Origin of the sequence: Neorhodopirellula pilleata (assembly GCF_007859915.1) — a bacterium.
GTDB lineage: Bacteria > Planctomycetota > Planctomycetia > Pirellulales > Pirellulaceae > Rhodopirellula > Rhodopirellula pilleata.
This window is the reverse complement of sequence record NZ_SJPM01000006.1, coordinates 395,143-452,813: the sequence shown is the minus strand read 5'-3', so window position 1 is coordinate 452,813 and position 57,671 is coordinate 395,143. Positions and strand designations below refer to the sequence as shown.

The window sequence follows — 57,671 nt, the reverse complement described above, 5'->3', positions numbered from 1 at the left end:
TGCTCTTCGAAGGCGCTCAGGGAGCGCTACTGGACATCGACCACGGGACGTACCCGTTCGTCACGAGCAGCAATAGCAGCGGTGTCGGCGTGTGCGCCGGTGCCGGCGTGCCACCGAAATGGATCGATCACGTTCTCGGAGTCTGCAAAGCCTACAGCACGCGGGTCGGTGGCGGCCCGTTTCCGACCGAACTGAATAACGAGACCGGCGAAAAGATTCGCAAGCTCGGCAATGAGTTTGGCACCACGACCGGTCGTCCGCGACGATGCGGATGGTTCGACGCCGTCGCGGTGCGATACACCGCACGTTTATCGGGTGTGACCCGTTTGGCGCTGATGATGATGGACGTTTTAGCGCATTTCGAAGAGCTGCAAATCTGCGTGGCGTATGAACTCGACGGCAAAGAAATCCACCGCGTTCCCGCTCATGCGGATCAATTGCGTCGATGCAAGCCTATTCTCGAAACGATCTCTGGCTGGAACACACCGGTCGATCATGCCCGCTCGGTGGATGATTTCCCACCGGCTGCTCTCGCGTATGTCAAGCGGATCGAAGAACTCGTCGGCGTCCCCGTCGGCGTGCTGTCGGTCGGACCAGATCGATCCCAAACCATCTTCACCGAAGAAGCCGCCGTTCTCGGTTTGGCTTAGTCTGGACAAGACCATTGCCGGACAAGACGATGAGACGGACGTTGGCCCGAAAACCGAACCGTCCTTCGCTCACATTTCGGAGCGGTCTGGCACCCAACTTGCGCAACCTCAAATCGTTACCAAACCGACTGGTTCAGGTTCTTTTCGTAGCGTCGACATTAGTCGACGTTTCAGGTACCGGCGACTGATCGTCGCCACCACTGATTTACCGCGATGCCGACTACTTCGCGGCGAGTGAACGCAGTTCGTCTAACTCGACGCTTAGACGGTGCCGCAAAGGGCTCTCGTCACGGAGCTCGGCTTCAAGAAGTTCTTCGGCTTGGTCGAACTTATCATCTGAGTTTTCGTTCGAGGCAATGATCTCACGAAACATACGTTCTACGGTGGCTTCAGTTAACACAGTCGATGGCCTCAATGATTTGTCGGGATAGGGAGTTCATTGATGATAAAGGCGTTGAAGCGTTTCACAAGCCCAAAGAGCATTCAAGCGAGTGACTTCATTGCTAAAAAGCTATTTAGGTCAGTCCCACCACCATTGACCGGGCTCTAAGTCGGACGGCCCAGCAGACTGCTTAACAGCGACATTATCGCCACTTTGATCGACGACCATGCGGTCACTGTTGAATGCTACCCGCGGTTGCATGTTGACTCCACCACCGAGCGGCGTCATCAGCGTATTGCCACGCCAAATCGCGTTGACGGCGGTCTCGACCTTTTCGGGGACCGTGTAGGTTTGAACGGGAACTTGCTTCTCGTCACCGAGTACTTCCATCGACCATTCCGCTTGCGAGTAGAAGTCTTGCTCTTGGATATAAGCAGCCGCGATGGCGATGTCGATCAACTGTTGCAGCTCCGCATAGACTCGCACTTTGCTGGCGATCAACGGGTACTTTTCAGTGAACTCTTGCGTGAACGCTTGACTGGCCCGGTTGCCACGTCCTGCTTGAACACGTTGACCTCCGCCGAGCACCCGTTCGCCTTCGCCGACCAATTGCACGCCACGTTCATTGATTCGCATCGCCAATCGATCGTCGCTGACCGATACCCCGTCGTAGTTTGGCTGGAAGTACCAGCGTTCCAACGCGTTCGCGGCTACGGTTTGTGGGCTTGTCCGCGAGACGTAACTGCGGACCGGAACGGGAAGTTGCTCCAAACCGATGCCGATCAACTTCATGCGATAATCGGCTTCGACGAGGACGCGTGCGAAGTGCGTGTCGCCTGGGATGCCCTGAATCGTAACGGTCTGCAGACCAAGGTTTTGCTTGAGTCCTTGGACCAAACGCATCGTGTCACCTCGATTGGCACGACCGCCAACGGCCTGCAAAAATTGTTGCATTCGTGCCAAGCCTTCGGGCGTGGGGTCGATCGAAACGGAAATGACCCGGGTCGGCTCGGCACCCGGCGGATAGGCACGCAGCGCCGTGACGAGGTCTTCGAGCAAAACGGTCGGGCGTCCTGTGCTTAGGCCCACGAATCGTTGCGTCGGGTCAGCAACGAACCCCTCGGCGGGGCCAGCCACGACGATGTCTTGGGTGTCGGGATAAAAGAAAACGTACTGGATCGTCGTCAATCCAGCCACCGCGAGCACGTCGTCACTCAATGGTCGATCTGCCGCGATTTGTTTGGCGATCACCTTTTCGAGACGATTGAGCGAGACCTTGCGGAGTTCGCTGCGCTGCATGACATCGTCCGTTTCCGCCCTCAAACGGGCTTCGCGGAGCCGCTGCTGAGCCAATCGCGGGTCCACCGTGCGGACCTTGAGGACACCGGTGGCATCAACATCCACACCAGCAATCGGGTTGCCGAATACAGGGGTATCGTCGTCATTGCCCCCACCGCCGCCACCGTTGTTGGCCGACGCCGAAGAGGCAATGCCCAGCAAAAGTGCCGCTGCAAGCAGAAAAGGGATCGACGAGGCGGCGCGAAAACGTACCGACGGCAGGATACGGTTGCAGGTGAATCGCATCAGTGAAGTCTTTGAGAAAAGTGAAAAGCTTGGGGCGGGAAAACGAGGCTAACCCAGGAATGGCGAACGCTCCGCCTCCATCGTAATCGCAAATCCCGCTAAACTCAATTATTTCGCAGACAGACGCCGGTATTTTGGCGGTCGCCGGAAGGTGATTCCGGATTCCCGCCATTCTCCCTTTCCGCCATAGGGCGGCTACGCCGCAGACATAAATACAAGCCAGACGCGCAAGCGAGTGGAGTCGCTGGTATTGCGAAGTTTGGAGTGGATTCCCTCGCTCGCGAGTCGTGCTTGTATCAATTGCCTAAAAAAACACCGAATGCGGCGATAACTGATGTAGAAAAACTCGCCAAAGCTCTTCACTCTTCACTCTTCACTCTTCACTCTTCACTCTTCACTCTTCACTCTTCACTCTTCACTCTTCACTCTTCACTCTTCACTCTTCACTCTTCACTCTTCACTCTTCACTCTTCACTCTTTACTTTGCCCCGACGTCGCCCAAAACGCCGCAGTCCCACCGCTACCCAGCCACCGGCGGGGAAGCGTAACTCCGCCATCGACGCACTCCGCGGCTTGGCAATCCTCTTGATGATGATCGACCACGCCGCCGGGTTGATCGGAGGGTGGTCGATCTCGGAGTCATCCGTGCGGATCGCCGCGCGGCTGAGCATGCCTCTGTTCGCGGTCTTGATGGGGTACTTCTTGCGTCCCGGCGCGGCTTGGATTCCCGAGGAAGGATTGCACCGCTCGAGACTGTTGCAAATCGGTTTGGCGGCGGTGCTGGTTAACCTGGTCTTCTATCCGATGTATGGCTGTGTCGACATTCTGTGTAGTTTGTTTCTCGTCGCGATCATCGCACGGTTGGCCGGACGTGCGTTCCCAATATTCGTTGTTGTTGCATTGGCCTATCCGATCGATCCGACCGACGGTTGGCCGACGGCCGGACCGATGGATTTTCCGCTAACGATTGTTTTGGCGTTTGTTGCATTAGGCAATCTTTACGCGACCGCCGGGCGAAAGGCCGCACTCATTGCGGCAGCGGCGTTGACGTTGTTCTATCCGTTGGCCGCATCGGCGACACCGGGCAGTGTCTCGTCGTTGTTGTTCCTGTTCGTCTTTCCCGCGTGCCTGTTGCTAGCGGTCGCCGAACAGTTTCCCCGGTTGGGCGTTCCTGGATTGGAAACACTCGGACGGCATCCGTTGAAAGCCTACGTGATTCAGTATTACGTCATCATGGCGGTCGCCCATGGTTATCACTAACGCGATTGGCTACGAAAGGGCCCAAATGGGGAAGCACTTTCAGGTAGTTCAAACTTCTTCAACAAAGCCGATTTCCGAAGGGGCGGTTTTTTACCATGTTCCAGGGCGCTGGAACACGATTTCATCTCCGGAATCGGCTACAATCACTGTTCGATTTCCAGGCCGCCTTCTCCGGAATTGGCCTTTGATCGGTTTTGTCCCGCCTTCCTTTTCATCCCACCGAGAATCAACCGTCATGAATCCAGACAATCCTACGATCGTTTCGTCAACCGAACACGACAACCTTCCTTCGCGCCGTTCGGCGATCAAGACCGTTTCGGCTGTCGTTGCGACGGCCGGATTGGCGAGCTTTGCCAACACGCATCGCTCGACCGCGGCGGAGGCGATTCCGGCCGTCCACAACAGTGTCGATGACATCATCAAGGTTGGATTGGTTGGTTGCGGTGGCCGTGGTACCGGAGCGGCGGTGAATTCGATGAACGCGGACAAGGGCGTTCGCATCGTAGCGTTGGCCGACTTGTTCGACGCGTCGATCGAGAACTGCCGGAAATCGTTGCAGGGTCGATATAAAGACCAATTCGCCGTCGAAGACGACCACTGTTTCACCGGCTTCGACAACTACAAACGATTACTCGAAACCGATATTGATGTTGTCTTGTTGGCGTCGCCTCCCCACTATCGCCCTGATCAGATGGAAGCGGCCGTCGCGGCGGGCAAGCAGATCTTTTGTGAAAAACCGGTCGCGACCGATCCGGCCGGCGTCCGCCGCGTCGAAGCGGCTTGCCGAGCCGCCGATGAAAAAGGACTCAACGTCGTCAGTGGTTTGTGCTGGCGCTACGACGAAGGTTTGAAACAAACGATGCAGCGTGTTCATGACGGAGCGATCGGCAACGTCATCAGCTCCCAATTCGATTACCTGACCAGTCCGGTGTGGATTCGCAACCGCAAAGAAGGTGAATCGGAGATGGAGTACCAATGCCGTAACTGGTATTACTTCACCTGGTTGTCGGGCGACCATTACGTCGAGCAATTCATCCACAGTCTCGATAAAGCGTTGTGGTTACACCATGATGAACCACCGGTGAAAGCCTACGGACTCGGCGGGCGTCAACGTCGCAGCGACCTGAACCAGGGCAACATCTACGATCACTTCGCCGTCGTTTATGAATGGGCCGACGGAACGCGCGCGTTCGCGAACACACGACAAATCAAGGGCTGCATGAATCAGACCGAAGATTTTGTTTTCGGAAGCGAAGGTTCCGCCCAACTGATCCGTCACGAGATCGACGGCCGGACCCCGTGGAAGTTCACCGACCAAAAAGTACAGATGCATCAGGCCGAACAAGACGAACTGTACAAAGCGATTCGCGGCCAACGCGAACGGATCAACAACGGCACGTACATGTGTCGCAGTACGATGATGGCGATCATGGGCCGCGAGGTCACCTACTGCGGCAAAGAATTGTCGTACGAACAAGTGGCCACCAGTCCCATGGACTTACGCCCCAACGCATACGAATTTGGCGATGCTCCCGAAGTCGTCATCGCCCAACCGGGCGAGTACGAATTCCCGCTCGCTTGAGAGTAGCGGCAACTGAAAATTTACCTCGATGAAAGTGTTTGACTGATGAGCACGGCTGCTTTCCCGAACGAATCGCTTTCGCAACGCTTGCCGTCGGGTGATGGTACCCCGGCCGATTCAACAACGCCGGCCTGGCTGGTACGGATCGATCGCTGGGCGGAAAGGCTTGGTGATCGGGTCAATCCGATCATGATCAAAGAAACGCGTCAGGCGCTCAAGAGTCGTCAATTTGTCGTGACGTTTTCGGTGTTGTTGGTCGCCGCGTTCGGTTGGACCGTCGCCGGCAGCTTGTCGATGATGCCGTTGATCTACACGACGCCGTCGGCTTCTCGGATGCTGATCGGATACTACTTGGTCTTGGCGTTACCCATGTTACTGGTCGTTCCGTTGGCGGCGTATCGATCGCTCGAGGCGGAGATCGACGACGGCACGTTGGAACTGTTGTCGATCACGGCGCTGAGTCCGTGGCAAATTGTGCTGGGGAAACTCGCCAGCGCCTCGTTGCAAATGATGCTGTACTTGGTCGCGTTGTTTCCTTGTGTCGCTTACGCCTACACGCTTCGTGGCGTCGACTTGCCGACGCTCGCGCTAATGATGTCGACCCTGATCGTTTCGGCGTTGACGCTGACGGTGCTGGCGTTGTCGTTCGCGCCGTTGGCCCGCGGCCGGACCGGTCGGATCAGCACTTTGTTGGTCGTGCTCAGTGCGTTGTTGTTGGCGGAGTATTTGATCGGTGCGGCGATGATCTCGATGATCATGTATGGCAACCCGTTGCCGGTTTCATGGACCGTGTTCATTCTTGTCGTTGCCACATTGCTCGCTGCGGCGATCAGTCATCTGTTGCTAACGACCACGGCGGCGCAGTTGACGCCTGAGAGCGAAAACCGCAGTAGCGGGATACGTTGGTCGCTGTTGATGCTGACCGTTTTAGTATTCGCGATCAACGTGTTTGCGATCGAATGGATCACCGAAGCCCGCGAACAGGTGTTAGCCGTTTTCATGCCCTCAATCATGATCATGGGGCTGCTCTGGACATTCGCCGGAGCGATGATGGCGGCGGAATCAGCCGCGTTGACCCCGCGGATCCAACGCGAATTGCCGGGCAATTTTTTCAGTCGAATGTTGCTTGTGTTTTTCACACCCGGACCGGCCACAGGGTTGGTTTTTGCTTGCTTGGGCATTGGCACGCTGTTGATCGCGGCAATGGCGGGAACCGAGCGGATTCAAGACCTTGGTAGTCAGGTTCGGGCGCGCGAATGGACGTTGTTGCGACACGCGATGGTAGCCTATTGCGGTTACTTGATCATGTTCTTAGTACTGGTCCGATGGATCGTGGCGATCTTGCGGATCAACAATCATCCGCGGGTCGAGATCGGATTGGCCGCGTTGATCGCGGTGGCGGTCTTATCGTCGCTAGTACCCTACTCGATCGGCTTGCACTACAACGATTATCGACCGTATAGCTATTCAGGTTGGCAGATCACCAATTGGGTATGGACGATCGGCATGATCTTTGACAACCAATCCTTGCGATGGGTCAACGAAGTCGGCATCTCGAGCATGTTGATGGGTTTCTTGATCGCGATCGCCGGAGTCGGCCGCCGAGCCTTACCGATGCGAACGGCGACGCCGGAAGCGGTGCTGGCCGAACGGGCGAAGTAATCGTGCGGTTTACGGCTCGTTGGTTTAGTGAGCCGACGTGCTAGCGGTGTATTAACTTAATCGTTTAACGGCAAGCCGCAGGCGACAGAGCTTGAGAACGCAGACGCCTGCGGCTTGCCGTTAAACGAAAACGCCCAATCGTGCACTAAATCAACAGCCCGCTAGCTTCGGGCCTTACGGGAAGTAAGCCACCATCCGAAGCCCGTGGCTAGCGCCATCGGCTCACATGAACTGCCTAGCACTCATCAATACGCTGCTTACTTTTTGGCTCTTCGTTTGGCCTCGAGCAGTCGTTCGGTGTAGCTGGGTTGATCGCCGGTGGTGCCTTTGCCAGTAGGCTCGGTATTTTTGGTGCCGGGTTTCGCCCCAGAGGTGGCGTTCGAATCACGAGCATTCTCAAGAGCATCGTCCAAAACATCGCCTTGTGTCGACGTGGGCACCGAAGTCGGATCGAACCGGGTCGAGGCGGCTCGACCGGCGAGCGACTCACGCGTCGCTTGCTTTTGTTGACGCAGTTGATCCAGTCGTTGCACCTGAGCCGGGGCGATTTCTCCGCGCCCGATCAGAGCATCGGTCCAACGTTTGATGAATCCGAAACGGATCGCAACCCGGCGGATCAGGATGTCAACGAAGAATAGCGTCAATGCCAGCAGCACAAACCACGGCCACGCATCACGAATCCGACGGGCTAAGGGAAGTCCACCCCGGAACGGGTCGTTTTCCAAAACCGCTTCGTCGACTTCCGACCCCAAGGGCGACGTGACGACGCCCGGTTGGCCACCTTCGGGACGCAGTGATGCGAGTTGTGCGAGAAGCGATTGATTGGTTTCCCGATAACGGAACTCTTCGCTGTAGGGCACCGTCACGCCGGCGCTCAGTGGCGCGTTGCCCATGCCGGGCAAGACGTTGACGAAATATGTTCCGGCCCGATCGATGGGAAATCGGCCGGCGTATCGTCCCGGCGCGGTTTGTTCCATCCGCAACGGAACCGGGGTCAGCGATGGATCCAATACCGACCCCGCGACCTCCAAGAAATTCAAGTAGCGATCGTCTTCGCCGAGCGCCGTCACGATCACATCGACGAATCCGTCGTCGACCTTAGTGGCCAACGAGAATTGTCCGGTGTCGCCCGTTGGACGCATCAACCATCGCACCAATTGCGAATGTAGCTTTTCGTAACCCGGCCAAGACGCCCATTGCTTGGCCCAACGTTGCCCCGCGTCGGTGGACAAGACCGCCGTACGGCCGAGACCGTAGTTCCATGTCGCCAATACTGTGGCGTTTTCGGGCGAGTCGGGAAGCGGAGAACGCAAGACGACCTGCGCGAGCGGACTGGTCTTCGTTTGAGTCATCACAAACCCGGTGATCGGCGGCAAAACGGTATCGATTCCATCGACGACCGGGTGCGGATAGATGATCTCCGGCGAAGCACCACCGGGCGGTTCATAAATCAACGGCCGGGCAACGCGACGGGCTTCACGTTGAAAGATCCCGGGCAAAGCACGGCCTGATTTGACGGCGTAATACTTGCCGCCCGTCCGCGACGCGATTTGACTGAGCCGTTTGCTCTCGGTCAAACCGTGCGACGCAACGGCCACGGTACTGATCGTGATGTTGTTGTCTTTGAAGGCGTTGATCACGGCGTTGGACGGATCGCTCGGATCACCGTCGCTGATGATGATGCAGTGTTTGATCGAGGCATTCACGCGAGCCAAACCGGCGACGGCCATCCGCATCGCGGGATCAAATTCCGGCATATCCCCAGGGGTCATTTTGCCGACCGCAGCCATCATCGCTTTTCGATTCGGGCCGACTTCGAGCATTCCTTTGCTGCCGCCCCACAACCATTGATCGCCCTGCATGGTCCAGTGCAGTACGCCGGAGTAGTCGGCACCGCCGAGTTGCCGGATGGCGGCCTTGGCGATCTCTTTTTGCCAGTAGTTACCCTGCGCCATTTCGCTCGCGTGCATGATCAGCGCGAGTGCCCCGACGGCTTGGACTTTCGTATTCTTGATTTTGAAATCGACGGGCATCGCTTTTTCAATTTCCGTCCCCGTCCATCCGCCCGCACCCAATGAATCGGGTCCGCCGATCATTAACAATCCCGCACCGAGTTGTTGAGTGTTGCGGACAAGCATCTCGATCTGCTCGTCGGTGAAACTGGTAATCGTCTGCGTCGAATCACCGGACACGCGTGGCACGCCGGCCAAGATTACCGCGTCGTAGGGCTGCAACTCCGCGATGCTGCCGAACAACCGATCGGCCGCCATCGGGGTGACTTCGATGTCGGCGTCACGCAACGAATCAATCATCAATTGATAGTCACCGAGTTCATCCACACTGTGAATCAGCAATACTCGTCCTTTGCCGCGCACGTAGGTGTAACCGGTGGCCGAATTGTTTTGCGTCAAGACATCATCGGCTTCGTCGTCGGCGATGAATTCGGCCTCGTACGTGTAGGCGGCCGGTTGGTCGATCGTGTGTTTGAGCGGGAAGACGTTCTTGCCGGGTTCCAGTTCAACGGTCTGTTCGAGCAACAAGGATTCCTCGCCGCCGACCTGTTGCTTCACCCGCAACCGTCCACGCACGGGCTTGGAGTTTGCCCCAGCATCGTCCGTGGTTGCCGGATCGGCGGGTGCCGCTTGACGCGGTGTGCCTTGGCGATCGACCACAATGCGGGCTTCGAACGGTTGGCCTTTGCGGATATTCGCCGGAAGATCAATTTTCTCAACGAGTACCTCTTGAGAGGCTTCGGTGACGATCGGGACAATATCGATGCCGATGCCGGCGGCCGTCACTCGAGCCGCCATCGTGCGTGCCCGTCCGACGTTCTCGTTTCCATCTGTCACGATCACGATTCGTCGTGAAGTGTCTTCGGGCATCGAGGCTTGAGCCAAATTTAGAGCCGCTTCGAGGTTGGTCGCGTCGGTGCGTTGCAATAAACTTTCCAACCGACGCATCGGCGGCACGTCGTCGTCATAGGGTGGGATCTCGATCGTGGCGTCGCGACCAAACACGATCATCCCGGCCCGATCATTGCGGGCCTCGTTGCGGTGTTTTCGAACGGCCTCAATGACATAGTCCAACATCGCGTTGCGTTTTTCCAACGGGATGCTTTCGCTTTGATCGAGCACGTACATGACCGTCATCCGGTCACTGACCCAGACCAATTGCACGCCCGCCAACGCGGCGACGACGATCATCCACACCAACGTGCGAAAACCCAACGCCATCCAACGCCGAACCGGCCCGAGCACTCTTAGATGCTGCCACCCCCACAGCCAAAGCAGCGGCAAGACGAGCAACCAGACTAGGTAGCCGGGCGATTCGAATCCGAGACGGAAGGGGAAGGACATGGAGTGAAGAGTGAAGAGTGAAGAGTGAAGAGTGAGGAGTGAGGAGATACAAGCAACTTAGTCGGTGGTTTTGGTTCGGTCCCAGAAGGTGAGGGCAAAGATCACGAAAATGATCGCGGCCATGATGGCCGGTGAAATCCAAAAATCACGCCACTGGGCCATCGTCTCGTTCAGAATTCCCTGGTCCAACGAGGCCGGCAAATCTCGCGAGAACATTTTGGTGAACGTTTCCAAAAACGATGCCGATGGTGCCGAGCCGCGAGCTTCACCTAATGCCTCGACGTATTGAGGTGCCGCGGTGACTTGTTTTCCGTAGTCGCCGAACGTCAGGTTCAACGGGATCGATCCGAACAAACTGCCGCCGGCCATGATCCGATAGCCGAAAAACATCCCAACGCCTTGCGTCAAAAAGACGAGCAAGCCTTGAGCTTGACCGCGGATCGCTTTGGGGGCTTTCTGGTCTGTGTACATGAACCCGGTGACGAAAAAGAAGTCGTAACAGATCCCGTGCAGGGCGACGGCGAGCAACAGCATCCAAGTCGTTTGGTCGGCCGCTCCGAACGCGAAGAGCAGATAGCGAACGAACCAACACGCCATTCCGATCAAGATCATCATCTTCACGCCCAACCGACGGAAGAAGAATGGGATCAAAAGCATGAAGAAGATCTCAGACATTTGACCGATGGTCATCGTCGCGCCTGATTCGGCGAACCCGGTTTGATTCAAGTAGGTTGCCGTCATCCCGTAATAGTATGCCAACGGAATGCAGATCAACGTCGAACAAACGGCAAAGACGAAGAAGTTCCAATTGGCCAATAGCTTGAAGGCATCGACCATGAACAACGACCGCACGTCCATCGGTTGCCCCTTCAACGGCGGCGGTGTGTGGGGCAGGGCAAAGCACAACAAGCCCAAGGCGAGTGAACTGCCCGCGCCCAACCAAAAGATGTTGTACGAGGCCGACCAACCGAAGATGCCGAGCGTCAAGCCGGCGACGATCCAACCGATCGTGCCCCAAACACGAATCTTAGGGAATTGATCCTGGTGGGGAATATGGGTGAACGCGATCGTGTTGCCCAAGCCTAGGGTCGGCATGTAACACAACAGATAGGCCAAAATCATCCACACGAGCGTCTTACCGGCGGTGTTTTGGTTGGCTTGCATTTCCAAGAACGCGGCCGCTTCATAAGTCCCGGCGGCTTTCATCGATTCGGCGGACTCGGTCGCAAACGTGGACGCTTGGTCGGCGATGCCGGGCAATGACAGCATGATCACGCCGCCGACAAGCATCAGCACACCCATGACCTTTTCGGAGGCAAAGAAACGGTCGGCGATCAAACCCAAGAACAAAGGCGCGAAGATCGCCGCGATCGGAGCCGCCTCGTATGCCCCGCCGATGAAGGCGCCGAGCAGGTGCGTGTCCATCGCGGCGGATAACGTCGCGAACCACGCCCCCCAGGCAAAGAATTGCAGGAACATCATCGCCGAGAGTAAAAAGACAATGGTCGTTCCCGACCCGGCGGCACCAAGCGTGCCCGCAACGTCGGGGTTGGCAGCCGCATCGGGCAGACTCGGAACGGGAGCCGATTCATTCGGGTCATTCGTCATGGTAATTTTCGCAAAACCTCAAGCCGGAAAAAGCAATCACAGATGCGTATCGTATCACGGTCCCGCATTCCGTGCCTCATCGTTCCGCCAAGTGTTTCATAGACGGCATTCGGTAGGCGTTTGGTAGGCGTTTGGTAGGCTGGGTCGCAGCGATAGCGGAGACCCGGCATGGGGAAGCAGTTGGCGGTTAGCGGTTAGCGGTTGGCGGTTGGCGGTTGGCGGTTGGCGGTTGGCGGTTGACGGTTGACGGTTGACGGTTGACGGTTGACTGCCGGGTCTTCGCCGAAGCGGCTACGACCCAGCCTACTCTTCACTCTTCACTCTTCACTCTTCACTCTTCACTCTTCACTCTTCACTCTTCACTCTTCACTCTTCACTCTTCACTCTTCACTCTTCAATCTGCGAGCCGCCGTAATCAGCGACGGCAGCGAGCTTGCCGACCACTTTGCGGCTCGCCCAGGAACCCACTACACGCGACAATCCAAGAAAGATAGGCTGCCTGCGATGACCTAGTCACCGATTAGTGTGCCTGCACCCCCAATCCTACTCGGGTTCTTTCAGCTTCAAAACGATCGAATCGTCGACCACTTCAATGCTTTCAAACTTGCGCAGAATCTCGGCGTTCTTGCGGTCCTTGTACGCGTCTTTGGCAAGATTCTCCTGCGAAAAACCTTCCAAGACCGTTTCAGGAATGCGCTCGCCCTTGACGCTCGCGTCGGTTAGCCGCACTTCGAGAATGCCGTCTTGCATCGAAACATCGAATTCAGCATCGGCGTTGAAAAACCGGCCTCCTCCGCCGGGGACCATGTCCGTCGGAAAGCTGACTTCGCCGAACACGCGGCCTTCTTCAATTCGCACGAAAACGCGACCGCGGAGTTGTTCTTCGGTGGCGATCAGTGCGTTGATTTCTTCAGCCGTCAAAACGAGTTCCTTCATCGGCTCGGCGGCAACCGGGGCAGCGGTTTCGCCCGCAGGCTGAGTACCCGGTTCCGCAGCAGGTTGCTCGCCCGGTTGCTCGGCAGCCACTTCACTGTCGGTGGGTTGGTCGTCACCGGTTGATTCGTCGGCGACGGTCGAGCCCGTTTCGGTTTCGTCGGTGGGTGTCGTCTCGCCTTTGACTTGGCTGGTGAAGGCTTCGATTCGAGCTTGCAGTTCCTCCAATTCCTTCTCTTCCATTTCCACCACCGGAATTTCCGCCGGTTGGGTGTCGGTGTACTTGGCCACTTGGCTGGTCAAGAACCAATAGGTGCCAAACCCGATCCCGATCATCGCCAACAAGGTCACCACGAGCGTGCCCAAGCACCCCCAGAACCAGCAGCCGAGTCCTGATTTTCGCGGCGGCCCGCCCGGACCACCGGGTGCGTTGGAGGCACCTGGTTCATACGGCCGCGGCCCGGCGGTTGCGAACTCGGAAGAGGGATTCCCTTGAGTCCAAGGCGCACGGTTGGGGTTCGGATCGGTCGGTTGGGACATTTTGATTTCGCGAAAGAGTCAGGAACACGGACGGTGGGTCAGCAGTCCTTCAACTGCAAGACGGATTGTCGGGCACGACGCAAGAACTCAATCTTAGGCTCGCCGGCTTCCAAGAAAATAGGAGCCCCGATCGTGATGCAAGATAACAGAGGCACCGGCAGGACTTCGCCCCGAGGCAAAATGCGGTTGAGATTCTCCATGTAGACGGGGACCAACTCCAGGTCCGGGCGTTTTTTTCCAAGGTAATACAGCCCGCTCTTGAAGTCGCTCATTTCTTCGCCGGCGCTGCGACTGCCCTCCGGAAAGACGATCAACGAATAAATGTCGCCCATTTGGCGGATCATGCTGTCGATCGGACTTTTGTGGACTTTGATCTCTTTGCGGTCGATCAACAGCGCGTTGAAACTTTTGGCGATATGCGGTTTGAACCAACCACCACTCCAATAGTCCTTGGCGGCGACCGGGCGGGTCAAGGCGCGGATTTCCTTGGGCAACGCCGACCACAACACCACCGCGTCGAGGTGGCTGGTGTGGTTGGCGAAGTAGATGCGTTGGCAGGTGTCCGGTTGGCAATCGATCCACCGCACGGTGAAACCGCTGAACATCTTCGCCAACAGAACGATCGCATGGCTGGTAAGGGTCATGCGGCTAGTTTAGCCGCCCAGTGGGGAGTCTCGTAGGGCGGAGGAAAGAGATGCCCCGATGCCCATTCGCTCTGCCCTACGGGGCGCGAAGCTTGGCCGCTATATTGCTTGCCTCGTTGATCTAGCCCGCGTCTCGTTCGGCCCGCCCTGAACTCTTCCCCTGACCTTGAATTCATGTCCCAATCGCTCCCCAACGTTCTTGCCGCCCGATACGCCAGTGACGCGATGGTCGCGATTTGGTCTCCCGAAGCCAAAGTCGTTCAAGAGCGTCGGCTTTGGATCGCGGTCATGCGAGCCCAAAAGGATCTCGGTGTGACGATCCAAGACGGCGTGATCGAGGCTTACGAAGCCGTCGTCGATCAGGTCGACTTGGCATCGATCGACCGCCGCGAACGTATCACCAAACACGACGTCAAAGCCCGCATCGAAGAGTTCAACGACTTGGCCGGTCACGAACACATCCATAAAGGCATGACGTCCCGCGACTTGACCGAGAACGTCGAGCAGTTGCAAATCCGCTTGGCTCTCGAGTTGGTCCGCGATCGAATCGTGACGGCACTCGCGTTGGTCGCCGAACGGGCCACCGAATTTGCCGAACTCGCAATCGCCGGACGCAGTCACAACGTACCGGCACAGGTCACGACGGTGGGCAAACGATTCGCCAACGTCGCCGAAGAGTTGTTGGTCGCTCATCAACGCATCGATGAATTGATCGCTCGTTACCCGCTGCGTGGAATCAAGGGCCCCGTTGGAACGCAGCAAGATATGTTCGACTTGTTTCAAAGCGACGCGTCCAAGCTGCAACAACTTGACGCTCGCATCGCCGAAAGCTTGGGATTCTGTTCGGTGTTGGACTCGGTCGGTCAAGTCTATGCCCGCTCGCTAGATTTTGATGTCGTTTCGGCACTCGTGCAGCTCTCGTCGGCACCGGCCAATTTTGCCCGGACGTTGCGTTTGATGGCCGGGGCGGAATTGGCCACCGAAGGATTCAAACCGGGCCAAGTCGGTTCGTCGGCGATGCCACATAAAATGAACGCCCGATCGGCCGAACGGATCGACGGGTTCGCCGTGATCTTGAGAGGTTATTTGTCGATGGTCGGTGGTTTATTGGGCGACCAGTGGAACGAGGGCGACGTCAGTTGCAGTGTTGTGCGTCGAGTCGCCGTTCCGGACGCGTTCTTGGCGATCGACGGTCAGATGGAAACGTTCTTGACCGTACTGGCCGACTACGGAGTTTATCCGGCGGTGATCGATCGAGAGCTACGACGTTATCTGCCGTTCTTGGCGACAACCAAGATCCTAGTCGCGGCCGTCAAGTCAGGCGTCGGTCGCGAGGCGGCTCACGAAGCCATCAAAGAACACGCCGTTGCGGCGGCGCTGGCGATGCGAGAAACCGGACGCGATGACAATGATTTGCTCGAACGTCTTGCCGCCGACGAGCGAATTCCGATGAACGCCGAACAGCTCCACGCCGCGATCGGAGCCCCGATCGAATTCATCGGTAACGCGGTGGATCAGATTAAACGGGTCAATCAGCGGATCGAAAAGCTCGTTCAGGCCAACCCATCAGCGGCGAGTTATCGACCGGGTAGCATTCTGTGAAAAGAACTACTGCTTTGTCCAACTTTAATTTTAGGATTAGCCGTTTTGGCGCTAGCGGGCTGTTGATTTGGTTTGCATCGTAACCCGAAGCGTGAGCGAGGGATACCTACAAAGGATTTCATGGCGTTCAATCCCTCGCTGACGCTTCGGGTTACGATTAAATCAACACGCCGCTAGCGCCCAACCGGCTAATGTTGCCGACCCTAAAGTTGAATTTAGACAAAGCACTACCGTGATTCCAATGGAATCACATCGCGTTCGGTGCAACCGGTGTAGATTTGACGCGGACGGTTGATTCGGAACGCGGGGTTGGCGTGCATTTCACGCCAGTGTGCGATCCAACCGGGTAGACGTCCGATCGCGAACAAGACCGTGAACATCTGCACGGGAATGCCGAGCGCCCGGTAGATCACGCCGGAATAGAAGTCGACGTTGGGATACAACTTGCGTTCGATGAAGTACTCGTCTCGCAGCGCCACCTCTTCAAGTTGCTGAGCGACTACAAACAACGGGTCATCGAGATTCAACTTGGCGAGCAGTTTGTCGCAACACGCCCGGATGATCGTCGCCCGCGGATCGAAGTTCTTGTAGACGCGGTGACCAAAGCCCATCAAGCGGAAGTTGCTTTCTTTGTCTTTGGCCATGTCGACATACTTCTTGACGTTGCCGCCATCCATTGCGATCTGTTCGAGCATGTTCACGCACGCTTCGTTGGCACCACCGTGCAACGGTCCCCACAGGGCGCTGATCCCGGCGCTGATGGATGCGAACAAGTTCGCGTTGCTGCTGCCGACCATTCGCACCGTCGAGGTGCTGCAGTTTTGTTCGTGGTCGGCGTGAACGATCAGCAACAAGTTCAACGCTTCGGCAAAGTCCGGATCGACGAAGTAATCCGACGCCGGCGTGGCGAACATCATGTGCAAGAAGTTTTCGCAATAGCTCAATTCGTTCTTGGGATACATGAACGGTTGGCCGATCGACTTCTTGTAGCTGTACGCCGCGATCGTGGGCAATTTGGCGAGCAACCGGTAGATCGAAATTTCGACTTGGCGTTGGTCGTCCAGGTCGAGCGAATCTTGATAGAAGGTCGAAAGTGCGCCGACTACGCTACTGAGGATCGCCATCGGATGAGCGTCGCGGGGGAAGCCGTTGTAGAACGCCTTCATGTCCTCGTGGATCATCGTGTGTTCACGGATGCCGGCCCGGAACGTTTCGATCTCTTTGGTCGACGGCAATTCGCCGTACATCAGCAAGAACGCGGTTTCGATGAAATCGCAATTCGCGGCAAGTTGTTCGATCGGGTACCCGCGGTATCGCAGGACGCCTTTTTCGCCATCGAGGAATGTGATCGCGCTGCGAGTGCTGCCCGTGTTGACAAATCCTTCGTCCAACGTGATCGCTCCCGTTTGGGCTCGAAGGCGGCTGATGTCTAGGGCTCGTTCGCCTTCGGTGCCTTCGACCAAGGGCAGTTCACAGGTTTCACCCCCGATTTGCACGCGGACGGTGTCGACTTCTTGCAATTCCAAACTAGCGGAGGGCTTCATGAGAGATGCGTTGGCAATGGGTCTTGAAGTTTTAAGTGGGTCCTGGATTTTCAGGACGGTTCGATCGGCTTGCGTGGGGTTCTCGCCAGTGTAGCCCTGTGTCATCCGGCGGACAATTAGAGGGCCCTCGGACAATTAGATGGAGCGTGTTCGCCGTCGACGGTTCGATCTTCAGAGCGTTTCTCGCGACGTGACCGAGGGCGTTGCTCGGATCGGCAGGCGTTTCTCTGGGCGATGCGATGCGGTAGGTTATCCATGGCGAATGATTTGGCGTCGCCAATTCTTGGGATCGTTCGATTCGAGACGGTCCGTTCGACCAGGTTGATTAGAAAATAGTTGATTAGAAAATATCCATGCGAGCGCATATTTTGGTCGTCGAGGACGAACAGCACCTCGGCGTGGGCATCAAGTACAACCTCGAAGCGGAAGGTTATCGCGTTTCGCTGGTCGAAGACGGTCCCTCGGCGCTCAAATTGATCGATCATTCGGCCCAGTCCATCGATTTGGTGATTTTAGATTTGATGCTGCCGGGGATGAGCGGCTATTCGGTTTGCCAGCGAATCCGCACGGCCGGCTTGTCGTTGCCGGTGTTAATGTTGTCGGCCCGCACGTTGCCCGAAGACCGCACCCGCGGATTCGACGTCGGGGCGAACCAATACATGAGCAAGCCGTTTGAACTGGACGAGCTTCTCAGCCGGGTCAAAAATTTACTGCAAATTTCACAAGCCGCCGGCAACTACCCGGGCGTCAGTGGCTTTCCCAAGGGCGCCAGCTTTCAACCCGGCGGCTCCGCGCAACCGGCCGGCTCGGTCAGCGGCCAAAGCGTCGGCCCGGCGAATTCGGCGGCGGCATCGGCTCCGGTGGAATCGATCCAGTTCGGCAATATCTCGGTCGACTTCCGGACGCATCAAGTCCGCGTCGACGGCAAGCCCACCAAAATGACCGTTCGCGAGCTGCGGTTGCTGCGGTACTTCGTCGAAAACCCCGAGCGTGTGATCAGCCGCGCCGAGCTGCTCGTCAACGTATGGGAAACGTCCGGTAATTTGCAAACCCGCGCGGTCGATCAATTCATTGCGAAACTCCGTAAAATGATCGAGCCTTCCCCCGCCGAACCGATCCATTTGCTGACGATTCGTGATGCCGGTTATCGTTTCGTTTTGCAGCCGGAAAAAGAAGAGCCGAGCGAAGACCACTAGTGTTTCGTCAAAACTTAATTTTAGAGTGAGCCGAACGCGCTAGCGTCGGGCAATACCCGCGGCTAGCGGGCTGTTGATTGAGTGCACGATTGGGCGTTTTCGTTTAACGGCAAGCCGCAGGCGTCTGCGTTCACAAGCTCTGTCGCCTGCGGCTTGCCGTTAAACGACTAAATCAACAGCCCGCTAGCGCCTCACTTCACTCTAATCACTATGCGAAAAACACGCAGCGTCGTACACTCTGACTTCACATCGGTTGATTTCCGATGCCGTTGGCGGTTAATCGTGCACTCTCCTTCCTCTGACCCATTTGACAAGCGTGTCTGAACTCACTCGCTCGCAATCTCTTTTTCTGCGTCATGAATTTGCGATCCGTCGCGTGCATTCGCTCCTGGGCATCGTCCCGCTGGGGCTTTATATGTGCATTCACCTGACGACCAACGCCAGTTTGCTCAGTGGGACGGCGACGTTTCAGCGCGCGGTGTTTTATATCCACTCGCTCGGGGCGGCGCTACCGATCGTGGAATGGGGCGGAATCTTTTTCCCGTTGCTTTTTCACGCGATTTTGGGCGTTTGGATCATCAAGACCGGCCGTTCGAATTTGGGCAACTACCAATTCACCGGCAATAAACGTTATGTCTGGCAACGTTGGACCGGATTGATCGCCTTCGTTTTCCTGATGGTTCACGTGCTTCACCTGCACGGGTGGTTTCATGTCGGCCCGTGGCTCGCGGTGATGAAGCCGCTCGGTTTCGCCAATTTCTATCCGTACAATGCGGCGTCATCATTGGCCTTGGCCATGGACCGATTCATTTGGGGTTTCTGGCCGGCGTTCTACCTGATCGGCGTCCTGGCGACGGTCTATCACCTCGCCAACGGTTTGTGGACCGCCGGAATCACTTGGGGCTTATGGATTTCGCCGGCGGCTCAACAACGGGCGACCAAAGTCTGTGTGGTGTTCGGGGTGGTTTTGGCGGTTATTGGAACGAGCGCCTGGTGGGCGGCCGTTCGCCCCGGACCGGAAGAGATCGCCGCCGCCCGCGTGCTTGAAGACGAAATGTATGAAGCGGCTCTGAAAACAGGATTGGTTTACGACATGCCTGAGAAGCGGACCTCCGGTCACTCCGACGAATTGGTCCCCGCTGAAGGCGAGTCGGTATCCGCTGATTGACCCGTCGAAACGCGACCGCATCCCATCAACTCAACAACTCAACTGCTCCATTCCTAATCGGAACTCGAAGGTTCACACTCATGGCAGCTTCTTCTCAACCCGCTCACGTCGTCGTCATCGGCGGTGGCTTGGCCGGTTTGGCCTCGACTATGAAATTGGCCGAACTCGGCGCGACCGTTGACCTGATCAGCCTCACCCCGGTCAAACGTTCGCACAGTGTGTGTGCCCAAGGCGGCATCAACAGTTGCAACGATGCGACCCGGCAACTCGGTGATGCCGAATGGAAACACCTCGACGATACGGTCTACGGCGGCGACTTCCTGAACCACCAACCGCCCGTCAAAGAAATGGCGTTTTGGGCTCCTAAAGTGATCGAATTGATGGACCGTTTGGGCGTCCCGTTCAACCGCACCGGGGAAGGCTTCATCGACCGTCGCCGGTTCGGCGGCACGCTTTACAAACGAACCGCATTTGCCGGCGCGACGACGGGGCAACAATTGCTCTACGCGCTCGACGAACAAGTCCGTCGCCGCGAAGCCGAAGGGTCGGTAAAGAAGTTCGAGTTTTGGGATTTCTTGGGACCGATCCAAGATGAAACCGGTCGTTGCCGCGGCGCGGTTGCTCAAAATATGACGACGATGGAAATCCGTGCCTTCCCGGCCGACGCGGTCGTCGTCGCGACCGGCGGATGCGGCTTGATCTACGGTCGCAGCACGATGAGCGTGTTCTGTACCGGCAGTGCGGCGAGCCGATGTTTCCAAGCGGGCGCCAAATACGGCAACGCCGAGTTCATCCAAGTTCACCCGACCGCGATTCCAGGTGCCGATAAGCTGCGTCTGATGAGCGAATCGGCTCGCGGCGAAGGCGGGCGAGTTTGGGTTCCCCGCACGCCGCAAGATCCTCGGGCACCGCGGGACATCCCCGAAGCGGACCGGTACTACTTCCTCGAAGAACGCTATCCCGAATACGGCAACCTCGTTCCACGTGACATCGCCACACGAGAGATCTTTGACATCTGCGTCAACGAAGGACTCAGCGTCGAAGACGATCGTATGTGCGTTTACTTGGACCTGACGCATATCCCGCGTGCGGAACTCGATCGCAAGCTGGGCGGGATTTTGGAAATCTACGAGAAGTTCCAAGGCGTCGACCCGCGTGACGAGCCGATGAAGATCTTCCCCGCCGTGCACTACTCGATGGGTGGTCTGTGGGCCGATTACGTCAAGAGCGCCAACGGCGGCCTCGAAGCCGGTGCCCCCCAAAACCACATGACGAGCATAGAAGGCTTGTACGCGATCGGTGAATGCGATTACCACTATCACGGGGCCAACCGCTTGGGTGCGAACTCGTTGTTGTCATGTATCTTCTCGGGGCTGTTCACCGGTTCGTCGATCATCAACTACGCGGCTTCTCAAAAATCCGGCGGCAAGGATGTGCCAAACGAGGTGCTCGAATCGGCCGTCAAGGCGCAACAGGAACGGCACGATGCACTCTTGCACGGCAACCCCGACAGCGACGAGAACCCGTACCTGATTCACCAAGAGTTGGGTGATCTGATGACCCGCGTCGCGACCGTCGTGCGAAAGAACGAACAGCTCACCGAAGCGATTGCCAAGGTGGACGAACTGCACGAACGCGCGATGAAGGTCAGCCTCGCCGACACGGGAGCCTGGACGAATCAAAACGTCGTCTTCGCCAAAGCACTTCAGGACATGTTCCCGCTCGCCAAAGCCTTGCTCAAAGGAGCCTTGCAACGCGACGAATGCCGAGGCGCCCACTTCAAGCCGGCTTTCGCCAAACCATCGCTGACAAGCGAAGATCCCGTCGAGCGTCGTCGTCAAGCGGAAGAATGGTGCGATGCGTTCGAAGAAAATAATCGCAAGTTCCTCAAGAGCACGATCGCGACCTGGAACGCGGCTTCGAACCAAGTCGAGCTGACGTACGAAGACATCGACACCTCATTGATCCCGCCACGGCCGAGGCTCTACGGCCTCGTCGGTGCCGAAGCGATCGAAGAGGTTTGGAACGAGCGAGCCAACGCGAAAGAAGGGCGAACCGATCCATCACAATTAGTCGGCTCGGCTTAGTGTTCCGTCCAGCAAAATACGTCGGGTAGCGAAACTCGCCAAGAGTTTCGGCCCGGCCACCGAACAATCACCCACCAACATTCTCAACCCAAACTGACCCATGATCGCTCTCGAACCTTCGATCAAGAATCGTCCCGAGTTCATCAACGTTCGCGTTCGGCGGCAAAACGCGCCCGGTGAAAAACCGTACTGGGAACTTCACAAGATCAAGTACGAACCCGAGATGAACGTCATCAGCGTTCTGCAACGGATCGCCGCCCAGGCCACCAACACCGACGGCAAACGCGTCCCGCCGGTCGCGTGGGATTGTGGTTGTTTGGAAGAGGTCTGCGGATCATGCACGATGGTGATCAACGGCCGCGTGCGCCAAAGCTGCTCGGCGTTGGTCGACCGACTGCTCGCCGACAACCCCGACGAGATCGTGCTCGAACCGATGACCAAGTTTCCCGTCGTCCGCGACTTGGTGGTCGACCGTCAACGTCTCTTCCGAGCCCTCGAGCGAGTCAAAGCTTGGGTGCCCGTTGACAGCTATTACAACATGGGCCCCGGCGAACGGATTTTGCGAGACGACCAAGAACGCAACTATCCGCTGAGCCAATGCATGAGCTGCGGTTGTTGCTTGGAAGCCTGCCCGCAATACAACAAGATCGAGCCGAAGCAAAAAGACGGCGAAAGCAATGAAGCATTCGAAGAACGCAAGAAGGCGGAATTTGATGCCGGCTTCGTCGGACCGCACGCGATCTCGCAGGCGATGTTGTTCAACAACCATCCGACTGGCAAGTCGCTCGCCGGTGAACGACTCGACGCTTTGACCGGCCCCGGAGGCATTGCCGCGTGCGGCAACGCACAAAACTGCGTCGCCGTTTGCCCGAAAGAGATTCCGTTGACGACGTCGATCGCCCGCGCCGGACGAGCGACCACCTTGCACGCGATCAAGAAGTGGTTTGATAAGTAGCGCGTGACGATTTGGGAATTTTCGCTTTACGCTTCACTTGTCCTGGCTGGTTTTCTCGCCGGGGTGATTAACACGATCGCCGGCGGAGGATCTTTCTTAACCCTGCCGGCGCTGATGTGGTTCGGGCTCGATCCGCAAACGGCCAACGCCACCAACCGAATCGCGATTCTGTTTTCCACCGCGTCGGCGACTTACACGTTTCATCGTGACGGTCATTGGGACCGCCGGGCGACGATTCGGCTGGCGGTTCCCACGTTGCTCGGTGTGCCGCTGGGCGGGTCGCTGGCAATCTATTTGCCTCCCGAAGCCTTTCAAAGTGCGTTCGGGATTTTGTTGTTGGCGATGGCGGGATTGCTGCTGGCCAACCCCAAACGCTTTATCGACGCGGGCAGCAAACCGGCATTGTCGTCGCGTTGGCAATTTCCCGTTTTCTTGGCGATCGGGGTTTATGTCGGATTCATCCAAGCGGGCATGGGGATCTTGCTTTTGATGGCGATGGGATTTTTGTGTCGGCAAGACATGGTCGCATCCAATGCAATCAAGAACAGCATCGGCTTTCTCGTTACGCTCGCCGCCGCAAGTATTTTCGCGGTCTACGGGATGATCGATTGGATCCCCGGACTTGTGATGGCTGTCGGCAATGTCACCGGCGGAATCGTCGGTGCAAAACTAGCGATCAATAAAGGAGGCCGTTTGGTTTTCGTTTTCCTAGTCGTTGTGATGGTAGCCACCGGCATCCAATTATTGTGGACCGCCTAGGCCGGTACGTCATCATCTAGAAACCCGACTCGCAGGTATTGAAGGCTCGCAAATTGACGGTAAATCGCGATCCTCTTCAATGAAATAGCACCCACGCTCGACTCGCACAACTGCATAGGCAACTTCATAGTTTAGCGTTACTGAATCAACCTGAGTCGTCGACGCGTTCTCAAGCAAAACGCTAACCTTAGCGAACAGGAAGACATCGTGACGTCGCCCCAATTGGCAGTTCGGTAATGTTTACCACGTGATTTTGCTTGTTGGCGAAATTACCCTTCGCTCGAAGACTTGCCTACCGCGACCAGAACAGCTATTTTTCAAGTGGGTTCCGAATAAAACTCAAACAGTCATCCCGTGCTGAATGAGTCTCGGGCGATTAGCTCAGTTGGTTAGAGCGCTGCTTTCACACGGCAGAGGTCACAGATTCGAATTCTGTATCGCCCATTTTTCGATTTCCCAACAAATAACGATACCAAACTGCCCTGAGAGTGGATCTCGGAACGGCTTTTTCCTTTGATCGATTTTGGACAGACTGTCCAAAACGGTCCGATTGGAGACTGTTACCGATGCGAGTTCCCAAGTATTCCCGGCATAGTTCCGGTAAGGATTCTAGCCGCGATCAAGCCCGCGTTCGTCTGGGCGGACACACGTACTATCTCGGCGTCTACGGCTCGAAGGAATCCCGAGCCGAATACAAACGGCTTGTGGCCGAGTTCATCGCCAACGATGGCGTTATCGTTCGGCAGGACGCTAGGGCTGATTTGAGCCTAACCGAGCTATTCGCAAGCTACCTCGTGTGGGCAAGGAAGCACTACGGCAAGTCGGCAACCGAGTTTGACAAGATCAAACGCATCGTCAAACGCACACGACTGGTTTACGGCGATCTTGAGGCGAGTCGGTTTGGGTACCAGCAGTTTGAAGTTATCCGCACCGCTCTGCTTAACGATGGGGTCGGTCGAGACTACATCAACGGCAACATGGACAGGTTGGTGCGAGTGTTTCGCTGGGGTGCGTCTCGCAACTTGATCGAGCCATCGGTAGCCCAAAGCCTAGGGATGATCGAGCGACTGAAGCGAGGCCGAACCAACGCCCCAGAACGCAAGCCGGTCCCGCCCGTGCCTGCCGATGTCGTGCTCAAAACATTGCCGCACCTGTCCAGTGTGGTCAGCGACATGATTCGATTACAGATGGTCGTGGGGTCGAGACCGGGCGAATTGTGTAACCTCACCCCCGCGATGATCGATCGCACGGGCGACGTTTGGGAAGCAACATTGATCGAGCACAAAACCGCCCATCACGGAAAGTCTCGGACGCTTTTCATTGGTCCACAGGGGCAAGCGATCCTTAGCCCCTATCTGATGCGGTTTGGGGATGAGCATTGTTTCCGCCCGGTCGATGCCGAGAAGGAACGACGGGACGCACAGCATGCCGCCCGGAAAACTCCACTTTCGTGCGGGGATCGTCCTGGAACTAACAGGAAGCGAGCGCCCAAGGTTCGACCAGGACAGCACTACACAACGGCCAGCTACCGCCGAGCCATTCATCGGGCTTGTGATATGGCGTTTCCCGCTCCATCGCCGCTAGGAAGGCTGGAAGGCGAATCGGATCGGGCAAGGCTGGAACGATTGAATCCATCGCAGATCAAGCAGCTTCGCAAATGGCAGGCAGAGCACCGATGGAACCCGAACCAACTTAGGCACACGTTTGCGACAGACGCATGGAAGACGGAGGAACCGGAAGCCGTGCAGATTCTATTGGGGCATAGTGACCTGCGAACGACGTTGGTCTATGCCGAACGCGACCGGCGAAAAGCGATCGACGCAGCACGGCGAGTAGGTTGATCCATGGCACCAAGAAAAAAACCAATCGAGCGCCGACCATGCGACTTGTGCCGCGATGCGTCCGCAGCGTATAGCGAATCCAGGGGCGCGGCCGTCTGCCTGCGTTGCGCTCTGGCCGAACTGGCAAGCGAGACGGACAAGCCAACGAAGCCGCAGAGGCGGGCCGCACAGGGAGCGACAGCGGGCAAACAACACAAGTCACATCATCGCGATCGGTGATGTTCAGCGATTCACGGCGGGCTGCCGGCTTTCGCGACATACTAAGGGAGTCTGAACACCACGACGCGGACTGCCAAGAAGACTAGCGAGCCGAGCTCACGACTGCCTGAGCCTACGGACCTTCATGCATGGTCCGTAGGCTTTGGCTTTAAGTCTGCCACCGTGGCAGAGCAAGAGAAAAAGAGGGGGTACCCCCGGTCCCCGGGTGGTCCCCATCGCGGCCAGATGTGTATTTACATTCCCCATCGGGAACGCCAAGTCAGAAACATCGTGGTAATTTAGGGTGTTTTCAACTTCCAATCAGCCTGCTGGCGAACACCTATTCGAACAGCCAATCGCGAACTTTGTTTGTGACCGCGAGAAGCCGTTCATTGCTGATGTGGTGCCGATAGTTCGCTGCCATTGTTGCATCGACGTGTCCCATGATTGAGTTGACGGCTACTTGATCTGTGGTGGCACCCGCGATGGTGGCGAACGTATGACGAAGCCAATAAAAACCGCCTCTTTGGATAAATGCATTCTTTCGAGCCGCGGCGAAGCGTTCTGTAATTCGAACGCTGTCTAGCCCGAGTCGATTGCCGTTTGCGAGTAGGAATGCGAATTCGCCAAAGCGGGAATTGGTTCTCGCTAGAACCGCGTCGCGTACGCTTGTTGCTTCTTTGAGGGCTGCGATGGTTTCAGGCCAGAGTGGACACCATCGATCGACTTCAGTCTTAACTCTCGCGTAGTCGATCCACTCGGCCTTGATTGCATTGTCGATGACGCTTTGCGGCATGGACTGACAGTCCGTGTTACCGAACGCACAATTGATTCCAAGAAAGATTTGAGCCCGAAGTACCGATCCTGATTCGGCGAGCAGTGCATGGATTTGGTCGGCGGTGAAAAGTTTGGTTCCTTCGATCCTGCGAAGACGACGGATGACCTTCCTAGATGGTTTTCGGAAGTCTGGGCCGACTGCGATCTTAATTGTCAACTCAGAGTCCCAGAGCCATTTCAACAGGGTTTTCACCCGCGTGATCTCGTTTCCGACCGTCTGGACGTTGCAGGTCTTCAGTCGGTCAGTTTTGTAGGCGAGGAAATCAGAGGGCTTCAAGGACTCAACGACTCGGCGACTATCCCAGAATCGGAGTATTCGCTCGCAAGTTTTGACGTATTCCTTGTAGGTCACCTGCGTGATCTCAAGCGACTGGCACTTCTGGAACTTCGCGCTCAAGAAAAGGTCACAGGCTTCTTGGAGGCGTAGCAGGCCATCATCTTCGAAGCGTGGCGTTGCGTCGTCATCCGGCTCCGATCTCATTTCGGGCTGGACAGGGGCTGTGTCGTGATTGCGTGAATAGAACTCCTGAAGAGCTCCTTGTGGATTGTCCCAATGGCCGAAGTAGCAAGTCTTACCCTTAATCTTCTTGGCCCATTTACCACAAGGATGGGGAAACAATGGGAAGTCCGGATAGGGCTTATTCGGTTTCTTGGCTTGGTCCTTCATCGTATTTGCATCCATGCGATGGAATGAAAAACCTCGCGGTCCGTTCGGACGACGAGGTTGGCGGTTCGTTTTCGAGATAGATCGATGTTTATGCCATCGACCGCCTCACGTTTGCTAATCGTCCCAGTCTCCGGCAGCATCGAAATCCGGGTTTGACAGAATGCCGGGAATCACGTGATTAAAGGTTTCCAAAACCTCACGAGAGAACGGATCTAGAATCGCTCTCGCGCGGGCTGGCGTCATCATCATTTTTTTGCTTCGGTCTGGATCTTGGTTAGGGTCGTAAGCGTACTCCTCGTCGGTGCCCGGCTCTCCGAGCATCTCACTGGTTACGTCAAAGAAAACTTCAAGCGAGTCTCGCGTGAACGCTTCCAGGAGCATCTTCGCGCGATCCGCTGTCATTAAATTGGTTGCCGTTTGAGGGACTGCAACGGCCGAGCAGGTTGTTGAAACACACATCTTGAATACCTCACGCGTGAGCTCGCCATCGCTGTAGTAACGATGCTCCAACGCACCGCCAACGCCCTTGCTTCCCGCCTCTGCGGATCATCACTTGGGTGGTTGCAGCGAAGGCGAGCTGACACGCCGTAAGTCGTAACTAGAAATTGTTGGAGAGAAAACTGATTCGACCGAATACGGTGACGGTCGTCGTTTACCCCAAGAGATTACTAGCCACTTGGGATATCGACATTTTAGCCATGTCGCTGCAAGAAATCAACTAGCTTCTAGTTGTTTTCTTTTGAGCCTGCCGATACGTTGTAAATTGTCGACTCTGCCACGGTGGCAGAGTGAATCCGCAAAGCCCAACAACGCAGGAAGCAAGATGCCCAAAGAAGTCCCGACGAAACGGGTGCAGCGTCGTATTGACGTAACTGAGTACGGTATTGATTTTAACGCGATTCTCGAGGAAATCCGTCCTCACCTAAGCGGTTCCCATGCCGAGATTGGCCAGAAAGCGAATATGCCGGCGACGAGCGTCTGTAACTCCCTAAATGGATCGGTGAAGCTCTCGCTAGGGATGCTCGCTTCACTTGCTCACGCGTCAGGCGGAAAGCTTGTGGTCGCGTACAAGCCTCCGAAGAAGCGAGCGAGCACGAAGCAGGGCGAGGATCGATGAAAAGGGCTTAGCGAGCAGAGTACTTCGCCGCTGAATCCGCTGACGATCGATCGCGCGACACCGGCAGCTGGGATTCGCGTCTGGTGATGGGGCATCGCGATCGCCAATCGCTGAATAACGCGTCTTCGGCCGGCGATCGCGGGCGACCTCTGCAAATCCTGACGGCGAAGTCAGCGTCGGGGGCGCGGTAATCACCAGAACCAGAAACGGAGGGTGGTACTGGTCCCTGCTCAGCCCCCTGAATCGCGGAGGTGAAGGAACATTGGCCCCCGAGACCGCGTGACAAACCGCAGTCGGATCTGGCGACACATTCCGGCAACTTCGGCTCCGCTCCCGTGGTGAAACCGTCAAACGCAACACTGGTGAGATAACCATATAGCCGCGGTTGGACGTAGGAAGTCGACCGAGGCCGGTTTTCGGTTGTCGAAGTTGGGCAACGTAACCGATTGGCGATCAATTAAAAGATCCAAACCGACCCACCTCGTGGCAGTGGCACTCGTGCCGGCGTCGCCCGCCTGACGCTTCCTACCTGACTGCGAGGTGGGTTTTTGCAATGGAGATTGAGCAGTGCAAACATCATTCGAGATTGACTACGTCGACCCTGTTGTTGAAACGATAGAAACGCTTTGTGAATTGGGCTTTGAATCCAAGGGGCATTGCTACGTGTCAGAGCGTGGCGATTGCAGAGCGGCTATTCGTCCGTCAAACGGCTGGCTTTATTTGATGAATATTCGCACCAACCCACGATCTCGATCATTGGGGCAGGCGAGTGCCCTGCTACGCGATATCTGCCGCATCGCTGACGACTTTCGCGTTACGGTGTTTCTAGAAGTTGAAGCGGGTTCCGATAGCGACATGACTGAATCGCAGCTTTTGGATTGGTACTGGCGCCACGGCTTTCGAGGATGCAAGAGCGAGATGATTCGGGAGCCTCAATAGAGAGCAAGCACCTCCCGCCAACTCTCGACTCTGCCACGGTGGCGTACTCAAGTCACCTCTCAAATCACGGTGACGTGTGGCTACCGACCGGCGTGACACGCTTGGTCGCCGGATAGAACTTGTTCCACTTTCGATATCGCTAACGAATCCGGTTTCATCGTTCCTTCGCTCAGCGATTGAAGCAGGCGACACTCAATAAGGCGTCACCGACTAAGCGGTTCAAGCGTTCAAGGGTATCTCGGACTCTCTGGTTCAGTGTGTGGTTCCTCGACGATCTTGAGAATCTGGGTGCACTACAGCTGGGGCAGATTTTCAGGTGAAAAACTTTCGTCCAAATGCGTTCACGAGTCGCTAGCTTCCTTGCATTCGCCTGCAACACGACACCACAATTCAAGCAATCAATACTTGTCCTTGAATTGAGGTGAGAACATGACACAGACCGAACCGATGATGGCGTTGACCGATGCTATTCGAGCAGCGACCGGACTGGAGCGCGATCGAACGACCGGACAACGTTGGATGCGAGATGGGATGCAGACTTATTTGGTCGGTGGTCGCCGATGCACTACGCCGAAAGACGTGCTCGATTACATCCGCCGCAAGACGGAAGAAAGCCCCGTCGCCGCGAGTGTCCAGGCGAGTCGTTCGCCTGCCAAACGCCAACGCGATCAGTCGCGAGCGTCCCGCCAACTTGAATCGTTGGGGGCTTAGTCATGGTTGCTTTCGCAGATTATTCGAGTGACGAGCCATCGGTGAACGATGACCCCCAGGCCCTCGAACTGATGGAGTTGTTTAATCGTTTCGGAAACAGCATGCACTTGCTGAAGAGCGAGATGAAGCAAAAGGTCTCGCCTGAACACAGTGTCGCGCGACAACAAATAGATGACCTGTTCGAGGAGATTCGAGCGGGCAAATTCCCAGCACAGTTTCCACCTGACACCGAGGTTTAAGCAAATGGAATCGTTACTAAGCCAACACACGCAGCGCAACCAACCGATTCGCAAGAACGGAGCGTTAAACGAGACGCTCAACGGTCAGATTCAGCAAATGCAAAAGGACCAGCCTGGGACGACGGTACCGCAACCTTCGCCAACCGAAATGGACCGCCGCCGCGCCATGGCAGCCGGCGGACTTGCCAACGTTCTCGCCGCGAATCCGATGCGACGACAAGCGACGCCAGCACAAGCGTCACGCGAGCAATTGCTGAATCAGTTCGGCGATATTCGCAACCGGATGACCGCGTTATCGACGCTGGGCAACGCACCGCCGGCGGTTCCCGGCGAGGCGTCTGCTTCGATGCAGCAAGTCACCGGGCCGCGAAGTGCCGCCGGGTCAATCGGAAGCACTGACCAGTACAACATCACCGCCCGCAACGGGGTCTACAACGCAGGCCCCCAGATGAGCGCGGGAAGTGGAGCGATCGACGCCGCCTACGCCGCCAGAAACGCGAACCATGTCATGCCATCAGTTCCGCAGGACGCACGAGTCACTCAGGGCATGAGCCTGGATCGATTGTTTCCAAGCCCTGGTGATGCCGGGTCTCGTTCCAAGTTCGAGGAGTACCGTGATCGACGCGGTGCCCGCCGAACCGAGGCGAGGGGAATGCGACAGCAGCAACTCGCCGAGCAACGTCAGGCACGGATCGACGCGCAGAATCAGGTGCCAGTCATCAATCCGTTCATGAACCCGATTGCCATGCAGGCGATGCGGCGAGACCCAACGCTCGCCATGGGGGCGATCAATAACCTGAATGAAGCCCTCCAAGGTCGGGGGCGTTTGCAGTCCCAGAACTCTGCCACGTTGGCAGAGCTAGGGCTCAAGGGGCGTGCTCAGAGTTTGCAGGAGGCTCTCGGAACTGGCCGCTTGCAACTGGAACAGCAGGGACAGACCGCCGACAATTCGTACCGCGACCGGGCATTGGAAGCCGAAACAGGCTTTCGGACACAGCAAGCCGAGGCACAGCAGCGGTCGGCGGATGCGAGCTACATGTCAGCGGAGGCCCAAGCGGAACGGCAACGGGCAGAGGCTCAAGTGATCGCCGATCCCGAAAACCGGATGCGACAGCAGCAAATGGACCTTATGGAGATCGGCATGGCATCACCGAATCCAATAGTTCAGCAGCAAGCCGCCGATTTGTTTGAGGCGTTAGGAATGCAATCGCCAGCCGATGAACGGCCCGATCTATCACCTTTGCCGTTCAGGCCTCAACCAGACCAGATGACCGGAGAGCTGCCTCCCGAGCAAATGGACATGCTCATGAGCGAACTCACGAACGGTCAGGGCCTATCCGGTCCCAGCCTGATGGCAGCGCTCCTGCAGCAAGGGGTAAGCCGAGACCAAGCGGAAAGATACTACTCCGAGAATTTCCCTGGCGCCATCGCACGCGGAATCGATCGAATCCAATCCTGGATTCCCAGCGCCCTGGGAGGTGAAACGGATTTTTCCATCCGCCGAAAATACGGGCCGTTCTACCGTCTCAATGATGCGTTAGGAATCGGCTACTGAGCGAGAGATTGCTGACGGGGTTCTTCAAGGAATAGCCGCGGATCACTACCTAGAATCCCAACGCAAACAACAAGGCAGATGACTCCAAGCAGAGATATCCAAAAAACTGATGCAAATAAAAACCCGCTCCAAAAACCAACAGACTTGCGAGAGATCGATTCTTGAGTGGGTTGATAAGGATTCATGATGGAAAGCTACATACAGGAGTTGATCGATCCAGGCATCGCTCGTGAGCGACGCCGCCGCAAACGAGCAGCGCGGCCAAGTGGGTTGATGTCGCCCGAGACAGAGAACAATGTCATCGGCAGCTTGCGTGACAAATCGATTGGTACTCTGTCGGCAGCGGGTAACGTCCTTGACCTTCCCGGCTCGATGGTCCGCGACACGCTTGCTGGCCGGAATCCATTCGACCAAGTCCTCTCCCCAACGTCCAGCGAAAACCGCACGACCGGGCGAGCACTTGCTCGCGAGTACGGGATGGCGAGACGTCGCGACACCTGGGGAAACGCGATCGGCGGGTTCGGCGCCGAGGTTGCCCTGGATCCACTCACGTACCTAACGTTCGGCGGCAGTGCCCTCGGTAAAGCAGGGCAGGCAGCAAAGAACGCGGGGCTTATGGACGATGCAGCGAAAGTTGCCGCCCGAAAGGCTGGTACCGCAATCGGCAGCGTTGGCACGCGTGAGGCCCGAGTTAGTACGACTCTCAGGGACTTTTCGAACGCCAGCGGCGAGTCATCGAAGGTGGCAAACGATTTGATCCGCCGCGGTGCGGATCCAAACGAGGCTCTAGGCGGGCTGGTTGGAATCGGTTTGCCCTTTCGAGATCCGAGCTTTGTGCTGGGCACTGGAGAGCGAAGCCAACGAGCGGCACGGGCATTGGATTCCGCCGGCAAAGCGGTTCGTTTTGCGAAGGTTCCCGGAACAGACCTTCAGCCCATCAACGCGGCGACGAGATTGTTCGACGTCACGCTCAACGAAACTCGCACGCCGTTCGGTCAAGCGATCGCCAAACAGCATGCCCGATCCAAGCAGGCCGTCGATGCCAAGGCACGCGGTGAGTTAGCCGAGATGGCGAGCCAGCTTGATGACGCAGGCGCAACGGATTGGGCGAGCAACACAGCCATGCGAGAGTCGCTTGAGGGTGTGCTGCCTATGGACTTCCTCCAAGGCAAGGAACGCGAAGTCGCCGAGCGATTGAAAGCGAATGTCGACCAAATGCCCCAGCTTGCGGAGCAATGGGGCGTCAAGCTTGATCCGTTTGCGGATTCGGAAGTTAGCTATTTCCCGAGGCGTGTTACCGAAAATCGACGGCGCCCCGGTGGACGCGGCAAGCCAACGAATCGAATCGAGCCGCGTGACGTGGATATGAGCCGAAAGGGCTTTCTTGCGGACCTTCCCGGTGGAACGTCCCAGTTGTCAGCGATCGCCCAAGACGAGCGGCTTGAGATGCTGATCGAACGCGGATCAAACATCAGCACGATCGCCGAATACATCCAACGAGCCTATCCTCAGGTACCCGCTCTTTACCGTGCTCGCGGCGGAGACGCTGCGTCAGATCTCCTCGAAGGGAGGCACGAAGAGCTTGCGGAATGGTTTGCTAGTTTGTCGCCAGCGACTCGCAAGTCAGGTGTCTTCGGCAATGCACCTCTGATGGATTATCACGCGCGTCGATCGAGCTTCGATCAGGCCATTCAGGGAGCTCGAACTATTCGTGACGCGATTGTCGAGCCGGGCATCCTTGCGCCCGCTGGTACGCTTCCGGCGGGTAAAGGCGTGACCGTGAAGGACTTCGCCGAAAAAGCTGGGCTCGTCGTTGGTGATGAACAAACAGGTTTCCTTGCCAGACTTCGTGAGGCCATGCCGGATGCCGACGATCTTGCCAGCATGGAGATCCGTCAAGAGCACGCCGATGACCTGCGATCCTTCATGAAAGCAGTTTCCGGCCCCGAACCGGTCAATGAAATGGTCGCGGTTCTCGATGATGTGACCAACCTATCGAAAGCCATGTGGACCGGTGTCTGGCCCGCGTTTCATGTTCGCAACCTGCTTTCCGGCCAAGTTCATAATCTCACTTTAGGGATGTTCGATCCATCGAGCGTGAAGGATGCTCACACAATCTTGAAGGGTCGCGTTATCAAAGAGGCCGCGAGGATTCCGGCAGTCCAAGCCGAGTGGACTCGACGTGCTGGACAAGCCGCGAAGCTGACCGATGAAGAAGCCACCAAGATCCTCGGAGAGCTAGCATTCAAACATGAGGTGCTGGGCAAGTTCGAATCCAACGCTACTGCACTTGCAGGCGAAACGGCGCCCATCGGCGGGCAAGTTACCGACGTGACAGCCGAGTTATTGCGACCCGGCAGCTCGAAGGTTTCAGCTGGCAGCATCGGTCGAAAAGCCACCGGACGAGCTGAGGGCACGAACTTCAACCCTCTGGATGTTCGCGGCGTTGGTGATCGTGAGGCGAGCGGGTTCGGTCCGGCGGCAGCTGGTGAGGAAATTGGGCACTACGTAGAGGGCCTCAACCGTATCGCTCCATTCTTGCACCTCTTGCGAAAGGGCGTTGACCCTGCTGAAGCGGCCAAGCGAGTCGGTGCCGCACAGGTGCTTTACAGCAACAAGTATTTCTCGCCGTTCGAACGGCAGGTGATGCGTCGGATAGCGCCGTTCTACTCGTTCACCAGTCGAACCGCCAAACGCATTGCCCAAGAGCTGATGGAGCGTCCCGGTGGTCGCTTGTCGCAAACGATCCGAGCGTCAACTAGCGCCGGGAATGATGACTTGGCGCCGGATCACGTTCGTGACACCGCCCCGATCCCAATCAGCGGCAATCCAGTCTTGGAAGCCATGATTGGAAATGCACCAACTGGAACCGATCGCTACATCACGGGCTTTGGCCTGATGCACGAGGACCCGCTGAGCTTTGGTTTGGATCCACAGACGGCAGGAATGGAGGCACTGAGCCGAATGAATCCGATCCTTAAAGGGCCGTTGGAGATGCTTACCGGCCGATCGTTCCATCAACGAGGCGCCGACGGAAGCGGCAGGAGACTTGAAGACATGGACCCAGGGGTCGGACGCTTAGTCGCCAACGTCGTCGGATCTGATCAGCCCGTACAGCTTCCACTTTGGATGGAACAATTAGCCGCGAACAGCCCTGCCTCAGTCGCGATCTCACGAGCGAGACAGTTGACCGACACCCGCAAACGACTTGGCGAAACACCGCTACCGGGGCCAGCTTCTCTGATCAATTTTTTGACCGGTGTGCGTGTAACCGACGTATCGCCCGAGCAGAAGCAGCGAACGCTTGAGGGCTTGATCGACAATCGGCTCCAGGGACTTGGCGGACGAGTGTTCGAGCGCCGGTTTATCCCTGAAGGAACACCGTTGACCGCCAATCAACAAGCCGAGCTTGAACAGCTCCGAGCACTACAGTCGAAATTAAGGCGTCTTCGCCGCGAATCCCAATGACAGGTCTGCCACGGTGGCAGACCTGATTTGCCCCTACACGACTTCCCCCTCTCTGCGTGTTTTGACGATGTTTGATTTCCCGATTTACGATCGAAAGGACCAGAAATGGACACACAGGTTGCAGAGGCCCGAGCCTTAAACGAAAAAAGCCCCGCCAACGGACAGCAACCGAGGCGAGGCCAAACGAGTTTCAGCGAGCAAGCGGAAACAGCAGATGCTCAGGTTATCGGATCGACGTTGCGTCAGGCAAACGAGATCCCATTAACTCGAGTTCTTGTTGATCCGTCGCTACAAACTCGCGTGACGCTCGATGAAGCGACCGCGCAGGAATACCAGCGGGTTGCCATTGAAGCCGACGAGGAGGGCAAGCCGTGGCCGTTCCCGCCCGTGGATATGGTGGGCGGTTATCTCGTCGATGGGTTCCACCGTTTCGAGGTCGCCAAGCGACTGGGCCGCGCGACGATCCTTGCCAACGAGCGACCGGGCACCGAGGAGGACGCGGTTCTTGCCGCAGTCTCCGCCAACGCCTCACATGGTTTGCGGCGATCGCGTGAGGACGTTCAGCGGGCTATACGGGTCGCCTCCAGACAGTGGCCAGATCTTTCGATACGAGAGATCGCTCGCCGTGTGCGGTGTTCACCCCAAACGGTAATTAACGTTCGAGATCGCGACAAAGAGAATGAGCGGGTGTCCAACTTGGACACTTCGGGCGACGTTGACCACGAATTTCGGCGAGCCTTGGAAGCGACGCCCACTGGCCATAGCTTCATCCAGTGCAGCGACGATCATTTGTCCTGGACTGTCATTGCCCGGGATCCAGATCGCTACCGCGTGACCCGTCGCGTCGGTCCGAATGAGGTCATCGAGCACAACCGACTTGGCACAGCCGAACAAGTTTGCTTGGTGTTGAACATGTTCGATGAAGAGGTTGGCAATGATGCCGCCGGCCAACCGTACCGGCTTATCGAAGGCGATCCATTCGCCAACGAGACCGTAGCCGTCTGAGCCACAACCAACAAAAAAACCGCCGGGGGAAGCCATCACCCGGCGGTTTCAAATTTCCCAGTCGATCCACCAACTAGAAAGCACAGAAATGATTATCGCATCTACGCGACTTCTGACAACCATCACATAGCCCGTCTTCAGCTTTGGTGCGTTGAAGACTTGGTATGGGGTCGGCTATCCGGTGACATTCCCCGCGTCGATGAACGCAAAATGGTGAACCGTGCATCCGCCTGCAAGGGCGCGAGGATGCGAAACCCCACAAGCACCGTGGGAGGGTAACCGCGATGACAAGCGGTGAATTGAAGTTTTGAAAGCGATTCTGCTACGGCAGTTTTCCACGCAACGAGTAGGTAGTTGATCCTATCCACACCGCCCCGCGTCGTGGTCCGCAAGTCATCTGCGAGACGAACAAAAATCGTGCCCTGAGTAGCGTCAGGGAAGACCGAACCGACAACCCGTAATCTCAACCAAGTAGCCTCACTTGTCACGGCCCGCAGCTCAATCATTCAGATGAGCAAACGCAGGCAGATGACAAGGGAGGGGGCGGTACGGACTTCGCGGTTGGTTTGTCGGGATCCAAAAAACGGGTTGGATCGGCGAAAATTCTCTGACGAGACTCGCCCCTTTCTCTGCGGGACTTCGCCTAAGATAATTAGTACGTACAGCTCAAACAGGCGACACCTGGCCATGCTCCAAGCATGAAGTTCACGTGACGTAGAATTCTACATCCGGAATGACTGATGAAAGATTCATCGCAGATACCAGGTTTAGTCGATCCAAAAGGCGAACCTCTTGGCAAAAAGAGAAAACTGAGCAGGGTAAGCGAGATTGAGTGGACGAGGTATGCAACCTAGATGATGGTCTATTAGATGATGGTCTTTTATCTGGTTGTGACTCAGGGAGATGTTGTGACTCAGGGAGATGAGGTAGCTTCGGTAGTTCAACGAAGAATCGAAGGACCGGGTGCGTTAACGATAGTCGCATTCACACAGACCCCCCGAGTCTCGACAGATTCAATCTTCTATCCACCGAGCAGTGAAGCATTAACGGTGAATGAGGACACGAATTTTGTCGACTTGGAGGCTAGTATTCCAGCTCACCTTGTTTTTCGGGTAGACCGTAGTGGATCTTGTTAAAGATCCCATGCTGAAAGGATCTTTAACAAGATCCACTACCCGAAAATTGAACTGCAGAGGAATACTAGCCTCATCAATCATTCGGCACAGACAGTAACGATCAATCAAATTGAGTGCGAATTCACGGCGGAGGGTACGATCCCGAAAGGCATCACGCGAACAAGTGTCCTTCAAGTTTCAGCTGAATACGCTATTGAAGTGCCAAATCTTGGACCGGGAGAATCGTCGACTCGATATAGGCAGATACCGCACGTTCTTTACCCAGGTGACGCGGATCGTTTCAAAGTCGTACTGGTGTGGCCACGCGATGTCTATATTTCAGGAAGCTACACGATCAAGACAAGGCTTGTCGGCACATTCGATCCAATTTGCCTCGGTGAAATCACAGTCCCTGTTAAATCTGATCGAGTCCCGGTACCTGCTGCCTCGGAAGGAAATCGATAGGAATGAATCAGTCGAGACGCAGTTTCAACTGGTTGGCTCGAAGCCGACTGGAAGCACCCATTCTCAGCTCCGAGGGTATGCCTAAATCGAAAGTCATCGGCAACCGTCAGGTTACGCTTCGGAACCGAAATTCAGTCGGTAGCCGCACCGCATCGCAAGATCGGCAGCCGTTGCTTGCTCGTTTTGCATTACGCTCATGATTCGTGATTGGACCAACACTCCGACTTCCGTGCGGTTGTCAGTCCGGCGAATGCATGAAGCCAAGCCCCACGTCCATCGACTCGCCAATCCGTTTCATCTCCGACCACCTGAGGAGAACCTCGCACGGCCCTGCGAACCTGAGCGTCGACGTCCTCCAGCCGTTCCAGCTACTTTTCGATCCTTGCCGGGCAGATGCCACCGGGAACAGAACGAAACCGATTGATCGAGATTCTCAAATCCGGTCGGTGGTACGAGTGGCTTGCGGGTTTCGGTGTCGTCGATGGCTCCGAAGATCCTGATTCGATCAAGATCGAGGCTCAGAAACAAATGCTGTTTGCGAGAGATTGGCGGGTTGAGTCCAGACCGCTCTGGTCCGCAGTGACCGGCGAGCTACCAGGGTTCGGCAAACTGATCGAATTCACCCGCAGCCGTCAGGGTTCGCTCACTATCTTTCCCGTTTGGAAGGCCAAGTGATGCGTCCCGCTCTAGAGACACTCCATTTCAGTGGCGTTCTCGCCCTTCCCTTGCACGATGGCATCTTGGTTGGCGAATCATCAGCCGGGATTGCAGCGAGTGTGATACGAGAGTCAGCAGAACATCATCTCGGGTACGTTCCCCTGGTTCGGCAAAGGTGATCCAACGACTGCAACTAGAACCACTGAGCCAGCTCTCCGCGTTCCCTTCTAGCGTAGTGACAGTCGTCTTCGCTTCCCGCAATAGCGTTGCCGCCAGGCGGCCGTTTTCCCCGAAGGTCTGGCATGTCATCTGGGTATTCAAAGAAACGTTTGAAACCTTCGTTGACGCCCGATATACTTGCGGACCAATTGTCCACCACTTGAAGCATCATGTTCCGCATCCGCACCCGACTCGATTCATTGAGATACAAGGTGTCGATCAAATCTCGCCCCTTGGCTGTTCTAGCCTGAAACCTTCCTGTCTTTAGCAGCGTTAGATGATCGGAGAACGCTTCAGATTCTGGATCCGGGATCTCAATGTCTTGACGACATGAGTTGCAAAACACGCATGCGTACACCAAGTTCATGTAGTCATGCGTGTTTTCACCATTCTTCGATTGTGGCTCCTTGTGCTCAACCGAGAACGATCGGTGCCCGGCGTGATCCCAGGTTTCACGATGAAGGCAATACACACAAGTGAATTGAAACTCGTCGCGGAGCCACTGCTTGTACCGTTGGTACCCTTCGTATCCTCGCGGGTAGTGTGCACGGTTGCCAATGAGCCGATGCGCAATGATGGGTGACGAAGTCACTGCTCACCCTCCCGCTTAGTCTCGTCGTCTGATCCAGCCTTCTCTTCTAACAAGCGTTGAATTTCGTCTAGTTGTGGAGATGGAAGATCCGGAGATGATCTTCGAATTCGGTCAAACACCTCCAGCTGAAGTGAGGTGAACTCCTGGAATTCGTCTCGGGTCAGACCAGCACGATTCTTTTTTTGGATGAGTTCGAACCTGCGACGATTGAGTTGCTCCAGGTTAGAACGCACCGGAGGCTCAGAAGTGCTGTCGATCAATCGTGACTCCACCGCAAATGACTGGACATCGCATAGCGCGACCTTCGGCCTAGTGGGAGCGAAGTTGTTGTGGACCGGTGACTCGCTGCCCTTTGCACCCTGAATGCCGAAGTAGCAGTCATATCGTGACTGTGGTGTTTCGAATTGAATACCAAGTTGAGCGGCAATCCTTGCTATCGCTGGAAACGTCTCCGGAGCTGACTCCTTGGAGTCGGAATAGGGGACTGAGATTGCAAGCTTTGCCCCCAAGGCATAACCGCGAATCATGTCGACCAGCCGGGATGCATGTCCCTGCCGCCGAAAGCTTGGCAATACAAACAGCTCGTAGATCAACATTCGGCCCCCTAGGTCTTTTACATAGCACCACGCAACTTTGTCACTTTGCTCGTTGCGGATCTCAAACAGAAACACACGCGGAAAGTGAGGAATATCGAAGACAAAGACCTCCTCTTGCATGCCTTTCAATGACGACGTTTGAGTAGTCAGCAGTTGCAACTGACTAGGAGAGAATATCGCAGATCCTTCAAACGCATATGCATCCAGATAGGCTGACGGCATCCAGCCTCTCTGTTCAGCATCTCCCCAATTCGCCCACCAATTGTGAAAACGAAACCGATCGAGCAGAGCATCATAGCCATCGAGCGACACGGCATGAGTCTGATCAAAGACCCTTTGACCCTCGAACGGGCGTTGTATTTCGCCGCTGGGGTCCGCCCAACTGTCAGTTAGTTCTATGCTTACGCTAACGGGTTGTTCCGTCGAATCCACGATTGAGACAGCTTCCGAAGTCGAAGTGATCGCGATAAAGCCCCCGACAGTTTTTAGTCGTCCTCTTGGGTACCGTGGCGCAGGTGGTAAATCCTCATCAACCTTTTCTCCCAGCGCAAAGTCTGTGGCGGTTGGGGTACCTTCGGCAACCAGGATACGACTAATTGTCCGGCCCCAGGATCCGACATCTTTCGGCCAAGTACCTTCCCATTCAAGAGCCCTGACGTACAGGTAGTCGCCGGGATTCAAGTTGTCATTCATCCTTGGCTCGTTCACTACAGAAAGACTTAGAGCGGGAATATCCAAACTGACTCGCGATCGAGGCAGCCACATCAGGCGAGTCTTGAAAAGACTCAACCATCGCAGCGATCCTAGCGGCTTGGGCTTCTATCTCCAGGTCGTCGGTGGTCATTGCGCTGAGGGGATCGCGATGCCGCTCGAATCGCTCTAGCAGATTGAGCATTGCCATCGCTGCTCGTACGCGCTTCATCGCCGTGGCTTCTGTGAAACACTGGTGCCACTGTTTGGCTAGTTCCTCAGGACCGCCGACTCGCTTCATCAAAGACAAGAGAAACTTCTCAACGCACATCCCCTTCGTTTCAGGACGTGGAAGGCTTCCCCAGGCAGCGTGGAGCGTCTTAGCGTCCGCCTCTCGCCTCTTACCGGCCAAACGCTCCTTCTCCCGCTTGCAGTGGCAGGCATTGCAATGACGGGCACGATGGCACCGCCCAGCCTGCTTACGATGAGGGCGAAACTCTTCGATGCGTTTTGTGACCAAGCAAAGCGGGCACAGACGCTTTTCGACAAGCGAGTTCGGATGAAACTCGATGTCCGGTGATGTCGTTGACATGGTGATTCATTCCTTGGGAGGTCGGGGCCTTGCGCCAATTCTCTGATGACTACCGAGACAATTCAACCACGATCAGCCAAGGGATTTATTATCAGGCGTCATTGAATCGAACCAACCATCTATGCCACGGTGGCACACCTCAAAGATGTGCAAGCGACCAGTGTGACATATTTGGCCACCAACGATCCTAATTCCACGGTTATTCTGTACGACTCGTTCCTGGCTGGCAAACTTAGCACGGCTGGTACGCCGAAGCTCGGGTGAGCGGTATTTCACGCGAACCATCCCCAATAAACCGACAGTCCTTTCGGTGATACTTCTCACCACTGGTAGTGATCCAAACCAGCGTGTCGGTATCGCGGATTGATTCCAATTCGGCCGGCAACGCGGTCGGGATCCGCTGACCATTCCACCAATCCCACGGCGCGATCCGTTTGGCATTCTGCCAGAGAACACGGTTCGCCGCTCTGGCCTTTTGCTGCAATCTCGCGAGTTTGACGTCGTCGGGATAGCCGCGAAGTCAATTTCATATTGGTTATCCGTTCTTCGGATGTCCTATGAAGCCTCTTTTCCAACCGACTCCTCGAGGATACGGTCCAGATGCCGCTGAACTCTTACATACCATAACCAAAATCCTACAAGAGTCATGCAGCAACCCATGAACATTGCGAAATTGGTCAATCTATAAATGTGATCCGTTTTGTCCTGGAACACCCAAAGTTGCTCGACGGTGATATGGTGGCTTCGCAACTGAGATCGAAGCGAACGAACCTCTTCCGGAGAGAAAAACTCTGGCTGTTCTGATTCCTGAGTCAGGCTGGACACAAAGAAATCGCGTTCCGTGTTTCTTAGAAATTCGTCAAACTGAGTCAACCCTTTTCGATACGACTCACGGTATGACGGGAGCCACAAGCAATCAAGCTTGGCTCCCGGGCGAGCTATTTCTAATGTCCCTTCCATATCAGGGAAGGTGATGTACATCTTGGCAAGCTCACCCTCTTCGCCGAGGTTTGCTTTTTGTTCGTTTACGTACTTCGCTAATCGATTGAGCCCAAGTGAAAAACCATCCGTGAATGCAACTAACTGCCCCTTGGCGACTGCCGCGCGATTGAGCAGTTCATAGGCCGCCGAGTAGTAGAGAATCGCCGAGGAAATCGCTATGACAATTCCTGAGATTGCGACGAATTTGTATAGGTTGTCAGTCGGGATTTTTGGGAACATCAATTTCAGTCGGATAATGGGGGCGTTGACCGTGCCGCCGCTAGCCAGTCAACCATTGCAAAAACACGCTGTCGGCCACTCCGCGTTCATCGCATAGTTATCCGTCCCGATGACGGTCGGTAGCGAACTGCGGCAACGGCAGCGAAGACAATCACAATAGCACACACGAGGCGGATCACGGTACGCAACATCAAATTGGCTTTATGCCGCATCTTCTCATTTGCCGCGAGCGATACCTCTCGTTGGAAACGGGAGTAGTCGGCGTCCGATGGATTCCTCCACATGTCACAGCCAAGTCTGCAGTTTATACAATGCGGCGTGACCAGTGGCGAATCGGTGTTGCGCCAAGTCGGGGATGGGCGTTGCCGACCGACGAACGCCTGCCGTAACCGGGCGCGAACGGAAGACTTCGGTTTCAGTTGCCGCGTGAATTGAGTGCTCCGGTTCACTGCTTTGAGTCCACCTCTTATTTGTTCGACTTTACCGTACGAAGGCTGAGCAACAATTGCTGCCCTTTTCGAGTGATGGTCCAAAACAGGGCCATACTCCCCCGCGTGCTTTGGTTGTAGTTTACGTCAATGAGGCCAAGAGTTGTGAGTTGAACTCGCATAGTCTCGAAGTCGTCGGTTACAACCTTGATGCCTGTTGGCGAACTATCCTGTTCTTTTAGGCGACGGTACATGCCGCTGGCGATTGTGCCATTGGCCTTTTCATCATTCGGATGTTCAACAAGGCTGGGTGCAAGTGCCGCGAAAATATCCGACCACGTAGCCGTTAGAGATTCGTAGTACCTCCTTGCGTACTCCCCAGAGCGATACCAAGTGACTTGAAACTCAAATGGCTCGTCGAGTCCTGCCAAATTGAGAGATTCTGGTGGCTCTTGGTTCTCTAATTCACGCAGCTTGCTTCTTAGGCGGTCGTTTTCCTTGCGCAAATCGTTTACGTCCGAGAGTACCTCTTCGTTCGCGATGTTGTCGGCGCGTACCCAGCCAATGGCGGGGTACGTCTTGATTGTCTTTGAGAGACTGAGCGCAACCATTCCGGGGAGTTCGTTGGCCTTCGTCCAAAACTTCACAAGGCGATTGCACGTGACCTTTGAACGGAAGTCCTCAAGCTTTTGGCGAAGGTCGGCGTTAATGTCAGATTTGCCAACAGGAATGTCGTCAGGTCGCTCATGGACGAACGCCATCACCTTGAGGCCAATCGAGATGGCATAGTCATATTCCTTCTCGGTGTAACTGATTCCATCGGCAGTCAGCGACCCATAACGACCTCCAATTATGAGAATGTAGTAGTCGCAATCGTCGATGACGCGCTTGATGAATTCCCATTGTTCTTCGTCGAGTGCCGGGAACAGTTCCATTCCTGCCGGAATGCAGTCCATTTCCATAAGCGTTTGAGTGACGCGTTGCCGTTCGTCTTTGAGGTCGGCGAAGGTCGAGCTCACGAAGACTTGGTATCTCTTATCCATGCAATTGGAGTCTCACATTTACGTTGCTGCAGAACGGTGGCCGTCACCGAGGACGGACGGTTGTTTTTCCACCTCAAAAACCGCGCAAGCCGTCCTTCGGTTCACGGCTCGGTTCGCCGCGATGTTGGAGTCTGTATGGGCAAGCGCAAAAATGACAGTCGGACGGGAACCAAAGGTATCAAGCCCTAATCTTCGTGAAGCAGTATAGCACGACTATTGCCGAATGAGCCCCATTCTCGTTGACCCGTCAATCATCAGGTAGTGCTTCGATCGGGACGGGTATAGCCTCTCCGAACAGAAAAAAGAAACAGATGCCAATCGATGCGATAAGTGCAAGGCAATTATTCGACTCGTGAGCGTGTTGAGCGATATTGCTTTTTCGTGCAGCTGCTGCAGCACGGCCATTTTAAAGGATCATTCGGATGGCGCCTTCAGGTCGAAGGCACCTAACCGTCCAACCTGGACAGCTCGAACCCGCATCGCTGGGCAAGGTCGGCAGCCGTTGCCGGATCGGATTGAAGCAATTCGACAAAGGCACCCGCCCGCGCGTTGGTCGCTTCCGCCGCGAGTTCCGCGTCAGTGAGTGTTCCGGCATTGGTCACGACTTCGGGGTTCTCTGCCAACCACTTGACCATCACGGCGACTGATTCGAAACCACGAACACGACGGGCTACCGAGGCATCCTTCATCGCGTCCACCCATGCCGAGGCGATGCCCGACGAACCGCCAAACGTCACCCACAAGCGACCGACAACCGAAGCAATTGCCCTTCGTTGATTCTTGGCCCGGCAGATGTCCGACCAAGCCTTATGCATCACCGCAAGCCGTTTGGTTCGACTGATTTTCTCCCGACGTTCTCGTTCAGCGTCAGCATGGCAGCGATTACAGCACGAGCGATACTCTCGACCGTTCTTTCGTTTGCAATGCACTCGGAAGGCAGCAGCAGGAACCACACAGCGACAACGAGGGCACCGACAAGCCTTTACAGTTACAAGCTCACCAGGGTAGCCGCTAGCGTCTGGCGAACGCTCAGACGCTGCGATGTCGCCTTCCTGATCGGCGAACGGTGCGACGGAACAAGCAAGCGTGGGTTCTGATTCATTTTCGCCGCGAACGTGCGAGGCGTCGGTTTTGGGCGTTGTGATTGGCATGGGGTAAGTATCGCGACGCTTTCCGATTGAGTCCAGAGCGAGCGACCGGGTGCCACGGTTTCAAAACGTGGGCGATGCCCCTGGTTGCTGGTCTGCCACCGTGGCAGACCTGGACGACGCCCAAGCGATCGCCGTGACACGTTTGGTCACAACGGGTGTCCAAGTTGGACGGGTCCGTTCGTCGCGTTTGCGCTAAGACGGTCAGTTTGGAAACGTTTCCACTTCCGAGCGATGCCATCGAACGGGAACCATGGTTCCCACTTCTGACAATCGGTCAGGGGGGCACAAGTGCCACTTGCGAACCTCTAAAGAGTTTTGGACACCCTGTCCAAAGTTTTGGACAGTCGGAAGACAGTATGTCCGTTTTCCCCGTGTTTCATCGCTATCGCTTGCAACGACTTGCAACTCAAGAAAGCGTTGCTATTATGCCGAGATAGCTATAAGGAAAAGGCCGCTTTTCGTTATGGTTGGAAGGTCGTTCACACGGCAGAGGTCACAGATTCGAATTCTGTATCGCCCATTTTTCTGCTACGTTTAGTTTCCCGTAATTTACCGGTCGAAACGCTTCTCCGCGTGACCGCCATCGTGGCGTGCGACCCGTCAGTCTATTGAGTTTCTGATATTTCATATCAGAAACCCCAGATTCGATGGAGTTTTGCAACGAAATGTCACGTCCCAAGAAGGTTGCCCCGGACTATCGCTACCACGTTAGTGGCCAAGCCGTCGTCACGTTCAACGGCACCAATTTCTATCTCGGCCCCCACAATTCTCCCGAGTCGAAGGCGAAGTATCGTACGCTTCTGGCCGAGTACATTGCCTAAAGTCAAATTTGGATGAGTTGCTATTGTTTAAGCACAGGGTACTTTCGGGTAGCGAAACTCGCGGAGATTTTCGGAAGCGTTCGTGAAACGCCGAAAGTGGGGCTGGAGTAGCAAGACGATTCACTTCGGGTCAAACGGCATCTGAATTTCAACGCTGTGCCAATAAACTTTGCGCTAACCATAACGCGGCATACAAGGACATCGCGATATCCAGACCTTCGTCGCGTCGTTGGGCTAGCCAGTCGTCCACTTGATCGCGGCGGACTAAATGAGTTTGAATCAATTCTCCGTCCACGCCACCACCCGTTTCCACGCGACGCAAACCTTCGGCCAAGTAAACATGAGCCACCTCGTTCGTTAAGCCGGCCGACGAGGACGATGCGGCTAAGAAAGTCACTCGATCGGCTGCGTATCCGGTCTCTTCTCTCAGTTCGCGACGTACTGCCTCGCTAAGATCTTCACCTTCGTCCTCTTCGCCATCACCGACTAGGCCAGCGGGTAACTCCACGCATCGCTTCCCGATCGGCTCTCGGTATTGTTCGATGAATACGATCTCATCTTCTTCGGTCAAGGCGACAATCACGACAACCGCCTTCGCGTTGGAACGCTCGGCATACTCCCATCGCCCCGTCTGCATGATGTTGATGAACTTTCCGCCGCTGCGTTTCTTTCGCTCTCGGAAATTGACGGAATCTCGCTGCTCAGCCAGCCAACGGTCACTTGTCACACACTGCACACCGGCCTGTTTCATTTCTGCAATCGCTGCGGAGCAATCACCCGATTGAAGTTCCACACCGCGACACGCATCTTCGATCAACCAAGTGCGAAAACCGAGACGATACGAATCCAGAGCGGTGGCTCGCACGCAATAGTCGGTTGCCAAACCAAGAACGTACACATCCGTGATCTTTCGCGAGATCAAGTAGCGACCGAGCCCGGTTTCGTGTTCGCCTCCATTGTCAAAGAAACCACTGTAGCTATCGAGTTGGCGTTCGGTTCCCTTGGGAAACACTTGGGTGATTGAGTTGGTATGAAGCAAAGGACTCAGTTCGGAACCCATGCTTCCTTGAACACAATGATCGGGCCACAGCACTTGCGGCAACTCTCCGAGTTTGATGATGTCGCCGATCCGGTGGCCGGGATGCTGGCTTGCGAAGCTACCATGGTCGGAGGGATGCCAATCTTGAGTGGCAACGACCAAATGAAAAAACGGCTGCAACTGATTTGCAATCGAAATCACTTCGTTGCCGTGCGGCACGGCTAGCGCACCGCCAGGCAAAAAGTCGTTCTGTAGATCGACGAGAATCAACGCACTGCTCATGGCAGCCGCTTTCGGATGTTGTCGATATGGATTTTAGCAATCATGTTACTCATTGTTGCCTCGCCGACTGGATCATCGAGGTCTTGAATTGGTGCAGTGATTCTTCGAGTCCAACCGGGTATAAGTGTGGGTTGTCAAAGCGTTTCACGGCAACCGGCGTCCAATCTAATTCGTTGCGCACCCGTTGGCGAATCGCTTCAATGTTTGGTGGATCGTAGACCTTCTGCCCGTGTCGAAAGATGGGGACCAACAGATCGCTCGAAGCGGTCTCGGACGTAAAGTCTCTGCGACGGTTCGGGTCGGCCGGATCAACCATCGTGGCACCACCGGCTGAATCAAGTTGTGATTCTTGATCGAAGATCATATCACCACGGTGTTCCGTGGCGTCTCGGAATCGTCGTACTTGCAGGATGCCGGGATTGCTCACCTTGATCGTTTGCTCGGAAAGTTTAATGCGGTACTGCCACCGCCCCTGTTCATCGCGGATCGCGCCGAGCTTGTAAACGCCACCGAGTGCGGGCTGGTCGAAGGCGGTGACCAACTTTGTGCCCACGCCCCATATATCGATCTTGGCGCCCTGTTGTTTGAGGCTGACGATCAGCCGTTCGTCGAGATCGTTACTGGCGACGATCCGAGCCGCTGGAAACCCGGACTCATCGAGAATTTTCCTCGCTTCGATGCTCAGCCAAGCTAGGTCTCCCGAATCGAGCCGGATGCCGAGCATCTCATGGCCCATCGCTCGAAGGGAACGTGCGGTTTCGACGGCATTGCGGACCCCGGCAAGGGTATCGTAAGTGTCGACCAAGAAGACGCAATTGTTCGGCATTGCGGCCGCGTAGAGATCAAAGGCTTCCCGTTCCGACGGAAACGTCATCACCCAGCTATGGGCGTGCGTGCCGGTGACGGGCATGCCGAACAACTTACCGGCAAGGACATTGGACGTTCCCGAGCAACCACCAATGAAAGCGGCTCGCGATGCGGCCAATGCGCCATCGATACCTTGGGCCCGACGCAGCCCGAATTCGATCACACGGTCACCAGCGGCTGCCTGGCAAACACGGGCTGCTTTTGTGGCGATCAAAGTCTGGAAGTTAATGATGTTGAGGAGGGGCGTTTCGAGAAGCTGGCACTGCAACATCGGACCGGTCACACGGACTAACGGTTCATGGGGATAAACGACGGTGCCTTCCGGGATCGCATCAAGGTTGCATGAAAACTTCATCTCGCCCAAATAATCGATGAACCCAGCATCAAAAAGTGGCTTGCCGTCGGCACCATTGAGCGACGACAAGTACGTCAGGTCCTCAGAGTCGAAGCGGAAATTCTCCAGGTACTCCATTACCGTTTGCAAGCCGCACGCGATCGAGTATCCGCCTTGAAACGGGTTGTTTCGAAAGAAGAGATGAAAGACCGACTCCCGTTCGGTGAGTCCATGCTTCCAATATCCGTACGCCATCGTCAATTGGTACAAGTCCGTGAGCAGCGCGAGCGACGGACGATAGAGCTGGTGCAGGATGTTCATGAATCAATTGGTACTCTTCGTGATGACCGCTTCGCCAAATGAGATAGGGATGCTTGCCAAGTCGGGTTGGTTCAGTCGAAAAAAGGGTGCCAAGACTTCGCTGGGCGATGTTGAACGAATCAGCCGAACAACCTTTGCCGTTCGTAACCACACGCAATCCACCCCTCCGTGGAACTAACGATATGCTGTCGATCGACCGAAGTACAGCCACCGACGGATTGTCTTCAAACCAAGCATTTTCGGGTATCAGAAAGTCAGTTCTCCGGAAAATCGATCAGCTCGCCGCTGAGTTTGAATCAGTCTGTCAGGCAGTTTCGCAACATCGGCTGCCTGCACTTCCGCGGACCGATTCACCCAACCGTGATCCGTTAAGTACTCGCCAGTCTCGATCGCCTCGAACGCAAACCGGTCAAGCGACTCGGCTAAGATCTTGCTACCGCAGGCGGTTCGCATTCGATGTCTAATACTAAACCTCTCGTGACAACTCTCGAACCGACGGGCTTGCTTGAGAATCCAGTCTTTGAGGCTGGAACTCATCCCCACCCCGAACCTGGGGACCTTAAGTTTGCTCTTGATGGATGCGGGAATTCTTTCGAGTGGTTGGAGGCGTGGGAGCGTTTGGCTGTTGAGTTTTACGTATTTCCTGTTCAGCCGCTGCTTCGCCTCGGTTGATCGTCATTTCCTTTTCTGGAGAACTGTGATGCGTTCGGATTTGACTGATATCACGTTGGTGATCGACCGGAGTGGGTCGATGCAATCGATTCAGGATGATGCCCAAGGCGGGATCAATGCGTTCCTTGCCGGGCAAAAAGAAACGCCGGGTGACGTGGCGGTGACGCTGGTTCAGTTCGACACCGAATACGAGTTTCTGTATCGCGGCGTGCCGCTGAGTGACGTGGCTCCCTATAAGCTCGAGCCGCGAGGTGGAACCGCGCTGCTGGATGCGGTCGGTCGGGCCATCAATGAGACCGGGACGCGTTTGGCGAGTCTTCCCGAGATGCAACGTCCTGGATTGGTCATCGTTGTCGTGATGACGGACGGACAAGAAAACTCCAGTCGCGAGTTTTCCAAGGCGCAAGTCAAGGAGATGATCGAGCACCAGCAGAACGTTTTTAATTGGCAGTTCACGTTCTTGGGTGCTAACCAAGACGCCTTCGCCGAAGCGGGTGGCATCGGCATCGCCGCCGGAGGCACCGCCGACTTCGCCGCCGACAAGGTCGGCGACGCATGGTCGGCCACACTCGCCAAAGTGAGCCGCATGCGAAGGGCCCGCAGCCAGGGCGACACGATCGACAATTCGTTTACCGAGGACGAACGCAATCAAATGAAATGACGGTCAAGTCGACTCTTTGGTTACTTCTTGGCAACGAGTGCCACGCCGACGATCGCGACGAGCATTCCGACAAAATGATAGGGGGTGGATGGTTCTTTGAGTAGCAAGATCGCGAGCAGCATGGTCAACACCGGACCTGCTGACCCGATGACGGAGGTTCGGGTGGCTCCGATGCGGACGATGGCTTCGTTGATCAAGAAGCTGGGAACGACGGTGCAAAGAATCGCCAGCGCCGCACCGTAGGCAAACACCCATGGATTCGCTTGAATGATCGAGTCGAACGAATTCGTGACCACGCATTGAACGGCAACAAAGACCGTCGAACCCATCATCGCCAGCGACGTGAACTCACGGCTTCCGATCTCTTGCATGATGGGTTTGGCGAACAAGACATAAATCGAATAACTGATCGCAGCCCCCAACACTAAGGCAATGCCGGTGAACGTGTCGGAATCAGTGGCGTATTGTCCTTCTTGGCTGTACATCAACCAAACGCCGAGGTAACACAGCCCGATCGAAAGCACGATCTTCCAACCCAAAGGTTCACCCAAAAACATCCAGGCCAGCACGGCGATGAGCGCGGGGTAACTGAAAAGCGTCAAACGCTCCATCTGTGCGGAGATGTACTCTAGTCCCAACAGATCGAGGTACGCGGCAAGGTAATATCCGAAGAAGCCGAGCAAAACGGCTCGCACGATGAGCCTTCGGGGGATCGGCTTGGCTGAGCCTGTCAATGCAACGCGGCGTTTGAGCTTGATCCAAACGAGCCAATAAACCGGGAACGAGAACACCATTCGCAGGGTCAACAGTCCGGTAGCGTCCAGACCCAGTCCATAGACCAACTTAGCAACAATGGACTTCGACGCGAAAAGAAATGTGCCGACGATCGCCATCACGAGGCCGGACGCGAAGCGGCCTTCGAGGTGACTTGTGTCGCCGCCGCTCCGGTCCACAGCCTTCTCGTTCGATCGGGATACCGGCGACAACAAAATGCGGTCCAATAAAAGGATTCGGAAGACAGACGCCTCAGCAGAGGATACACGACCGCAAGGTTATTCCAGTAGACACTGGCCCCCCATTCAAGTTCGCCAAACGAATCGCTTCCAACCAATCGGACACAACCATGACACCGTTTCAGATGCCCCAGTTGCCGACACCACTTCCACGCACCTATTGGGTTTGGGATGGGAAGTTGTTGGCGGGGGCGTATGCGGGGCAGCCTGAAGAGAACGCCCATCGAAAGCGGCTGGAGGGGCTGTTTCAAGCTGGCATGCGGACGTTTGTGAATCTGATGGAAAAGGACGAGGTCAACAACTTGGGACAACCATTCGCGCCGTACGAGGATGTGCTTCGTTCGATCGCTTTGGATGCCAACGAGACCGTCGAGTGCCTGCGTTTCCCCATCATCGACCAGCACATCACGACGAACGAACAGATGACGGCAATCCTGGACGCCATCGATGGCTCGATCGCGGGCGGGCGTCCGGTTTACGTTCACTGTTTCGGCGGCATCGGGCGTACGGGAACCGTGATCTGTTGCTGGATGTTGCGTCATGGAATCGCGACCAACGAGAATGTGTTCGACTTGTTGCAGACTTTGCGAGAGGCGGACGTCGAACGATCCTGGCGTGAAGCTCCCGAGAACCAAACCCAACGCGATTTTGTTTTGGACTGGCCTGAACCATCGACTCGTCGCGAGTCGATTAACTCGTTTCCCCCGGCTGACAAAGACGACTGGTTTACTAGGTTGGTTGGGTTCTCTGAACGCGATCCTGACGAAGTCCGACGCCACCTCGTGGTCCGTGATGATCGATTGATCTCGCAGGTTAATCAAAAATCCTACCAAATAGGACGCCTCGAGATCATCTCGCTTGGCGAACTGCGTCAAAGAGTGGGAGTGATCGCCAAGGGGGAACCGCGTTTGAAACTCACTGAGACGATAGGTGACGCGAGGCAACTGCATGCCGATCCGGCCAATGCGGGTGCGATATTTCAAGTTGCTTCGCAGTTTAACCTTCTGGAGATGGTTTCTCCGGCCGTGACTCCAGAGCGTGGGATCGGGATCTACGAGCATGACCCGACTCAAGGTCCGGCTTGCGCGATCGCCTGCGGTGCCGGAACCGTCTTCCGAAACTATTTTGTTCCATTGGGAGACCAAGTCGGACAGTCTGCCGATCGTCAAGTCGACTGCCTTGCCCAGATCGGCCACGCTCTTGGCAATACCGATGCGAGTTTGTGGAAGATGAGGAACGGCTACGCCTTGCCGACGTCCGTTGGGCTGAAGGAAGTTAACGTCCTCTTAAATCGTTTCTCAGAGCCAGACGTTGATGAACTGCGTGCCCAATTGCGAGTCGGCATCCAGTGGAACACGCAAGTCACACTTCCGGGTTGTCAGCATTTAGTCTCGCAAGTCTATTGCTCGGCGATGCCGGTCGCCTACAGTGGTCATTCAAATGAGTTGTGGGAACGCCTTGCAACGCTAGTTCTCGAAGCGGCCTACGAAGCCACATTCGCCGCCGCAGCCATCCAAGCCGCTCGATCAGGCAACAATACTTTGTTCTTAACGCTAATCGGCGGCGGAGCATTCGGCAACAGTACTGATTGGATCATCCCCTCGATTGAGCGTGCCTGTCGGCTTTTTCGGACTGTGGACCTCGACGTCCGCGTAGTCAGCTACTGTTACTCGAAAGCGTCGATTCAAAACCTCGTCAGTTCCGTGATGGAAGGAATTGACATTTCATGACGGTTCGGTGAATCAGCGGGTCGTGAATCAGGGTGTCTTAGTGCGGTCGGAAAAGGATTCTCACAGATGCAGCTCAATTCCCCGCTTTGATCGTATGAAGTGATTTCTTGTTGGGGCGACCGGCTCGCCGGACATCGGGTCATTGATCGGTTTAACCAAGCGGTCTGCGCATCGCAGCGGCGACGCCGGGGGCGACCTCGGTCATTCTGGGGTAGTCCAGTGTTTCGGGGGTGTCGGTGGGTTTCTGCAAAGTGCGTACGCCGATCAATCCCGCCAATCGATCGACATTCAGGCGAGGGTTTGCTTCGATTTGATCGCGGTCAGGATTCATCGTTTAGTTCCTAGAATGCAGCCGATAATCGCGTCGTGGTTTGCCCAGTGAGCGATGTACATCACCGAGGCACGATCAATTCGAGAAGGCGGTCCCCAGATACCGTCGGCAGAACGCGAGCGAGCAAGCGGCACCCACCTCGATGGTGATGGTCAAGGCTGGACGAGATGTTCTGGATTCTGATCCATTGACATGTTTTCAGCTTACCCATGACGATGTGCTCACTCCCACCTTCGATTCTACTGACGACAGGTCCTCAAGATGCGACATTTGATTCTGCTCTTTTTTGTGTTCAGCGTTCCCGCGTTTGCCGACAATGCACCGACAAGCCGCTTGCTGGTCATTGGCATCGATGGGTGTCGGCCTGACGCATTGGCTGCGGCGAGCACACCAAACCTGGATGCATTGATTCATGCTGGGGCGTTTACCGACAAGACGCAGATTCTCGGAGACCGTTACCGCAGCAGCGATACCAGTAGCGGGCCAGGGTGGTCCAGTTTTCTGACGGGAGTTTGGGCGGACAAGCATGGCGTCAATGACAACACGTTTCAGGGAAAGAACTATAAGGCTTTTCCGCACTTCTTTCGTCTCATTAAAGACCGTTGGCCTGAAGCTCGGACTGGTTCTTTTGTGGACTGGGAACCCATCGATACTCATGTCGTCGAAGCGGCTGATGTGCGAGTCGTGTTTCCCGCGAAGGGTGCCAGTCACTATGCGGAATGTGACATTCTGGTAGCACGCGAAGCGCGTCGATTTCTGTTGACCGATGATCCCCATGTCGCCATGGTTTACTTTGGGGCCGTTGACGAAACCGGCCACGCTCACGGTTTTGATCCGGATGTGCCCGAATATGTCAATGCGATTGAAACGGTTGATGAGCGTGTGGGAGAAGTGGTTCGCGCCATGATGCAGCGTCCGAATTACGCGAACGAGAATTGGCTGGTGATCGCGTCGACCGACCATGGCGGCAAAGACAATGGACACGGAGGTGGCCATCAGGTGCCCGAAATTCTGACCACCTTCCTTCTTGTCAGCGGTCAAGGAAGTGCAAGAGGCACCATCGAGGAGCCCACCTATGTGGTCGACGTCGCGGCCACCGGGCTGGCTCATCTAGGTGTCGATCTCCCCAAGTACATGGACGGACGAAAGGTCGGGCTGGCGGACAGCAACGCGGCGCAAAAGCCCGCAGAGGAAACTGCAGCGGGATTATCGATCTCGTGGGAGAAGAACTATCTCGAAGTCACAGGAGCCGCCATTTCCAGCGGTCCGATTCGCACGCATTACGTGGAAGCCTACTGCCGTCCCGGCTCAACCGATCGCGACTGGCACGAAACCGTGATTCCTCACGAAAGTGAACTCGTGCTAGTCACAGATGACGGCAAACGCCTTGAACTGCGGGATCGTCTAAGTGACGGTGTCGTGGTTGATCATGTCATCACAGCCGGTCGAGACGATGTTACTTTCACGGTCACCGCCCACAATCCCACCGACACCGAGTCGCAGGCCCATTGGGCTCAGCCGTGCATGCGAGTCGATGGCTTCACAGGCACGGACATCAGGGATTCTCGCGAGACCTATCCGCCTTACATTCAAAAATGTTTCTTGATCTTGGACGGAAAGTTGACGCGACTTCCCACCGAACCCTGGGCATTGAAAGCGCGTTACATGCCCGGCCAAGTGTATGCGCCGGCCGCGATCGATCGAAACGACGTGAATCCACGTCCGCTCAGCACCCTGGCGCCATCCGCGGGGCTGACCGGCTGTTATTCGGCAAATGAAAAGCAGATTCTCGCCGTTGCCTGGGAACCGTATCAGGAGGTTTTCCAAGGTGTCATCACGTGCATGCACAGCGACTTTCGAATTGGCGGACTGAAGCCGGGCGAAACCAAAACGATTCGCGGTAAAATGTATGTGGTTCCCGCCAACGAGGCCGCGCTGCTAACGCGGTATCAAAACGACTTCTTGAAGTAAGGCTTACTGAAGGTGGCAGAGGGAGGATGCCTACGATCGCCATCACGAGGCAGGACGCGAAGCGGCCTTCGAGGAGACTTGTGTTGCCACCGCTCCGGTCCACAGCGTTCTCGTTTCATCGAAATGCCGGTGACAACAGAATGCGGTCCAATAGAGCGACTGGAGGGGTTGTTTCAGGCTGGCATGCGGAGTTCAACCGGTGTTGATTTCGGCTATGATGATAAACAACCACCCCAGGTGCGAAAGTCGGCGAACGAATCGTGTTGCCGACCGACGTATCGTTTTCCAAATCGTGCATTGCTCAACTCAACTTATGATCCACTTCTCTCGTTCGGGCTGTTTTGCCATCTGCATGCTTGCATTGTCGGCTTCCACCGGCATCGTTGGCTGGGCGACTAAGCCGACCTCTGCCGACGAGTGGTCGGTTTTTCGAGGTCCCAGGGGCGACGGTATCGCCGACGCGGACTCAAACGTTCCTACCGAATGGTCACCGAGCAAGAACATCGCTTTTCGCACCCCTTTGCCGGGACAAGGCTGGTCATCGCCTGTCATTTCTGATGGCCGGATCTATCTCACGACCGCCATTGCCCAGAACGAAGAAGCCGATGCGAAAGATAGTCAATATGACTTAACGCTGATCATCTTGGATTCGAAGAGCGGCGAGATTTTAAAGACAGTGGCTCTGATGCAGCAGACTGCAGAGAAGAGTTTTCGAATCCACAAGAAGAATTCACATGCCAGCCCAACACCCATCGTCGAGGGTGATCGTGTGTTCGTTCATTTTGGCTATCAAGGGACCGCATGCGTTGATCGAGACGGGAATCTAATTTGGAAGAATCGCGAATTATTTTTCAAACCAGTACACGGCAATGGTGGCACTCCCGTGTTAGTCGATGGCAAATTGATCTTCACATGCGATGGCGCGAACGATCCCAAAGTTGTCGCATTGGAGGCCGAAACAGGCAAGATCGCGTGGGAGGTCGAACGCCCGATCGACGCGAAAAAGAAGTTTTCGTTCTGCACACCGTTATCGATCGTCGTCGGTGGTCAGAAACAAGTCATTGCACCGGGAAGCGATTGCGTTTTGGCGATCGACCCTGCGGACGGAAGCGTGATTTGGCAATTACTGTATTCCGGATACTCGGTGATCCCCAAACCCGTCTACCATGACGGGCTGGTTTTCTTGTCAACCAGCTACGATACGCCGAGTATGCTCGCGATCGACCCGACGGGCGAAGGTGACGTTACGGAGACACACCTGAAATGGTCGATCGCCAAGAATGCGCCTCACACTCCGTCCATGCTCGCGGACGAACAACTCATCTATTCGGTCAGCGACGATGGAATCGCGATGTGTGTGGAGGCATCTACGGGTGATATCGTTTACAAAAAACGAGTGGGCGGCAATTTCTCGGCATCTCCGATTTTGGTCAACAACAAGATCTTCTACACCAACGAGTCGGGCGTGACGACCGTCATTGCCACAGGCCGCCAATATGAAGTGCTGGCGGAAAACGATCTGGGTGAGCGGACACTTGCATCCGCCGCCGTCGATGGCAACGCATTGATCATGCGAACTGCTGACGCCATCTATCGCATCGAAGAATAGCCCGTTGTTCGACCGAGTCGTTTCGGAACGCGACCGCAACACCAAGGGTGACCTCGGTCATTCTGAGGCAGCGATCAAATTGACGGTCGGTCGTTCACGGATGCCATGCCTTGAGCAAACTGGAAATAAAGAACGCCTGCGGTGGATGGTTCCGCCGCAGGCGTTTGAAGATTTACAGCAAGTTGACGACTCGGTCGGCGAGACCCTTCTCGCCGAGCACGATGCTCATGTTGCCCGCTGATGCGATCTTCTCGAGGACTTCGAGTTCTCGCAGTCGCATCAGCGTTGGGTTGTCGGCCAGTAGCTTGGCCGTGTTGGCTTGGCTAGCATCATCTCAGCAAAGCGATTCACGAGCGCAATCTCTGGTTCGGTGAATGACTGCTTCAGACGCCGCTGAACTGGTTTATCTGGGTATTCGGGCTCCGTTGGTGCGGTAGCGAATGCGACCGCAATTTCAAATCGTGAGATATCCTCGGCACCGACTTGGCATGCCGTTTCCATTGCCAAGTCGAGTTCTCCCATCAAGGCAAATGATCTCGCGATTGCGACAAAAACTTCTCTTTGCTCGGACTGAGCAGGAATTTCCATTGCCATCGCCCTCGCCTTGTTGAGGCTCACTTTGTTAAGCTCGATGGAAGAAGATTCCAACACTCGCCTCATGCGAGCCGACATTTTATCGAATTTTTCCGCACCACCAACATCCGCCGCCTCTTCAAACAATCCCTTCTCGATCAATTCGTAAGCGATCTCCAAGCGGACATCATCCCTGCTTTGAGGAGATTCGATTCGTTCGACCAGACTCAATGCTTGATCCAACTCGCCCATCCTCGACAAGGAAACGGCGACGTCCTCAAGAGCGTCTGCTTCCAGCCAGCTTTGAGGAGTTCGAACATCGAATTTCAACGAAGGCTGATCTCCTTTTGCTTTTTGCAGTTCCTCGATGATCTGTAAAGCTCGTTTTCCATCTCCTGCATCTGCGGCGGCGGAAGCAACCCGGTAGAGTCGAGTAACGTCGTGTTTGGGAGCGGTCTTTAGCCCGCCTTATTCACCAAGCGCGCCTTTAGGGTAGAAACCATCGCGTGAAACGCTACGTTTATCGGTTCACTACAACCAACTCAAACGCAAAGCAGGATCACGCGATGGGTGAAGTACAACGTAACCT

45 protein-coding genes and 1 tRNA gene (1 of these 46 running past the window's edge) are annotated in these 57,671 nt (G+C 55.8%); 26 read left to right on the top strand and 20 right to left on the bottom strand.

Annotation, left to right across the window (positions count from 1 at the left end; translation table 11 throughout):
- Positions 1–650, top strand: the final stretch of a protein-coding gene (locus Pla100_RS16670) for an adenylosuccinate synthase (protein ID WP_146578797.1). It extends 667 nt beyond the left edge of the window; only the last 650 of its 1,317 coding nucleotides appear in the window; the start codon falls outside the window, past its left edge; it ends in the stop codon at positions 648–650.
- A 520-nt stretch (positions 651–1,170) separates the two neighbouring features.
- Here Pla100_RS16670 and Pla100_RS16660 read toward each other — a convergent pair.
- On the bottom strand, positions 1,171–2,616 hold the full coding sequence (locus Pla100_RS16660) for a DUF1598 domain-containing protein (protein WP_146578795.1): 1,446 nt from the start codon (positions 2,614–2,616) through the stop codon (positions 1,171–1,173).
- 264 nt (positions 2,617–2,880) lie between these two features.
- Here Pla100_RS16660 and Pla100_RS16655 point away from each other — a divergent pair, with 264 nt between their 5' ends.
- The 3 genes from Pla100_RS16655 to Pla100_RS16645 all read left to right on the top strand — a co-directional run bounded on the left by Pla100_RS16655 (position 2,881) and on the right by Pla100_RS16645 (position 7,120).
- A complete protein-coding gene (locus Pla100_RS16655; protein ID WP_261344807.1) occupies positions 2,881–3,876 on the top strand; it encodes an acyltransferase family protein in 996 nt (331 codons plus the stop codon).
- A 235-nt stretch (positions 3,877–4,111) separates the two neighbouring features.
- Entirely contained in the window at positions 4,112–5,458 is a 1,347-nt protein-coding gene (locus Pla100_RS16650) for a Gfo/Idh/MocA family protein (RefSeq protein ID WP_146578793.1), read from the top strand.
- 45 nt (positions 5,459–5,503) lie between these two features.
- On the top strand, positions 5,504–7,120 hold the full coding sequence (locus Pla100_RS16645) for an ABC transporter permease (RefSeq protein WP_231603138.1): 1,617 nt from the start codon (positions 5,504–5,506) through the stop codon (positions 7,118–7,120).
- A gap of 257 nt (positions 7,121–7,377) precedes the next feature.
- Here Pla100_RS16645 and Pla100_RS16640 read toward each other — a convergent pair whose 3' ends face one another.
- The 4 genes from Pla100_RS16640 to Pla100_RS16620 form a co-directional block, all read right to left on the bottom strand.
- Positions 7,378–10,476 (bottom strand): VWA domain-containing protein, encoded by a 3,099-nt coding sequence (locus Pla100_RS16640; protein WP_146578792.1) that lies wholly within the window; start codon positions 10,474–10,476, stop codon positions 7,378–7,380.
- Positions 10,477–10,533: 57 nt separating this feature from the next.
- A complete protein-coding gene (locus tag Pla100_RS16635; RefSeq protein ID WP_146578791.1) occupies positions 10,534–12,084 on the bottom strand; it encodes an MFS transporter in 1,551 nt (516 codons plus the stop codon).
- 543 nt (positions 12,085–12,627) lie between these two features.
- Positions 12,628–13,557, bottom strand: coding sequence for a hypothetical protein (locus Pla100_RS16625; RefSeq protein ID WP_146578790.1), 930 nt, complete (start codon positions 13,555–13,557; stop codon positions 12,628–12,630).
- Between the two features lie 38 nt (positions 13,558–13,595).
- Entirely contained in the window at positions 13,596–14,201 is a 606-nt protein-coding gene (locus Pla100_RS16620) for a lysophospholipid acyltransferase family protein (RefSeq protein WP_146578789.1), read from the bottom strand.
- Positions 14,202–14,375: 174 nt separating this feature from the next.
- On the opposite strand from Pla100_RS16620, the gene purB reads away from it, so the two are divergent.
- Positions 14,376–15,803 (top strand): adenylosuccinate lyase, encoded by a 1,428-nt coding sequence (gene purB / locus Pla100_RS16615; protein WP_146578788.1) that lies wholly within the window; start codon positions 14,376–14,378, stop codon positions 15,801–15,803.
- Between the two features lie 227 nt (positions 15,804–16,030).
- Here purB and Pla100_RS16610 read toward each other — a convergent pair whose 3' ends face one another.
- Complete coding sequence (locus tag Pla100_RS16610) at positions 16,031–17,347, bottom strand: citrate synthase (protein WP_146578787.1); 1,317 nt, start codon at positions 17,345–17,347, stop codon at positions 16,031–16,033.
- Positions 17,348–17,700: 353 nt separating this feature from the next.
- Here Pla100_RS16610 and Pla100_RS16605 point away from each other — a divergent pair, with 353 nt between their 5' ends.
- The 7 genes from Pla100_RS16605 (at position 17,701) to Pla100_RS16575 (ending at position 25,353) form a co-directional block, all read left to right on the top strand.
- Entirely contained in the window at positions 17,701–18,543 is an 843-nt protein-coding gene (locus tag Pla100_RS16605; RefSeq protein WP_146578786.1) for a response regulator transcription factor, read from the top strand.
- 316 nt (positions 18,544–18,859) lie between these two features.
- Positions 18,860–19,711, top strand: a complete 852-nt coding sequence (locus Pla100_RS16600; RefSeq protein ID WP_146578785.1) for a succinate dehydrogenase cytochrome b558 subunit — start codon at positions 18,860–18,862, stop codon at positions 19,709–19,711.
- A gap of 80 nt (positions 19,712–19,791) precedes the next feature.
- Positions 19,792–21,798: a succinate dehydrogenase flavoprotein subunit gene (sdhA, locus tag Pla100_RS16595; RefSeq protein ID WP_146578784.1), complete on the top strand. Its 2,007-nt coding sequence runs from the start codon at positions 19,792–19,794 to the stop codon at positions 21,796–21,798.
- A gap of 100 nt (positions 21,799–21,898) precedes the next feature.
- Positions 21,899–22,753 (top strand): succinate dehydrogenase iron-sulfur subunit, encoded by an 855-nt coding sequence (gene sdhB / locus Pla100_RS16590; protein ID WP_146578783.1) that lies wholly within the window; start codon positions 21,899–21,901, stop codon positions 22,751–22,753.
- A gap of 3 nt (positions 22,754–22,756) precedes the next feature.
- Positions 22,757–23,512 carry a sulfite exporter TauE/SafE family protein gene (locus Pla100_RS16585; protein WP_231603137.1) on the top strand — a complete coding sequence of 252 codons (756 nt, stop codon included), beginning with the start codon at positions 22,757–22,759 and terminating at the stop codon, positions 23,510–23,512.
- 370 nt (positions 23,513–23,882) lie between these two features.
- A tRNA-Val gene (locus Pla100_RS16580) sits at positions 23,883–23,956 on the top strand.
- Between the two features lie 122 nt (positions 23,957–24,078).
- Entirely contained in the window at positions 24,079–25,353 is a 1,275-nt protein-coding gene (locus Pla100_RS16575) for a site-specific integrase (protein ID WP_146578782.1), read from the top strand.
- 538 nt (positions 25,354–25,891) lie between these two features.
- Here Pla100_RS16575 and Pla100_RS16570 read toward each other — a convergent pair.
- Both Pla100_RS16570 and Pla100_RS16565 read right to left on the bottom strand, forming a co-directional pair.
- A complete protein-coding gene (locus tag Pla100_RS16570; protein WP_231603136.1) occupies positions 25,892–27,055 on the bottom strand; it encodes a tyrosine-type recombinase/integrase in 1,164 nt (387 codons plus the stop codon).
- Between the two features lie 114 nt (positions 27,056–27,169).
- Positions 27,170–27,436 (bottom strand): hypothetical protein, encoded by a 267-nt coding sequence (locus Pla100_RS16565; protein ID WP_146578780.1) that lies wholly within the window; start codon positions 27,434–27,436, stop codon positions 27,170–27,172.
- 442 nt (positions 27,437–27,878) lie between these two features.
- Here Pla100_RS16565 and Pla100_RS16560 point away from each other — a divergent pair, with 442 nt between their 5' ends.
- The 8 genes from Pla100_RS16560 to Pla100_RS16525 all read left to right on the top strand — a co-directional run bounded on the left by Pla100_RS16560 (position 27,879) and on the right by Pla100_RS16525 (position 38,344).
- Entirely contained in the window at positions 27,879–28,172 is a 294-nt protein-coding gene (locus tag Pla100_RS16560) for a hypothetical protein (RefSeq protein WP_146578779.1), read from the top strand.
- A gap of 567 nt (positions 28,173–28,739) precedes the next feature.
- Positions 28,740–29,111 carry a hypothetical protein gene (locus Pla100_RS16555; protein ID WP_146578778.1) on the top strand — a complete coding sequence of 124 codons (372 nt, stop codon included), beginning with the start codon at positions 28,740–28,742 and terminating at the stop codon, positions 29,109–29,111.
- A 429-nt stretch (positions 29,112–29,540) separates the two neighbouring features.
- A complete protein-coding gene (locus Pla100_RS16550) occupies positions 29,541–29,822 on the top strand; it encodes a DUF1580 domain-containing protein (RefSeq protein WP_146578777.1) in 282 nt (93 codons plus the stop codon).
- A gap of 41 nt (positions 29,823–29,863) precedes the next feature.
- Positions 29,864–30,061 carry a hypothetical protein gene (locus Pla100_RS16545; RefSeq protein WP_146578776.1) on the top strand — a complete coding sequence of 66 codons (198 nt, stop codon included), beginning with the start codon at positions 29,864–29,866 and terminating at the stop codon, positions 30,059–30,061.
- Between the two features lie 4 nt (positions 30,062–30,065).
- Positions 30,066–31,616 carry a hypothetical protein gene (locus tag Pla100_RS16540; RefSeq protein WP_146578775.1) on the top strand — a complete coding sequence of 517 codons (1,551 nt, stop codon included), beginning with the start codon at positions 30,066–30,068 and terminating at the stop codon, positions 31,614–31,616.
- Between the two features lie 183 nt (positions 31,617–31,799).
- Positions 31,800–35,084 carry a hypothetical protein gene (locus Pla100_RS16535; RefSeq protein WP_146578774.1) on the top strand — a complete coding sequence of 1,095 codons (3,285 nt, stop codon included), beginning with the start codon at positions 31,800–31,802 and terminating at the stop codon, positions 35,082–35,084.
- Between the two features lie 105 nt (positions 35,085–35,189).
- On the top strand, positions 35,190–36,089 hold the full coding sequence (locus Pla100_RS16530; protein ID WP_146578773.1) for a hypothetical protein: 900 nt from the start codon (positions 35,190–35,192) through the stop codon (positions 36,087–36,089).
- A 2,000-nt stretch (positions 36,090–38,089) separates the two neighbouring features.
- Entirely contained in the window at positions 38,090–38,344 is a 255-nt protein-coding gene (locus Pla100_RS16525; RefSeq protein WP_231603135.1) for a hypothetical protein, read from the top strand.
- 175 nt (positions 38,345–38,519) lie between these two features.
- Here the strand turns inward: Pla100_RS16525 and Pla100_RS16520 are convergent, their stop codons facing one another.
- The 5 genes from Pla100_RS16520 to Pla100_RS16500 all read right to left on the bottom strand — a co-directional run bounded on the left by Pla100_RS16520 (position 38,520) and on the right by Pla100_RS16500 (position 42,236).
- Complete coding sequence (locus tag Pla100_RS16520) at positions 38,520–39,137, bottom strand: HNH endonuclease (protein ID WP_146578771.1); 618 nt, start codon at positions 39,135–39,137, stop codon at positions 38,520–38,522.
- Positions 39,134–40,426, bottom strand: a complete 1,293-nt coding sequence (locus Pla100_RS16515; protein WP_146578770.1) for a GNAT family protein — start codon at positions 40,424–40,426, stop codon at positions 39,134–39,136. The genes Pla100_RS16520 and Pla100_RS16515 overlap by 4 nt, the downstream gene beginning before the upstream one ends.
- Positions 40,419–41,015: a hypothetical protein gene (locus tag Pla100_RS16510; RefSeq protein ID WP_146578769.1), complete on the bottom strand. Its 597-nt coding sequence runs from the start codon at positions 41,013–41,015 to the stop codon at positions 40,419–40,421. The genes Pla100_RS16515 and Pla100_RS16510 overlap by 8 nt, the downstream gene beginning before the upstream one ends.
- 320 nt (positions 41,016–41,335) lie before the next feature.
- Complete coding sequence (locus Pla100_RS16505; RefSeq protein WP_146578768.1) at positions 41,336–41,545, bottom strand: hypothetical protein; 210 nt, start codon at positions 41,543–41,545, stop codon at positions 41,336–41,338.
- Between the two features lie 25 nt (positions 41,546–41,570).
- A complete protein-coding gene (locus tag Pla100_RS16500) occupies positions 41,571–42,236 on the bottom strand; it encodes a hypothetical protein (RefSeq protein WP_146578767.1) in 666 nt (221 codons plus the stop codon).
- 203 nt (positions 42,237–42,439) lie between these two features.
- Here Pla100_RS16500 and Pla100_RS31650 point away from each other — a divergent pair, with 203 nt between their 5' ends.
- The gene (locus tag Pla100_RS31650; RefSeq protein WP_146578766.1) at positions 42,440–42,625 is read left to right on the top strand and encodes a hypothetical protein; all 186 of its coding nucleotides are present in this window, start codon (positions 42,440–42,442) and stop codon (positions 42,623–42,625) included.
- A gap of 77 nt (positions 42,626–42,702) precedes the next feature.
- On the opposite strand, the gene Pla100_RS16490 is transcribed toward Pla100_RS31650, so the two are convergent.
- Together Pla100_RS16490 and Pla100_RS16485 are read right to left on the bottom strand one after the other, a co-directional pair.
- The gene (locus tag Pla100_RS16490) at positions 42,703–43,683 is read right to left on the bottom strand and encodes a DUF4062 domain-containing protein (protein ID WP_197167995.1); all 981 of its coding nucleotides are present in this window, start codon (positions 43,681–43,683) and stop codon (positions 42,703–42,705) included.
- A gap of 470 nt (positions 43,684–44,153) precedes the next feature.
- Complete coding sequence (locus tag Pla100_RS16485) at positions 44,154–44,522, bottom strand: hypothetical protein (RefSeq protein WP_146578764.1); 369 nt, start codon at positions 44,520–44,522, stop codon at positions 44,154–44,156.
- A gap of 1,001 nt (positions 44,523–45,523) precedes the next feature.
- On the opposite strand from Pla100_RS16485, the gene Pla100_RS16480 reads away from it, so the two are divergent.
- Positions 45,524–45,679: a hypothetical protein gene (locus tag Pla100_RS16480; RefSeq protein WP_231603134.1), complete on the top strand. Its 156-nt coding sequence runs from the start codon at positions 45,524–45,526 to the stop codon at positions 45,677–45,679.
- A 148-nt stretch (positions 45,680–45,827) separates the two neighbouring features.
- Here the strand turns inward: Pla100_RS16480 and pncA are convergent, their stop codons facing one another.
- Together pncA and Pla100_RS16470 are read right to left on the bottom strand one after the other, a co-directional pair.
- Positions 45,828–47,000 carry a bifunctional nicotinamidase/pyrazinamidase gene (pncA, locus tag Pla100_RS30860; protein WP_197167994.1) on the bottom strand — a complete coding sequence of 391 codons (1,173 nt, stop codon included), beginning with the start codon at positions 46,998–47,000 and terminating at the stop codon, positions 45,828–45,830.
- A 49-nt stretch (positions 47,001–47,049) separates the two neighbouring features.
- Positions 47,050–48,522: a nicotinate phosphoribosyltransferase gene (locus Pla100_RS16470; protein ID WP_197167993.1), complete on the bottom strand. Its 1,473-nt coding sequence runs from the start codon at positions 48,520–48,522 to the stop codon at positions 47,050–47,052.
- A gap of 700 nt (positions 48,523–49,222) precedes the next feature.
- Between Pla100_RS16470 and Pla100_RS16465 the strand changes: the two genes are divergently transcribed.
- A complete protein-coding gene (locus tag Pla100_RS16465; RefSeq protein ID WP_146578763.1) occupies positions 49,223–49,855 on the top strand; it encodes a vWA domain-containing protein in 633 nt (210 codons plus the stop codon).
- A 20-nt stretch (positions 49,856–49,875) separates the two neighbouring features.
- On the opposite strand, the gene Pla100_RS16460 is transcribed toward Pla100_RS16465, so the two are convergent.
- Positions 49,876–50,856: a DMT family transporter gene (locus tag Pla100_RS16460; protein ID WP_231603133.1), complete on the bottom strand. Its 981-nt coding sequence runs from the start codon at positions 50,854–50,856 to the stop codon at positions 49,876–49,878.
- A gap of 122 nt (positions 50,857–50,978) precedes the next feature.
- Here Pla100_RS16460 and Pla100_RS31645 point away from each other — a divergent pair, with 122 nt between their 5' ends.
- Positions 50,979–52,598, top strand: a complete 1,620-nt coding sequence (locus Pla100_RS31645) for a protein-tyrosine phosphatase family protein (protein WP_231603132.1) — start codon at positions 50,979–50,981, stop codon at positions 52,596–52,598.
- A gap of 151 nt (positions 52,599–52,749) precedes the next feature.
- Here Pla100_RS31645 and Pla100_RS31640 read toward each other — a convergent pair whose 3' ends face one another.
- A complete protein-coding gene (locus Pla100_RS31640; RefSeq protein ID WP_146578762.1) occupies positions 52,750–52,929 on the bottom strand; it encodes a hypothetical protein in 180 nt (59 codons plus the stop codon).
- Between the two features lie 261 nt (positions 52,930–53,190).
- Here Pla100_RS31640 and Pla100_RS16440 point away from each other — a divergent pair, with 261 nt between their 5' ends.
- Together Pla100_RS16440 and Pla100_RS16435 are read left to right on the top strand one after the other, a co-directional pair.
- Positions 53,191–54,900 (top strand): alkaline phosphatase family protein, encoded by a 1,710-nt coding sequence (locus Pla100_RS16440; RefSeq protein ID WP_146578761.1) that lies wholly within the window; start codon positions 53,191–53,193, stop codon positions 54,898–54,900.
- 313 nt (positions 54,901–55,213) lie between these two features.
- Positions 55,214–56,509: a PQQ-binding-like beta-propeller repeat protein gene (locus Pla100_RS16435; protein ID WP_146578760.1), complete on the top strand. Its 1,296-nt coding sequence runs from the start codon at positions 55,214–55,216 to the stop codon at positions 56,507–56,509.
- A gap of 279 nt (positions 56,510–56,788) precedes the next feature.
- Here the strand turns inward: Pla100_RS16435 and Pla100_RS16425 are convergent, their stop codons facing one another.
- The gene (locus tag Pla100_RS16425; RefSeq protein ID WP_146578759.1) at positions 56,789–57,412 is read right to left on the bottom strand and encodes a hypothetical protein; all 624 of its coding nucleotides are present in this window, start codon (positions 57,410–57,412) and stop codon (positions 56,789–56,791) included.
- Positions 57,413–57,671 lie beyond the last annotated feature (259 nt).

Bases quoted from the DNA above. Each gene is read 5' to 3' on its own strand.
- Pla100_RS16500 (WP_146578767.1), bottom strand. From the start codon at position 42,236: ATGTTCCCAAAAATCCCGACTGACAACCTATACAAATTCGTCGCAATC.
- Pla100_RS16480 (WP_231603134.1), top strand. From the start codon at position 45,524: ATGTCACGTCCCAAGAAGGTTGCCCCGGACTATCGCTACCACGTTAGT.
- Pla100_RS16510 (WP_146578769.1), bottom strand. From the start codon at position 41,015: ATGTCAACGACATCACCGGACATCGAGTTTCATCCGAACTCGCTTGTC.
- purB (WP_146578788.1), top strand. From the start codon at position 14,376: ATGTCCCAATCGCTCCCCAACGTTCTTGCCGCCCGATACGCCAGTGAC.
- Pla100_RS16505 (WP_146578768.1), bottom strand. From the start codon at position 41,545: ATGAAATTGACTTCGCGGCTATCCCGACGACGTCAAACTCGCGAGATT.
- Pla100_RS16570 (WP_231603136.1), bottom strand. From the start codon at position 27,055: ATGAAGGACCAAGCCAAGAAACCGAATAAGCCCTATCCGGACTTCCCA.
- Pla100_RS16485 (WP_146578764.1), bottom strand. From the start codon at position 44,522: ATGCATAAGGCTTGGTCGGACATCTGCCGGGCCAAGAATCAACGAAGG.
- Pla100_RS16625 (WP_146578790.1), bottom strand. From the start codon at position 13,557: ATGTCCCAACCGACCGATCCGAACCCCAACCGTGCGCCTTGGACTCAA.
- Pla100_RS16470 (WP_197167993.1), bottom strand. From the start codon at position 48,522: ATGAACATCCTGCACCAGCTCTATCGTCCGTCGCTCGCGCTGCTCACG.
- Pla100_RS16620 (WP_146578789.1), bottom strand. From the start codon at position 14,201: ATGACCCTTACCAGCCATGCGATCGTTCTGTTGGCGAAGATGTTCAGC.
- Pla100_RS31650 (WP_146578766.1), top strand. From the start codon at position 42,440: ATGCCGCATCTTCTCATTTGCCGCGAGCGATACCTCTCGTTGGAAACG.
- Pla100_RS16560 (WP_146578779.1), top strand. From the start codon at position 27,879: ATGCCCAAAGAAGTCCCGACGAAACGGGTGCAGCGTCGTATTGACGTA.
- Pla100_RS31640 (WP_146578762.1), bottom strand. From the start codon at position 52,929: ATGAATCCTGACCGCGATCAAATCGAAGCAAACCCTCGCCTGAATGTC.
- Pla100_RS16530 (WP_146578773.1), top strand. From the start codon at position 35,190: ATGGACACACAGGTTGCAGAGGCCCGAGCCTTAAACGAAAAAAGCCCC.
- Pla100_RS16660 (WP_146578795.1), bottom strand. From the start codon at position 2,616: ATGCGATTCACCTGCAACCGTATCCTGCCGTCGGTACGTTTTCGCGCC.
- Pla100_RS16640 (WP_146578792.1), bottom strand. From the start codon at position 10,476: ATGTCCTTCCCCTTCCGTCTCGGATTCGAATCGCCCGGCTACCTAGTC.
- Pla100_RS31645 (WP_231603132.1), top strand. From the start codon at position 50,979: ATGACACCGTTTCAGATGCCCCAGTTGCCGACACCACTTCCACGCACC.
- Pla100_RS16635 (WP_146578791.1), bottom strand. From the start codon at position 12,084: ATGACGAATGACCCGAATGAATCGGCTCCCGTTCCGAGTCTGCCCGAT.
- Pla100_RS16540 (WP_146578775.1), top strand. From the start codon at position 30,066: ATGGAATCGTTACTAAGCCAACACACGCAGCGCAACCAACCGATTCGC.
- Pla100_RS16605 (WP_146578786.1), top strand. From the start codon at position 17,701: ATGCGAGCGCATATTTTGGTCGTCGAGGACGAACAGCACCTCGGCGTG.
- Pla100_RS16435 (WP_146578760.1), top strand. From the start codon at position 55,214: ATGATCCACTTCTCTCGTTCGGGCTGTTTTGCCATCTGCATGCTTGCA.
- Pla100_RS16645 (WP_231603138.1), top strand. From the start codon at position 5,504: ATGAGCACGGCTGCTTTCCCGAACGAATCGCTTTCGCAACGCTTGCCG.
- Pla100_RS16575 (WP_146578782.1), top strand. From the start codon at position 24,079: ATGCGAGTTCCCAAGTATTCCCGGCATAGTTCCGGTAAGGATTCTAGC.
- Pla100_RS16565 (WP_146578780.1), bottom strand. From the start codon at position 27,436: ATGCTCCTGGAAGCGTTCACGCGAGACTCGCTTGAAGTTTTCTTTGAC.
- Pla100_RS16440 (WP_146578761.1), top strand. From the start codon at position 53,191: ATGCGACATTTGATTCTGCTCTTTTTTGTGTTCAGCGTTCCCGCGTTT.
- Pla100_RS16650 (WP_146578793.1), top strand. From the start codon at position 4,112: ATGAATCCAGACAATCCTACGATCGTTTCGTCAACCGAACACGACAAC.
- pncA (WP_197167994.1), bottom strand. From the start codon at position 47,000: ATGAGCAGTGCGTTGATTCTCGTCGATCTACAGAACGACTTTTTGCCT.
- sdhA (WP_146578784.1), top strand. From the start codon at position 19,792: ATGGCAGCTTCTTCTCAACCCGCTCACGTCGTCGTCATCGGCGGTGGC.
- Pla100_RS16535 (WP_146578774.1), top strand. From the start codon at position 31,800: ATGATGGAAAGCTACATACAGGAGTTGATCGATCCAGGCATCGCTCGT.
- Pla100_RS16515 (WP_146578770.1), bottom strand. From the start codon at position 40,426: ATGAATGACAACTTGAATCCCGGCGACTACCTGTACGTCAGGGCTCTT.
- Pla100_RS16550 (WP_146578777.1), top strand. From the start codon at position 29,541: ATGACACAGACCGAACCGATGATGGCGTTGACCGATGCTATTCGAGCA.
- Pla100_RS16610 (WP_146578787.1), bottom strand. From the start codon at position 17,347: ATGAAGCCCTCCGCTAGTTTGGAATTGCAAGAAGTCGACACCGTCCGC.
- sdhB (WP_146578783.1), top strand. From the start codon at position 21,899: ATGATCGCTCTCGAACCTTCGATCAAGAATCGTCCCGAGTTCATCAAC.
- Pla100_RS16465 (WP_146578763.1), top strand. From the start codon at position 49,223: ATGCGTTCGGATTTGACTGATATCACGTTGGTGATCGACCGGAGTGGG.